56 protein-coding genes and 2 tRNA genes (2 of these 58 running past the window's edge) are annotated in these 57,671 nt (G+C 55.0%); 35 read left to right on the plus strand and 23 right to left on the minus strand.

The features are described from left to right. The 3 genes from K5L82_RS09090 to K5L82_RS09100 form a co-directional block, all read right to left on the minus strand. Positions 1-1,791: the 5' portion of an acetyl-CoA hydrolase/transferase C-terminal domain-containing protein gene (locus K5L82_RS09090; RefSeq protein WP_223133886.1), read on the minus strand. Its footprint begins 420 nt before the window's first position; the window shows 1,791 of its 2,211 coding nt (coding positions 1-1,791); it begins with the start codon at positions 1,789-1,791; the stop codon falls past the left edge of the window. A 152-nt stretch (positions 1,792-1,943) separates the two neighbouring features. After that, positions 1,944-2,297, minus strand: a complete 354-nt coding sequence (locus K5L82_RS09095) for a hypothetical protein (protein WP_133006293.1) — start codon at positions 2,295-2,297, stop codon at positions 1,944-1,946. A gap of 234 nt (positions 2,298-2,531) precedes the next feature. Continuing rightward, positions 2,532-3,569: an NADP(H)-dependent aldo-keto reductase gene (locus K5L82_RS09100; RefSeq protein ID WP_133006294.1), complete on the minus strand. Its 1,038-nt coding sequence runs from the start codon at positions 3,567-3,569 to the stop codon at positions 2,532-2,534. 128 nt (positions 3,570-3,697) lie between these two features. Between K5L82_RS09100 and K5L82_RS09105 the strand changes: the two genes are divergently transcribed. Both K5L82_RS09105 and K5L82_RS09110 read left to right on the plus strand, forming a co-directional pair. After that, the gene (locus K5L82_RS09105) at positions 3,698-4,918 is read left to right on the plus strand and encodes a glycosyltransferase family 4 protein (protein WP_228258963.1); all 1,221 of its coding nucleotides are present in this window, start codon (positions 3,698-3,700) and stop codon (positions 4,916-4,918) included. Continuing rightward, on the plus strand, positions 4,884-5,441 hold the full coding sequence (locus K5L82_RS09110) for a phosphatase PAP2 family protein (RefSeq protein WP_223133887.1): 558 nt from the start codon (positions 4,884-4,886) through the stop codon (positions 5,439-5,441). The genes K5L82_RS09105 and K5L82_RS09110 overlap by 35 nt, the downstream gene beginning before the upstream one ends. On the opposite strand, the gene dinB is transcribed toward K5L82_RS09110, so the two are convergent. Continuing rightward, complete coding sequence (gene dinB / locus K5L82_RS09115) at positions 5,442-6,506, minus strand: DNA polymerase IV (RefSeq protein ID WP_133006297.1); 1,065 nt, start codon at positions 6,504-6,506, stop codon at positions 5,442-5,444. It lies immediately after the preceding gene. Positions 6,507-6,619: 113 nt separating this feature from the next. On the opposite strand from dinB, the gene K5L82_RS09120 reads away from it, so the two are divergent. The 5 genes from K5L82_RS09120 (at position 6,620) to minE (ending at position 9,174) form a co-directional block, all read left to right on the plus strand. After that, the gene (locus K5L82_RS09120; RefSeq protein WP_223133888.1) at positions 6,620-6,898 is read left to right on the plus strand and encodes a DUF1244 domain-containing protein; all 279 of its coding nucleotides are present in this window, start codon (positions 6,620-6,622) and stop codon (positions 6,896-6,898) included. Continuing rightward, the gene (locus K5L82_RS09125; RefSeq protein WP_133006299.1) at positions 6,898-7,260 is read left to right on the plus strand and encodes a HopJ type III effector protein; all 363 of its coding nucleotides are present in this window, start codon (positions 6,898-6,900) and stop codon (positions 7,258-7,260) included. Before K5L82_RS09120 ends, K5L82_RS09125 begins: the two co-directional genes overlap by 1 nt. Positions 7,261-7,282: 22 nt before the next feature. Beyond that, entirely contained in the window at positions 7,283-8,041 is a 759-nt protein-coding gene (gene minC / locus K5L82_RS09130; protein WP_133006300.1) for a septum site-determining protein MinC, read from the plus strand. A 62-nt stretch (positions 8,042-8,103) separates the two neighbouring features. Beyond that, a complete protein-coding gene (minD, locus tag K5L82_RS09135) occupies positions 8,104-8,916 on the plus strand; it encodes a septum site-determining protein MinD (RefSeq protein WP_133006301.1) in 813 nt (270 codons plus the stop codon). 3 nt (positions 8,917-8,919) lie between these two features. Further along, on the plus strand, positions 8,920-9,174 hold the full coding sequence (gene minE, locus K5L82_RS09140) for a cell division topological specificity factor MinE (protein ID WP_133006302.1): 255 nt from the start codon (positions 8,920-8,922) through the stop codon (positions 9,172-9,174). A 14-nt stretch (positions 9,175-9,188) separates the two neighbouring features. Here the strand turns inward: minE and K5L82_RS09145 are convergent, their stop codons facing one another. After that, entirely contained in the window at positions 9,189-10,196 is a 1,008-nt protein-coding gene (locus tag K5L82_RS09145) for a DUF2804 domain-containing protein (protein ID WP_223133889.1), read from the minus strand. Positions 10,197-10,333: 137 nt separating this feature from the next. Between K5L82_RS09145 and K5L82_RS09150 the strand changes: the two genes are divergently transcribed. From K5L82_RS09150 to K5L82_RS09160, 3 genes are all read left to right on the plus strand, one after another. Continuing rightward, on the plus strand, positions 10,334-11,059 hold the full coding sequence (locus tag K5L82_RS09150) for an START domain-containing protein (protein WP_223133890.1): 726 nt from the start codon (positions 10,334-10,336) through the stop codon (positions 11,057-11,059). 84 nt (positions 11,060-11,143) lie between these two features. Further along, positions 11,144-11,635, plus strand: coding sequence for an HPP family protein (locus K5L82_RS09155; RefSeq protein WP_133006305.1), 492 nt, complete (start codon positions 11,144-11,146; stop codon positions 11,633-11,635). A 21-nt stretch (positions 11,636-11,656) separates the two neighbouring features. Beyond that, entirely contained in the window at positions 11,657-13,042 is a 1,386-nt protein-coding gene (locus tag K5L82_RS09160; RefSeq protein WP_410505853.1) for a PhoH family protein, read from the plus strand. Between the two features lie 3 nt (positions 13,043-13,045). Here K5L82_RS09160 and K5L82_RS09165 read toward each other — a convergent pair whose 3' ends face one another. Beyond that, positions 13,046-14,053: an AraC family transcriptional regulator gene (locus tag K5L82_RS09165; RefSeq protein WP_262492556.1), complete on the minus strand. Its 1,008-nt coding sequence runs from the start codon at positions 14,051-14,053 to the stop codon at positions 13,046-13,048. A 90-nt stretch (positions 14,054-14,143) separates the two neighbouring features. Here K5L82_RS09165 and K5L82_RS09170 point away from each other — a divergent pair, with 90 nt between their 5' ends. Together K5L82_RS09170 and K5L82_RS09175 are read left to right on the plus strand one after the other, a co-directional pair. Beyond that, positions 14,144-15,757: an FAD-dependent oxidoreductase gene (locus tag K5L82_RS09170; protein WP_223133891.1), complete on the plus strand. Its 1,614-nt coding sequence runs from the start codon at positions 14,144-14,146 to the stop codon at positions 15,755-15,757. A gap of 48 nt (positions 15,758-15,805) precedes the next feature. Continuing rightward, positions 15,806-17,464 carry an acetolactate synthase large subunit gene (locus tag K5L82_RS09175; protein WP_223133892.1) on the plus strand — a complete coding sequence of 553 codons (1,659 nt, stop codon included), beginning with the start codon at positions 15,806-15,808 and terminating at the stop codon, positions 17,462-17,464. Between the two features lie 46 nt (positions 17,465-17,510). Here K5L82_RS09175 and K5L82_RS09180 read toward each other — a convergent pair whose 3' ends face one another. The 4 genes from K5L82_RS09180 to K5L82_RS09195 all read right to left on the minus strand — a co-directional run bounded on the left by K5L82_RS09180 (position 17,511) and on the right by K5L82_RS09195 (position 24,025). Beyond that, entirely contained in the window at positions 17,511-18,863 is a 1,353-nt protein-coding gene (locus tag K5L82_RS09180; RefSeq protein WP_133006309.1) for a sigma-54-dependent transcriptional regulator, read from the minus strand. Then, positions 18,860-20,674, minus strand: coding sequence for an ATP-binding protein (locus K5L82_RS09185; protein WP_133007608.1), 1,815 nt, complete (start codon positions 20,672-20,674; stop codon positions 18,860-18,862). Before K5L82_RS09185 ends, K5L82_RS09180 begins: the two co-directional genes overlap by 4 nt. Positions 20,675-20,768: 94 nt before the next feature. After that, complete coding sequence (locus K5L82_RS09190) at positions 20,769-22,964, minus strand: TRAP transporter permease (protein ID WP_133006310.1); 2,196 nt, start codon at positions 22,962-22,964, stop codon at positions 20,769-20,771. An 83-nt stretch (positions 22,965-23,047) separates the two neighbouring features. After that, complete coding sequence (locus K5L82_RS09195; RefSeq protein ID WP_133006311.1) at positions 23,048-24,025, minus strand: TAXI family TRAP transporter solute-binding subunit; 978 nt, start codon at positions 24,023-24,025, stop codon at positions 23,048-23,050. 416 nt (positions 24,026-24,441) lie between these two features. Here K5L82_RS09195 and betI point away from each other — a divergent pair, with 416 nt between their 5' ends. From betI to choV, 6 genes are all read left to right on the plus strand, one after another. Beyond that, entirely contained in the window at positions 24,442-25,038 is a 597-nt protein-coding gene (betI, locus tag K5L82_RS09200; protein WP_223133893.1) for a transcriptional regulator BetI, read from the plus strand. Next, complete coding sequence (gene betB, locus K5L82_RS09205) at positions 25,038-26,501, plus strand: betaine-aldehyde dehydrogenase (RefSeq protein WP_223133894.1); 1,464 nt, start codon at positions 25,038-25,040, stop codon at positions 26,499-26,501. The genes betI and betB overlap by 1 nt, the downstream gene beginning before the upstream one ends. A gap of 63 nt (positions 26,502-26,564) precedes the next feature. After that, positions 26,565-28,232, plus strand: coding sequence for a choline dehydrogenase (gene betA / locus K5L82_RS09210; protein WP_316933382.1), 1,668 nt, complete (start codon positions 26,565-26,567; stop codon positions 28,230-28,232). Between the two features lie 34 nt (positions 28,233-28,266). Beyond that, positions 28,267-29,199: a choline ABC transporter substrate-binding protein gene (locus K5L82_RS09215; RefSeq protein ID WP_223133896.1), complete on the plus strand. Its 933-nt coding sequence runs from the start codon at positions 28,267-28,269 to the stop codon at positions 29,197-29,199. Positions 29,200-29,337: 138 nt separating this feature from the next. Next, entirely contained in the window at positions 29,338-30,186 is an 849-nt protein-coding gene (choW, locus tag K5L82_RS09220) for a choline ABC transporter permease subunit (RefSeq protein ID WP_223133897.1), read from the plus strand. Further along, on the plus strand, positions 30,183-31,361 hold the full coding sequence (gene choV / locus K5L82_RS09225) for a choline ABC transporter ATP-binding protein (protein WP_133006317.1): 1,179 nt from the start codon (positions 30,183-30,185) through the stop codon (positions 31,359-31,361). The genes choW and choV overlap by 4 nt, the downstream gene beginning before the upstream one ends. Positions 31,362-31,432: 71 nt before the next feature. Here choV and K5L82_RS09230 read toward each other — a convergent pair whose 3' ends face one another. From K5L82_RS09230 to K5L82_RS09255, 6 genes are read right to left on the minus strand one after another with little or no spacing between them, the layout of a single operon-like run. Next, the gene (locus tag K5L82_RS09230) at positions 31,433-31,858 is read right to left on the minus strand and encodes a secondary thiamine-phosphate synthase enzyme YjbQ (protein ID WP_223133898.1); all 426 of its coding nucleotides are present in this window, start codon (positions 31,856-31,858) and stop codon (positions 31,433-31,435) included. A 14-nt stretch (positions 31,859-31,872) separates the two neighbouring features. After that, positions 31,873-32,940: a succinylglutamate desuccinylase/aspartoacylase family protein gene (locus K5L82_RS09235; protein ID WP_133006319.1), complete on the minus strand. Its 1,068-nt coding sequence runs from the start codon at positions 32,938-32,940 to the stop codon at positions 31,873-31,875. A gap of 6 nt (positions 32,941-32,946) precedes the next feature. Next, positions 32,947-33,852: a 30S ribosomal protein S6--L-glutamate ligase gene (gene rimK, locus K5L82_RS09240; protein ID WP_133006320.1), complete on the minus strand. Its 906-nt coding sequence runs from the start codon at positions 33,850-33,852 to the stop codon at positions 32,947-32,949. Positions 33,853-33,854: 2 nt separating this feature from the next. Beyond that, on the minus strand, positions 33,855-34,346 hold the full coding sequence (locus tag K5L82_RS09245; protein WP_133006321.1) for an ATP-dependent zinc protease: 492 nt from the start codon (positions 34,344-34,346) through the stop codon (positions 33,855-33,857). Next, a complete protein-coding gene (locus K5L82_RS09250; RefSeq protein WP_228258964.1) occupies positions 34,327-35,214 on the minus strand; it encodes a mechanosensitive ion channel family protein in 888 nt (295 codons plus the stop codon). The genes K5L82_RS09245 and K5L82_RS09250 overlap by 20 nt, the downstream gene beginning before the upstream one ends. 21 nt (positions 35,215-35,235) lie before the next feature. Continuing rightward, a complete protein-coding gene (locus K5L82_RS09255; RefSeq protein WP_223133899.1) occupies positions 35,236-36,048 on the minus strand; it encodes a hypothetical protein in 813 nt (270 codons plus the stop codon). A 137-nt stretch (positions 36,049-36,185) separates the two neighbouring features. On the opposite strand from K5L82_RS09255, the gene phrB reads away from it, so the two are divergent. Beyond that, positions 36,186-37,577 (plus strand): deoxyribodipyrimidine photo-lyase, encoded by a 1,392-nt coding sequence (phrB, locus tag K5L82_RS09260; RefSeq protein ID WP_223133900.1) that lies wholly within the window; start codon positions 36,186-36,188, stop codon positions 37,575-37,577. A 134-nt stretch (positions 37,578-37,711) separates the two neighbouring features. Here the strand turns inward: phrB and K5L82_RS09265 are convergent, their stop codons facing one another. From K5L82_RS09265 to hemA, 4 genes are read right to left on the minus strand one after another with little or no spacing between them, the layout of a single operon-like run. Continuing rightward, positions 37,712-38,458 (minus strand): HesA/MoeB/ThiF family protein, encoded by a 747-nt coding sequence (locus tag K5L82_RS09265; protein WP_223133901.1) that lies wholly within the window; start codon positions 38,456-38,458, stop codon positions 37,712-37,714. Between the two features lie 14 nt (positions 38,459-38,472). Continuing rightward, positions 38,473-39,309 carry a peptide chain release factor N(5)-glutamine methyltransferase gene (prmC, locus tag K5L82_RS09270; protein ID WP_262492557.1) on the minus strand — a complete coding sequence of 279 codons (837 nt, stop codon included), beginning with the start codon at positions 39,307-39,309 and terminating at the stop codon, positions 38,473-38,475. Between the two features lie 4 nt (positions 39,310-39,313). Further along, complete coding sequence (gene prfA / locus K5L82_RS09275) at positions 39,314-40,402, minus strand: peptide chain release factor 1 (protein ID WP_133006326.1); 1,089 nt, start codon at positions 40,400-40,402, stop codon at positions 39,314-39,316. After that, a complete protein-coding gene (gene hemA, locus K5L82_RS09280) occupies positions 40,399-41,688 on the minus strand; it encodes a glutamyl-tRNA reductase (RefSeq protein WP_223133903.1) in 1,290 nt (429 codons plus the stop codon). The genes prfA and hemA overlap by 4 nt, the downstream gene beginning before the upstream one ends. A gap of 232 nt (positions 41,689-41,920) precedes the next feature. Between hemA and K5L82_RS09285 the strand changes: the two genes are divergently transcribed. The 13 genes from K5L82_RS09285 to lipA all read left to right on the plus strand — a co-directional run bounded on the left by K5L82_RS09285 (position 41,921) and on the right by lipA (position 53,453). After that, complete coding sequence (locus tag K5L82_RS09285) at positions 41,921-43,669, plus strand: tetratricopeptide repeat protein (protein WP_223133904.1); 1,749 nt, start codon at positions 41,921-41,923, stop codon at positions 43,667-43,669. Beyond that, positions 43,666-44,292: a lipoprotein insertase outer membrane protein LolB gene (lolB, locus tag K5L82_RS09290; protein ID WP_223133905.1), complete on the plus strand. Its 627-nt coding sequence runs from the start codon at positions 43,666-43,668 to the stop codon at positions 44,290-44,292. The genes K5L82_RS09285 and lolB overlap by 4 nt, the downstream gene beginning before the upstream one ends. 4 nt (positions 44,293-44,296) lie before the next feature. Further along, on the plus strand, positions 44,297-45,160 hold the full coding sequence (gene ispE, locus K5L82_RS09295; protein WP_223133906.1) for a 4-(cytidine 5'-diphospho)-2-C-methyl-D-erythritol kinase: 864 nt from the start codon (positions 44,297-44,299) through the stop codon (positions 45,158-45,160). A 19-nt stretch (positions 45,161-45,179) separates the two neighbouring features. Next, a tRNA-Gln gene (locus K5L82_RS09300) sits at positions 45,180-45,254 on the plus strand. A 52-nt stretch (positions 45,255-45,306) separates the two neighbouring features. After that, complete coding sequence (locus K5L82_RS09305; RefSeq protein ID WP_133006331.1) at positions 45,307-46,257, plus strand: ribose-phosphate diphosphokinase; 951 nt, start codon at positions 45,307-45,309, stop codon at positions 46,255-46,257. Positions 46,258-46,446: 189 nt separating this feature from the next. Then, complete coding sequence (locus K5L82_RS09310) at positions 46,447-47,082, plus strand: 50S ribosomal protein L25/general stress protein Ctc (protein WP_133006332.1); 636 nt, start codon at positions 46,447-46,449, stop codon at positions 47,080-47,082. Positions 47,083-47,103: 21 nt separating this feature from the next. Then, positions 47,104-47,694, plus strand: a complete 591-nt coding sequence (gene pth / locus K5L82_RS09315; RefSeq protein WP_133006333.1) for an aminoacyl-tRNA hydrolase — start codon at positions 47,104-47,106, stop codon at positions 47,692-47,694. Between the two features lie 82 nt (positions 47,695-47,776). After that, the gene (ychF, locus tag K5L82_RS09320) at positions 47,777-48,868 is read left to right on the plus strand and encodes a redox-regulated ATPase YchF (RefSeq protein ID WP_223133907.1); all 1,092 of its coding nucleotides are present in this window, start codon (positions 47,777-47,779) and stop codon (positions 48,866-48,868) included. 92 nt (positions 48,869-48,960) lie between these two features. Continuing rightward, positions 48,961-49,037: transfer RNA gene (locus tag K5L82_RS09325), tRNA-Met, on the plus strand. A gap of 109 nt (positions 49,038-49,146) precedes the next feature. Further along, on the plus strand, positions 49,147-49,581 hold the full coding sequence (locus K5L82_RS09330) for a PACE efflux transporter (protein WP_133006335.1): 435 nt from the start codon (positions 49,147-49,149) through the stop codon (positions 49,579-49,581). Between the two features lie 94 nt (positions 49,582-49,675). Next, positions 49,676-50,887, plus strand: coding sequence for a serine hydrolase domain-containing protein (locus K5L82_RS09335; protein WP_223133908.1), 1,212 nt, complete (start codon positions 49,676-49,678; stop codon positions 50,885-50,887). 111 nt (positions 50,888-50,998) lie between these two features. Then, complete coding sequence (locus K5L82_RS09340) at positions 50,999-52,276, plus strand: O-acetylhomoserine aminocarboxypropyltransferase/cysteine synthase family protein (protein ID WP_223133909.1); 1,278 nt, start codon at positions 50,999-51,001, stop codon at positions 52,274-52,276. Between the two features lie 130 nt (positions 52,277-52,406). Beyond that, complete coding sequence (gene lipA, locus K5L82_RS09345; RefSeq protein ID WP_133006338.1) at positions 52,407-53,453, plus strand: lipoyl synthase; 1,047 nt, start codon at positions 52,407-52,409, stop codon at positions 53,451-53,453. 81 nt (positions 53,454-53,534) lie between these two features. Here the strand turns inward: lipA and K5L82_RS09350 are convergent, their stop codons facing one another. Continuing rightward, positions 53,535-53,960 (minus strand): Spy/CpxP family protein refolding chaperone, encoded by a 426-nt coding sequence (locus tag K5L82_RS09350; RefSeq protein ID WP_133006339.1) that lies wholly within the window; start codon positions 53,958-53,960, stop codon positions 53,535-53,537. A 231-nt stretch (positions 53,961-54,191) separates the two neighbouring features. On the opposite strand from K5L82_RS09350, the gene ylqF reads away from it, so the two are divergent. Both ylqF and fnr read left to right on the plus strand, forming a co-directional pair. Further along, entirely contained in the window at positions 54,192-55,121 is a 930-nt protein-coding gene (gene ylqF / locus K5L82_RS09355; RefSeq protein ID WP_223133910.1) for a ribosome biogenesis GTPase YlqF, read from the plus strand. Positions 55,122-55,260: 139 nt separating this feature from the next. After that, a complete protein-coding gene (gene fnr, locus K5L82_RS09360; protein ID WP_133006341.1) occupies positions 55,261-56,022 on the plus strand; it encodes a fumarate/nitrate reduction transcriptional regulator Fnr in 762 nt (253 codons plus the stop codon). 11 nt (positions 56,023-56,033) lie between these two features. Here the strand turns inward: fnr and K5L82_RS09365 are convergent, their stop codons facing one another. Next, a complete protein-coding gene (locus K5L82_RS09365; RefSeq protein WP_223133911.1) occupies positions 56,034-56,906 on the minus strand; it encodes an SDR family oxidoreductase in 873 nt (290 codons plus the stop codon). A gap of 191 nt (positions 56,907-57,097) precedes the next feature. Here K5L82_RS09365 and K5L82_RS09370 point away from each other — a divergent pair, with 191 nt between their 5' ends. Next, the gene (locus K5L82_RS09370) at positions 57,098-57,454 is read left to right on the plus strand and encodes a hypothetical protein (protein WP_133006343.1); all 357 of its coding nucleotides are present in this window, start codon (positions 57,098-57,100) and stop codon (positions 57,452-57,454) included. 29 nt (positions 57,455-57,483) lie between these two features. Here K5L82_RS09370 and alr read toward each other — a convergent pair whose 3' ends face one another. Further along, positions 57,484-57,671, minus strand: the 3' portion of a protein-coding gene (alr, locus tag K5L82_RS09375) for an alanine racemase (protein WP_223133912.1). 886 nt of this gene lie beyond the right edge of the window; 188 of the gene's 1,074 nt are visible here — the last part of the coding sequence; its start codon lies beyond the right edge, outside the window — the gene reads right to left on this strand; its stop codon occupies positions 57,484-57,486.

Genomic DNA, 57,671 nt, shown 5'->3' on the forward strand with positions numbered 1-57,671 from the left:
ATCCGCGATGCGGATCAAACTCAGGAACACGTCCTCATCCGATCTCCCACGAAGATCGGCTATGCCGTATTCGGTGATCACGATATCCCGGAGGTGCCGTGGGATGGTGCAATGCGGGTAGTTGAAGACAATATTGGAGACCGCCTCACCTCTCGAGCTCCGTGACGCCCGAAGTGCAATAATCGATCTGGCGCCGGGCAAGTCATGAGCCATGGCAACAAAATTGTACTGACCACCAACACCACTAACGACCCGGCCATCCGCCAACCCATCGGATACCGCCGCACCATTCAAGGTATACATCATCGTGGTATTGATAAACCGGCCGTGTACCCGCTGTGCCGCTTTCTTTTTCTGATCACCATAGCGGTGATCGTATAAGTGGTTAATGAAATTCACACTGGTCATGCAAATTTTTTCACGCTGCTCGTCCGGCAAGTTTCTGAGTTCTTGATAAAACTTTTCCGGCCCCACGAAAAAGCCACCGTGCATCACTACGCCACCCGTGAGTTTCTCTCCTAACCCCATGGCCTGCAATCGATCTCGGGTTTCCGGATCATCCAAGTCGGCAGCAACCGATGTGTCGTTATCCAACCGTAACCGCCCCCCCTTGAGCTCAACCGAGCTCTTCACAATGCCATGATCACTCAACCACTGCAGATCCCGGTTTCGTAAGGGCGAGTCAATCAGGCCTTCGGCTCGCAGCACATCCAGCATTTCCAGGGTGGGCTTCTCTGAAATTTTGGCTTCGTTAATCAGGCATTGAAGACCTTCGTGCTCAAACACTTCGCGCTTGAGGATGCCCTCTTGTAGCAGGTACAAAAACCCATCCACCATCATTTCACTGCAACCGTACAAGCCCGCTTTAAAAGGCCCGTTGCCGCCATAGTCACGAACAACCGGGAATCGTTCGGCCACACGAGCATGCCGATAGACAGACTTCCAAGCATCATTGTGTTTGTGACGAGCGATGGCACTGTGGACCAGAGCCACACCCAACGAACCGATGCCCACTTGCAGTGTGCCGCCATCCTTAAGCAGGCAGCTGGCGTAAAAACCTATCATGTGATCAGCGGGACTAACCGCCATCTGCGGAGCAGAAAACAGAGGGTAATCCGTTTCGGCGGCCGAAAGGATGACATCGAACTGATTGTCCTCAACCATTGAGTCGCGACCAAACCAGGGCAACTGCGGGTTTTGCTCCGCCACCATGGCGACCGGCACACCCTCAGCCTCGCGCTGACGTAACAAAGGTAAAATATCGAGGGAGAGATCTGGATTACAGCTGAAGCTCATTTTGCCGGGCTGTCCATGAGGCTTTCCCGGTGCCATCAATTGCCCAACCACATTGACACCCTGAGCCATCAGGTCCCGAACCGCATGGGTATAGTTAGTGCAGATATAGTTACGCTGCTGGCTGGAATTCTTCAGGTAGCTGCCCGCCTTAAAAAAGAATTCGGACACTTTTACGTTATCGGGAAGCTGGTTATTTACCACATCCCGGGCATAGACAAGCTCCGGAACCGAACCATAGAGGCGCTGGGTAAACGGCTCCAAAAATCGCCGCTCCAGCGATGAGTTGCCTTTAGGGGCCAGCAACGAGAGGGCCGTTACAATGTGCAAACGGATCTCAGGGTCTTCTTTCGCCCGCTCGTAAAGGGCATTGGCAAAACGTATCGGCTTGCCCAACCCCAGCGGCAAGCCCAGAGTGATATCCTTTCCAACCCGCGCTATTACTTGATCAACGCAGGCCTCTGCATCGCTTAAGTAGACTGTATTCTGCCCTGTCATCGTAACCCTCATCATTCCGGAATGAGCCGTGACTATGATAATCACACGGTAGCATGCACCTGACAATGAGGTAGATCACGAGTCGTGGCAAGATAAGCGCATCAAGGTTTTCGAAAGGCGGGTTTAGATTGGCGGTAAGGCGGGGTGGTGTGTCAGAACATCCAACGCAAGTTAAGGCATGCCCCTTCATTCAGAAAAGCGATGCCGTGATCCGGTCGGGCCGGGTCCGAGGCATAGGTTTTGCGGGAGGTTTGGTCACGGTTAAAGCTCCAGCTCAACAATCTTGAGCCAATCGCGGCCAACGCATCGTCATGATCGTCCTGCTCATCACCGGACATCCACTCCTGAAGCTCATAAATGTCTTCCACAGACATGGATTCTTCCCGTTCCGCCAGCATACGATCAAAGAGCAGTGGCTCAGACCGGGGCGGCTCTGCGGCTTCAGCGCGCGCCACGAAGGCTGCGCAATTCAAAGCCAGCAGTACAAGGAAGATGCGGATGATCATGAGAAATAGCGTGCCTCAAACTTCAAAATACGTGCAATTGTCTATGCACTAAAGTCTAACTATTCTACTGGATAATAGTGTGAAATTGCACACAAATGCACCAACACTTAGCCCCGAATTGGTCATTTTTTGTCAACAAATGGACGGTTTTTTTTGCGGTTTGTAACTCCCCGGCTTCTCATAAACCGAAGCCGGGCAGCCAAATAGCCTTAACCAACTGACGTTATTGTTTTTTTAAGGACAAGGATAAGTAAATTCGCTATGTATCTCTTCAATTGCGGAGATAATGTCGGCACTCAGGTTGATTTCGACCGACCCGATATTTTCTTTCAATTGCTCCATTGTCGTCGCGCCGATGATATTACTGGTAACAAAATCACGGCTGTTCACCCAGGCCAACGCCAATTGTGCTGGAGTCAGGCCGTGCTGCTGCGCCAATTCTGCATACGCGCGGGTCGCATCGGTCGCGTGCTCGCCGGTATACCGGGAAAAACGGTCATACAGGGTTAACCGCGCCTTTTCCGGCCACTTGCCGCCGAGATATTTCCCAGTAAGCATGCCAAATGCCAGAGGTGAATACGCCAACAGCCCTGTGGCTTCCCGATGCGCAAATTCGGCAAGCCCCGCTTCGAACGACCGGTTCAACAAGCTGTATGGATTCTGGATCGATACCGCACGCGGCCAATCGTTCTCGCGAGCGTAACGCAGGTACTCCATCACGCCCCATGGCGTCTCATTCGACAGCCCCACATGGCGCACCTTGCCCTCTTGCACCAACTCATTTAGCGCCCCTAGCGTTTCTTCGATGGGTGTCATCGCTTCATTCGGATCGTGCTGGTACCCGAGTTTGCCAAAAAAGTTGGCGTTACGGTCAGGCCAGTGCACCTGGTACAAGTCGATGTAATCGGTCTGCAACCTTTGCAGGCTACCTTCACAGGCCTCGCGGATTTGCGCTCGGGTCATTCGTGGACCACCGCGCATATAACCAAGACTGGGGCCAGGGCCGACCACCTTGGAGGCGATCACCAAATCATCACGACGCCCTCTTCGGGCAAGCCAATTCCCCAAATACTGTTCGGTCAGACCTTGCGTGTCGGCCTTCGGAGGCACCGGATACATTTCAGCCGTATCGATAAAGTTAATGCCGGCGTCTACCGCATATTCCAACTGTTCAAATGCTTCCTGCTCCGTGTTCTGCTCGCCCCACGTCATGGTGCCCAGGCAAATCAGACTGACATCAATATCAGTATTCCCAAGTTTTCGCATTCGCATAAAAGGCTCCTTAGCGGCTTTCAAAAAAGGGTGAAACAAGCGTAAAAGGAATGTCACGAGGTTGTCGCAGAGTTGTCATGGCCTGCTTGCATAGTGAACACATGATAAACACTCTTGCGGGATGCACCGTGACTGACATCAAGCGACCAGACCGGCACAGGCGACACATTACCATTGTTTCCGAAACCTTTCCGCCGGAAATAAACGGCGTGGCCAACACGCTTCGCTACCTTTGTCAGGGGCTGATGAGCCGTGGGCACCACGTCACTGTAATTCGTCCACGACAATCCCGAGAGTCACTAAAACCTGCCCCTAACAACCACAGCCCGCTGTTTGAACACGAACTGGTGGTGTGCGGTCTGCCGATCCCAAACTACACCGAATTTCGGTTCGGCATCACTCGCCCCAAGACGCTAGTAACTCTGTGGCAAAACCATCGCCCCAGCTGCGTCTATATTGCCACTCAAGGTCCCCTTGGTTTGGCCGCAGTCGGGGCGGCGAAACAGCTCGATATCCCGGTGCTCTCCGGCTTCCACACCAACTTTCACAGCTACTCCCGCTATTATCGGCTAGGTGCGTTCGAACGCTTGTTGAGCGCCTACGGCCGATGGTTTCACAACCGAACCCAACGAACCCTCGCTCCCACCCGCAGAACCATAGCGACAGCTCAAGGTATGGGAATAGGCAATACCGCGCTGTGGAGCCGAGGGGTTGATTGCGAGCGTTTCTCACCCAAAAAACGCAGTAATTCCTTGCGACAGCAATGGGGCCTGCAAGAAAACGATCGTGCGGTCTTATATGTCGGCCGGCTGGCTCCGGAAAAGAACCTTTCTTTGGCGGTGGTTTGTTTTGAGCGAATCCGAAAGCTGTACCCCACGGCCCGGTTCATTCTGGTCGGCGATGGCCCAATGAAAGCTCATCTGGAGAAACGGCATCCGGAGTTCATCTTTTGCGGTATGCAAAAAGGGGATGATCTGGCTGAACACTACGCCTCTGGTGATCTGTTCCTGTTTCCGAGCAAAACCGACACGTTCGGCAACGTTGTGCTGGAGGCAATGGCCAGCGGCCTGGGCGTTATCGCGTTTAACGACGCAGCCGCATCCGAGCATATTCGCCACAACGAAAACGGTATGAAAGCCCCGTTGCACAACGACGACAACTTTGTCCAGCACGCCCTGAAGCTGGCCGATCAACCCTCTCTACTCCGGAGAGTCCGCAGCAAAGCTCGTCTCGATGCGCTCGATCTCAGCTGGAACCAGCAAATAGATGTATTCGAACGCTTGGCGTTTAACTCTTACATACAGGTCTCAAGCCATGCCGACAACAAGCAAAGCTTCCCAGTTCTTTGAGCGAGCGGACCAACTCGAGTTCGCTCTGTGCCAATCAATCAATCGCGCCATACGATTCCGGCCCATCAAAAGCTATTTCCGCCTGGCGAGCTGGTTGGGTGACGGCTGGTTTTGGTACGCGCTGATCCTTGCGATCCCCCTTATCGCACCCTCTCAAGGCCAACACATGGCCCTGCTAATGGCTCTGACAGGCTTGACCTGTACCCTGACCTACAAAGCACTGAAGCATCGGCTGATCCGGGAGCGGCCGTTCATTTCGTTTCCGGCCATTAACTGTGCCATGCCACCTCTGGATCGTTACAGCTTTCCTTCCGGGCACACCATGCACGCAGCCTGCTTTCAGGCCATGCTGTTTACCCTAGTGCCGGCAGTCGCATGGGCGGTACTGCCATTCACGCTATCGGTTGCCGCATCCCGGGTGGTTCTGGGCCTGCACTACCCCAGCGACGTTGCCGCGGGCGCATTCATTGGAGGGCTGATGGGCTGGACCTCGGTGCAGCTGTTCGCAGAACTAACCGTTTGATCAATCGAACAATCTCAACTGAGTCACCGGCGCCTCATCATTACGGAAACGAACGCCTACGCCCATCAAGCGGACCGGGCGATCTTCGCGGGTAACCAGCTCATCTAATAGCGGCTGGTAATCGGTCGCTTCGGGTTCGGAAATCTGTTCTCTCACGCGCTCCAGCGTGTGGGTAGAGAAATCGCTGTAACGAATTTTGACGAACAATTTATGAATGGGTTTGTCGCGGCTCTTGCGAGCAAGGCGCAGATTCAAATCTGCCACCAGTGACGGCATCACCGATTCACACGCCGCTTTGCCGGCAAGATCCTGAGAAAATGTACGCTCCACACTGACCGACTTGGCTACCCGGGACACCACCACTGGCCGGTCATCCCGACCATTAGCCATTTCAAACAAGCGATACCCTTGCTTGCCGAACTTGTCGATAAGCACTTCAACGCCCAGTGCTTGCATATCACCACACGTAGCGACCCCCAGAGTATGTAGCTTGCCGGCAGTGACCTGTCCTACGCCAGACAGCTTTTCGACGGCCAGCGCCTGCACGAAGTCTTTTACTTCATCCGGCGTAATCACGAACAACCCATCGGGCTTGTGCCAATCACTGGCAATTTTGGCAAGAAATTTATTCGGGGCCACGCCTGCGGAAATGGTGATGCCCGTCTCACGTTGCACACGCTCACGCAGGTGCCTGGCCATCAGCGTGGCACTGCCTTTGTGGTCAGTAATTTCAGACACATCCAGAAAGGCTTCATCCAACGACAGGGGCTCCACCAGATCGGTCATGTCCCGCAATATACCCATCACCTGCTGGGACACCGCTCGATACTTACTCATATTCGTCGGCACCGTCACCAGGCCCGGGCACAAACGCCGAGCCTCACTGCCGGGCATGGCCGAACGCACACCAAAAGCCCGCGCTTTATAATTACAGGTGGTCACCACGCCACGACCGCCATCACCACCAACCGCCAGCGGAACATCCCTCAGGGTCGGGTCGTCCCGCATCTCAACCGCTGCGTAAAAGCAATCGCAATCTACGTGGATGATCTTGCGCTGGGGCATAGTCCGTGGCTCAGGTTAACAATCTGTACGTTTATACAGCCTTGTATCTTACGGTAACATGCCGAGAATGTCAGGAACCCTAAACTCACTCCGGCAACCTATTGCGAGGCATCATGAGCAACCCTATTCCCGAGTCCGAGCGCACTGAAATCGAAGCCGCCGCTTTCAGAAGGCTGGTTGAGCACCTTCGTCAAAACACCGACGTTCAGAACATTGATCTGATGAACCTGGCCGGCTTCTGCCGCAATTGCCTGTCGAAATGGTATCGGGCCGAAGCCCAGGAGCGTGGCTTCGAGCTATCCGACCCAGCAGCCCGTGAGGAAATCTACGGCATGCCTTACGAGCAGTGGAAAGAAAAATATCAGACCGGCCCCAAGCAGGATCACAAATAATGAACATCACCGAAGCCGTCCGCATTCATCTGGCATCGCTCCAGGGTGGCCACGCCGATTTCGACGACACCCTCGCTCTGATCGACCAGCACTTCGAGTTTCAACCCAGCGGTTTTGATAACGGCCCGCTCCGCAACGAAGCGGGCGAGAATAGCGGTTCTTGCCGGGTGTTCGCTCTTGGCCAGTACTGCAATCTGAACGAGAACGACACGCTCGCCCTGTTCGCGCAGCATTACCAACAGGTTCTGGGCGACCCGACAGGCTCCAGTCATGGTAATATCCGGCAATTCATCAGCACCGGATGGTCCGGCATTCGTTTTGACAGCCAACCACTGCGGGCCAGAGCCGAATCCACCCAGTAACCCATCAGGGAAACGAGTCTTCATGAGCGATACTGCTAACCCCGAAGTAAAACAGAGCTTCCAACTTAAAAGCGCGAATATTTCGTTAACCGCGCTGGAGCTTTATTACTTCGATGAACATGAATTCGAAGCAAACCTGCGGGACAAAATCAGCCAAGCCCCCGGTTTTTTCAAAGACATCCCTCTGGTGATCAGTCTCGAAAAATACGAAGGCCTGGACAGCGAGATCGACTTCTTCAAGATCATCGGTACCTGTCGCCGTCATAACATTCAGGTTATCGGTGTTCGGGCGGCCAACGAGAATCAACGTCGACTTGCCAAGGGTGCTTCTCTGGCGTTGATGCCTGGCGGTTCGGTTCGTGAAAGAGCAACAACTCCAGAGCCCGTCGCTGAAACCGCTGAACCGGTCCCTGAAACCCCGGCAGCAACGCTCTCACCGGAGCCGGCAATCGCTAAAATTGTCACCCAAACCGTGCGGTCCGGGCAGCAAATAAACGCACCCGAAGGCGACTTGATCATACTCGCTCCGGTCCAAGCCGGTGCCGAAGTCCTGGCGGCAGGCAATATCCACGTTTACGGCGCGCTGCGTGGCCGAGCCCTTGCGGGCATTCACGGTGCGGAGTCTGCACGAATATTTTGCCAGTCTTTAGAAGCAGAGCTTGTGTCTGTTGCCGGACACTATAAAATTCCGGAAGATCTTCAAAATAATGGCTGGAAAAGCGCTGTGCAGATCCAGCTCAAGGATGACGTGCTGGTGGTATCGCCACTGGAGAAAGGCTAGTAGTGCAATAACAAACAGACGTTGAAGACATGACGAATCCACCGCGAAACAGGAATTGAATCTTGGCTAGAATCATTGTCGTTACCTCAGGAAAAGGCGGCGTTGGCAAAACCACCACCAGCGCTTCAATCAGCACCGGGCTTGCCAAACGGGGCTTCAAAACAGTTGTGATCGACTTCGACGTAGGTCTGCGTAACCTAGACCTGATCATGAACTGCGAACGCCGGGTGGTGTACGATTTTGTCAACGTTATTCAGGGCGAAGCCACACTGAATCAGGCCCTGATCAAAGACAAGCGGGTCGAGACGCTGTTCATTCTTCCGGCCTCACAAACCCGCGAAAAAGAAGCTCTGACAAAAGAAGGCGTTGAAAAAGTTATCAACGAACTTTCTGAAACCTTCGATTACATCATTTGCGACTCCCCGGCGGGTATCGAGCACGGCGCACTGATGGCGCTTTATTACGCCGATGAAGCCATTGTGGTCACTAATCCGGAGGTTTCCTCCGTTCGCGACTCCGACAGAATCCTCGGCATTATGCAGAGCAAGTCCCGCCGCGCCGAGATGGGTCAAGACCCTCTCAAAGAACACCTGCTGCTGACTCGTTACAACCCCGGCCGTGTAGAGCGCGGCGAAATGCTGTCCGTAGAAGACGTCGAAGAAATTCTGGCTATCCCCCTGCTTGGGGTTATCCCGGAAAGCCAGATTGTCTTGAACGCCTCTAACCAAGGCCTTCCCGTTATTCTTGAAGAAGAAAGCGACGCCGGACAAGCCTATGACGATGCCGTAGCGCGACTTCTGGGCGAGGAGCGTGAACACCGCTTCATGACCGCACAGAAGAAAGGTTTCTTCTCACGGATGTTCAAGGGGGGCTAAGGGATGAGTTTCCTGGATTATTTCAGAAACAGTAAAAGTAAAAACTCGGCCAACGTTGCCAAAGAGCGGTTGCAAATCATCGTAGCGCACGAACGCGGCCAAAGGGGGCAGCCAGATTACCTCCCCCAGATGCAGCAAGAACTGCTTGCAGTCATACGTAAATACGTGCAAATCAGTGATGACATGGTGCAGGTCGAAGTTGACCGCAACGACAGCTGTTCAGTCCTGGAGCTGAACGTTACCCTGCCGGAGCAATAACACCTGCGCCCGCCTTACCAGCGGGCGAAGTGGTCCTCCATCAATCCCCGTAGTCCCGCTACGGGGATTGTTTTGCCCGACGCATCTTCCACCGTACCCTCAAAGGTTCCGACAAACTGGCGAAAGTTGGACGCCAGAATCCCCGCATTCAACTTCTCTTTGCGCACACCCGAGGGGACAAACGACAGCTCGACTTTTCCGTCCTCGGTCGTCACACGCCACTTGGTGTCCTGCTGATACCGGCTGAACTCGAACCGGGCTGCTCCCAGCGCAAAACGCTGGCCATCCAACCAGAGCGCGTTTTCCGTCATACCCGTTTCGTTAACACCCGCCGCCAAATTCAGACCCACAGCCACGCCTTCTTCAGTCTGACCCGCCAGGCAAGCCCAATTCCACGCGGTTTCCCGGCGCATGAAACCACAACTCCAGTCGATCGAACCCCGGCTTTGCTGATCCGTTCGCCAAATCTGTTGCCCCCAGCGCACTTCGCCTTCTACCGGCAAGCCGGCAGACTTACGGGTGAACACCCAACCCGTGTACCCCGCAGGACACACTAACCGATGAGGATCCTTGTCACCGGTCAGCTCCAAATCAACTTCAATGTTACCCGGCGCGCTCACCCGCACATTCCGGCCACCGGCTGAAGGTTTGATGGACAGTGACACATCCCCCTTTCTGAAGCACGCCTCGCCGCGCTCCGGATAGGGTTCAATCGCGGTGTTGCGGGCCAAGGGCTGGAGGAACGATTGTTCGAACATCTGTCCCGATTCAAAATCGAACAGATAGAAAAAGCCGGATCCGACCAGCTTCAAATCGACAATGGCCATTCCAAATACCCAACCCGGCGACATCGCGCTGACAAACTGAAACTGGTTAAAGCGCCACTGCCGGGCTAACCGTGTGCGCGGTTTGTCCATCACCGTGCGCAAGTCGTAGTCCATGTAGTTAATGATATCCACAGGCTCGGACAGCAGCCCCGGGGCAATTCGCCCTTTCGGGTCGATCAGTTTTTTCTGGGTCATAGTTTCCGTCAAATCAGGCCAATTCGAGGTTGGGTGGTGTCAGGAGGCTACCTGGTTCACAAACTCCCATGACGGCCATAAACGGCTGAGGGCAGCGTGGTAGACTTTTCCTAACCATTAACCGCAAAGTGTAGCTTATGACCAACACCCATGTCCGTGGCATTATGGGCATCCTCTTCGGCTTCGCCACCCTATTACTAACCATTCCCGCATTTGCCGACAACTACCCGGCTTTGCCAGCAGAAGACTCGGAACACTGGGTACTGCAAAAGCACGAAGAGAACATTCGCATCTACACCATGGATCAACCCGGTTCAGGCTTTCGGGCGTTCAAAGCCGTTGCCGATCTCAACGTGCCTATAAACAACCTGATGGCGGTCATGATCAATCCCGAATCCTGCAAAGAATGGGTACACAACTGCACCGAGTCTTTCGCGTTTGGCAATGGCGACTTCCACAACCGCTACGCCTACTCGGTCAACGATATGCCTTGGCCCGTTTCCGACCGGGATTATGTGTTGCGTATTCGCACCCGGGGCAACGCCGACACAAGCGAAATCATAATGGACCTGAACGCCACGCCGGGCATGCGAGCGGAAACAAATAGCCGTGTTCGTGTTGACGTTTCCAACACGCTTTATCGGTTCACCCCCTTCGAACAAGGCACACACATGGTATGGGTACAGCACACCGAGCCTAACGGTGCCCTACCCGAATGGCTGGTCAACCAACTGGTGATTGATATTCCCCTGAAGTCTTTGAAAGCCTTGGAAGCCGTAGCCCGTGAAGAAAAATATCAGAATTATCGAATTCAATGGGCAGCCGACGACAACATCGAGGCCGTGGTTCCTCACACCCCCTAAGCGCTTGATCAAACGGGGGTGACGACAGTCCAAGGAAAGGCTAAGCTGCATTTGAACCACTGCGATTGGAAGAGCGATTATCTGATGCCTATTCTCGCCCACGAGATCATGACCCCCACCGTCAAAGCGGTCCCTCAAAACTGGACGATGGATCGCTTGGCCCGGTTTCTTACCGACAACGAAATCACCGGCAGCCCTGTCACCGACGACAACGGCGAAATCATTGGAATTGCCACCCTCAAAGACATCACCGAGTTTCGATGGAACGCGTCTCGCTCGAACGACCAGCCCAAGCTGACCGAAGAGGAACAAGACGAAGCGCGGCGCCTGCGTATGGTAATTTTCGAGGAAATGGGCAAAGTGCCGGTAGAAGTCAGAGACATCATGACGCCCCTGGTATTCGCGGTCGATGAAAACACCCCCGTTCGTGATATTGCCAACACAATGATGGGCGAACATCTGCACCGCATTTTTGTCACCCGGAATTCAAAAATCACTGGCATCATTACCACTTACGATATGCTCAAATTAATTTCAGACAAAGAACTGTCCCAGCGCTGCGCCGAGTGCAACTGACACAACAGAGGTAACGCATCTATGCCAAGAGCACCGCAAGCTCGAAAAAAAATGTACGTCCTCGATACCAACGTTCTTATTCACGACCCCAATGCCCTCCTAAACTTCGAAGAACACGCTGTCATCATCCCGATGACCGTCCTTGAGGAACTCGACAGTCTGAAATCTGGCAAGCAATCGGTTGCGGCTGACTGTCGTCAGGCGATTCGTAACATCGACAAACTGCTCGGTGACGCCAACCCGAAAGACATCGAGAAAGGGGTGCCCATCCTGAGGGGCAAAAAAGCCGACCCACTGGGCACGCTCGCCATCATCATGAGCACCGAACGCAACGGCAACCATTCACTGCCCGAGCACCTGAACGATAACAAAATCATCAACACCCTTGCGGCTCTGCAAGAACGGCACACGTCTCACGACATCATTCTGGTCAGTAAAGACATCAACATGCGCTTGAAGGCGCGGGGCTTTGGCGTTGAGGCTCAGGACTACCACAACGACCAGTTGTTGGACGACATTGATCTGCTTCCAAAAGGCTACAAAGAGTTCTCCAACTCCTTCTGGGACAACATCGCCAAGGTAGAAACCGTTCAGCGCGCCGGCGTGACCGAGCACCTGCTCAAGCGCGAAGGCGAGCTGGCCAAACTCAACATCAACGAGTTCGTTATTGATGAGCGAGGATTTATCGGCCAGGTAGTCGACGTTTCCGAAGACCAGTTGGTGATCAAAGACCTGCTTCACGACGATTTGATGAATGAAGAAGTCTGGGGCCTGACCCCACGGGACATCTATCAGGCGATGGCGCTGAATCTGTTACTGGATCCAGACATCCATCTGGTCAACCTGACTGGCTCTGCCGGTTCAGGCAAAACCATTCTGGCACTGGCCGCCTGTATCGAGATGACCGTTGCCAGCAAGCTCTACAAACGCATTATAGCCACCCGCTCCACCCAAGGGCTGGATGAGGACATCGGGTTCTTGCCCGGTACCGAAGCAGAGAAAATGGAACCCTGGCTGGGCGCCATTGTCGATAACCTGGAGGCGTTGCACGAAGACGACGAAAACATGTCCGCCAGCGTAGACTACATCCTCAGCAAGGTACCCCTGCACTTCAAATCCATGAACTATATCCGGGGCCGCAGTTTTCAGCACAGCCTGATTATTATTGATGAGTCCCAGAACCTGACTCCACATCAGATCAAGACCATCATTACCCGAGCAGGTAATGGATCCAAAGTAATCTGCCTCGGTAATCTGGCACAGATAGACACACCTTACCTCAGCCCCCTGAGTTCCGGCCTGACCTACATGACTGAACGCTTCAAGGGCTTCCGCCATGGCGGTCACATCCACCTGCAAGGTGTTCCCCGCTCGGTACTGGCCGAGTTTGCTGAAGCCAATCTGTAGGCATCAGCACTCCCTCTGCTTGCGCCAGCGAGCAGGGGGCATCCCGGTCCAGCGATGGAACGCACGATAAAAGGTACTGGCTTCTGCAAATCCAAGCGACAAGGCGATCTCTGACAAAGGCAAAGCAGATTCCCGTACCGCCGCCAGCGCAAGCTTCCGGCGCACCTCATCCACCAGACTGTTATACGTGCAACCCTGCGCTTCCAGCCGACGAGCCAGCGTGCGCTCGCTGAGCCCCAACATCCTGGCCGCTTCTGCTCGTCGCGGAAGGGTTGGCCCCACCCGAGCCATCAGCCATTGCCGCAGATCTTCCGTAGACACAGCCCCCGTTTCCAGTGCCGCCAGCCGGCCAGCACTGTACTTTTCATGAACCTGCGCAAGAGCCGGATCCGCCTGAGGCAAGGGCTCATCCAGCACCTCATTGCTCACCAGCAAACCACTGAACGCCTGTTCAAACTCCACCGGGCAACCAAACACATCCCGGTAACCAGCCTCGGGCCCCAGCCTTGCCTGGCTGAACTGCACCCGCAGGGGTCTTACCGATGAACCCGCAATCCAGTCGCTCAGACTCATCACTGCCGACAGCACCGCTTCAATCTGATGAGGGCTGAATGCCAGGCGCCCCTGCCGCGGGTGGTAGACAATCCAGGTGCCACGGCTGCCCGGCAACATCTGGAAGCGACCTCCATCCGAAATCAACCTCTGAAACTTTTGCACTAGGGCGATGGCTTCTCGAAGAGTGGCCGCACTCTGCATGGCAAAACTGACCGCATCAATACTGGCCGGCCGGACACCGGCGCCAACTTTCAGACCAAAACCCGAATCTTGCGTGCACTGTTCGGCGGCATGCCAAAGGCGGGTAATGAAGTCGATGGGCCATCGCTCCCGCGATAACACCCCTGCTGGCAGCCCGGCCGCTTCCAGCAACAGATTCTCGGCAATGCCCAAACGCCCGGCTGCATCAATTACCGTATTGACCCAGCCCATGGATACGGTGGCTTCTAAAGTCAATCATTATGGCCTCTAAAGTCAATTCAGAACCGATCATAGCGTTATATGGTCTGTAACAACAAAACCAAAAACACAATCCGGAAACGCACCATGGCAAATCCTGTTAGCTCAGACATCCTGATTGCCGGTGGCGGACTGGCGGGCATTGTCACCGCCCTGGAAGCCCTTCGGGCCGGAAAGTCCGTAACCCTTGTTGACCGTGACAGCCCCAAACGCTTGGGAGGCCTGGCACTGTGGGCTTTTGGCGGCATGATGCTGGTCGACACCCCACTGCAACGACGCATGAAAATCTCTGATTCGCCGGAACTCGCTCTGCAGGACTGGGTGCGCTTTGGCGAACTGGACGCCAACGATGAATGGCCCGTGCAGTGGGCCCGCTATTACGTTGAACATTCCCGCACCGAAGTGTACGACTGGCTGTTAAGGGAAGGGCTGAAATTCATGCCGGCGGTAAACTGGGTAGAACGTGGCCGCCTGGCAGATGGCAATACAGTGCCCCGCTATCACATTGTATGGGGCACCTCCCGGGAATTGACCCTACGGATGATTGAGGCCATGCATCAGGCCAACACAGACGGCCGACTGACACTGCTACACCAGCACCGGATTACCGGGCTGGATCACAAAGGCGGCAAAGTATCGGGTGCCGTGGCCATCAACGAACTGACCGGAGAAGAGATTCGTTTCTCTGCAACATCCGTAGTTCTGGCGATGGGTGGCATCAATGGTAGCCATAAAGAATGCCGGGCTAACTGGCCTTCAGACCGCCCGCAACCGGCAACGATGCTGAATGGTGCACACCCGTTTGCGGACGGTAAACTGCACCACTGGGCAGAGGACAATCTCGGGGCAAACATCACACACGCAGGCGAAATGTGGAATTATGCAGCGGGCTTTCCCCACCCATATCCACACTTTGAAGGCCACGGGCTTTCTACCATCCCCTGCAAATCTGCCCTATGGCTCAACCACCGCGGCGAACGCATTGGCCCAGAACCTCTGGTCACCGGCTTCGACACCCATTGGCTGTGCCAGCAAGTCGCGGCCCAGGAAAAACCCTGGACCTGGCACCTGCTGAACCGACGGATCGCACTGAAAGAATTTGCCATCTCCGGTGCTGAGCATAACGCTCGTATCCGGGACAAACAGTTCCCGCTTTTCCTGAAAGAACTGCTGCTCGGCAATAAGCCACTGGTGACGCAGATGGAACACGAAAGTCCGCACTTTTTGGTAGCCGATACCCTTGAAGAACTGGCCGACAAAATGAACAGACTGACCTGCTCGGTGGACATCAGCACCGCCACGCTCAAAGCCACTGCCGACGCGTTCGACGCCAATTTTCACAAGGGCAACCAGCTCAACAACGACCCGCAAATCCGGTTGATCCAGCACGCTCGGCAATGGGGGCCAGACCGGCTTCGCACCTGCAAACCCGCCCCCTTGCAGAAACCCGGCGCAGGACCGTTTATCGCCATCCACATGCAGCTGACCACCCGAAAAAGTCTCGGCGGACTGCGCACCGATCTCCAAAGCCGTGTTCTGGATGGCGATGACCAGCCGATTCCCGGCCTTTATTGCGTGGGGGAAGCCGCGGGGTTTGGCGGCGGCGGGGCCAATGGCAAACGATCACTGGAAGGAACCTTTTTGCCAGGCTGCATCATGACAGCCCGGGCTGCGGCCCGCTCGATCCTGGCCGAAGGTTGACTTAACTCTTTAGTAAAACCAATAAGAATACTGATCAGGAGAAGATCCATGCCTAACGGCGCTCAGGCTTTGATGAAAACACTGGTAGATGCCGGAATTGAGGTTTGCTTCAGCAACCCGGGCACCAGCGAAATGCATTTTGTCGCCGCTCTGGATAATGAGCCGAAAATGCGCGCAGTCTTGGCGTTGTTCGAAGGTGTCGCCACCGGAGCCGCCGATGGCTACGCCCGGATGGCTGACAAACCGGCCGCCACCCTGCTGCACCTTGGATGTGGTCTAGGCAACGGTTTGGCAAACCTGCACAACGCCCGCAAAGGTAAGGTGCCGATTGTGAACATTGTGGGTGACCACGCCACTTACCACGTTAAATACGACGCCCAGTTGCAGTCAGACATCGAAACCGTCGCCCGCAACGTGTCCCCCGGTTTCGTGCGCACCTCCCAAACCACCGAACAGCTGTGCCAAGACGCTGCCGAAGCCGTTGCCGCTGCCAAAGGCCTCCCGGGCCAGGTTGCCACCCTAATTCTACCTGCGGATGTTTCCTGGGGCGAAGGCGGCGTACCTTGTGCCCCCTTGCCGGAGCCTGAACTGTTTGGCGCTGACGACGCCACGGTGCAAACGGTTGTCGAATCAATCCGCAGCGGGAAAAAAACGGCCCTTCTACTCGGTGGCCGTGCCCTCCGGGAGCCCAGCCTGATGGCCGCAGCCCGCATTGCCGCTCACAACGGTGTAAAATTGTTCGCGGAAACCTTCCCGACCCGTATTGAACGGGGCGTAGGTCTGCCGCCCGTTGAACGGATCGCCTATTTGGCAGAATTAGCCACGCTGCAATTATCCGAATACGACAACCTTATTCTGGTAGATGCCAAGCCGCCAGTGTCGTTCTTCGCCTACCCAGGCAAAGCCAGTGATCTGGTACCGGAGCACTGCGCTTTGCATACCCTATCCACGCCCGAGCAGGATGCGCTTACCAGCCTGACCAACTTGGCAAATTCTCTGGGCGCAGCAGCCGCCGAACCAGAACGGCAGCAACCAGCTCGACCGTCACGCCCGCGTGGAAAACTGACCGCCGAGAAAGTCTGCAAGGCACTGGGCCACATGATGCCGGAAAACAGCATCATCGTGGATGAAGCCATAACCTCTGGCTTGATGCTGAATGCCATGACCGCAGGCGCTCCCCGGCACGACATCATCACTCTCACCGGTGGTGCCATTGGCCAGGGCTTGCCCAGCGCCACCGGTGCTGCCATCGCCTGCCCGGACCGTCCGGTGTTCGCTCTGATCGGTGATGGTACTGCCATGTACACCATTCAAGCCTTGTGGACCATGGCGCGCGAGCAGCTCAACGTGACCTCGATTATCTTCAATAACGCCTCGTATTCGATTCTGAACGTCGAGTTAGAGCGGGTTGGTGCCGAAGAGGCAGGCGAAAAGGCCAAGTCTCAGTTGGACATCAGTGGCCCCGTCACCCATTTTGCCCAGCTGGCCCAAAGCATGGGAGTGCACGGCATTCGGGTACACACCACCGAAGAGTTGTTAAAAGCCATGGAGTACGCTCAGAACAACCCCGGCCCGCACCTGATCGAAGCGATCGTGCCGGAGTCTCTGAATGGCGTGAAACGGAAGGTTTTACCGTGGCTGTTGCGCACGCTGCCGAGCTTGCCACGGCCAGTGACCAAGGCGCTCAAGAAGAAAATTGCGCCTTAAACAGTCTCCGTGACGGGATCAGTGCGGGTTACGCTCCCGCACTGACTCAATCTTTGAATTCAGCCTTATCCAGACCGTGTTTTTTCATCTTGTCGTACAGCGTTTTTCGGGCAATGCCGAGCGTCACCATAGTGTCTTTAATACTGCCCTGACATACATTGAGCGCACTCACGATAGCCGCCCGCTCAAACCCGTCCATCATTTCGGACAGCGTTTGCCTACCCGCTAAATGTCGGGTATCTGCACTGTCACTATCCTCTAACGCAGCAGGCCCCAACAGCACGTAACGCTCCGCCAGATTTCGAAGCTCCCGAACGTTGCCGGGCCAAGAGTGTTGCATTAATCGCGCAGCCTGGCGCGCGTCCAACGGCACACTCTCGCGGTCGTAACGGGCGGCAGCAATCAATGCGAAGTGATGAAACAATGTGGGAATGTCGTCTTTCCGCTCCCGCAGCGGCGGAATATCCACTTTCACTACGTTCAAGCGGTAATACAGGTCTGGCCGAAACTCGCCGTCATCACACAGCTTTTTCAGGTCAGCTTTAGTGGCCGCGATGATCCGAACATCCACATCCAGCACCTGATTACTTCCCAGACGCTCCACCTTCTGTTCTTCCAGCACGCGCAGCAGTTTGACTTGTAGCGGCATGGGCATGCTTTCCACTTCATCCAAAAACAAGGTGCCCTGGTGCGCGTATTCCACTTTACCGATACGACGCTTATCCGCTCCGGTAAAGGCTCCAACTTCGTGCCCGAACAGCTCACTCTCGATCAGGTTTTCCGGCACCGCACCGCAGTTGATCGCAACGAAGTTGTGTGCGCTACGCGGGCTACTCTCATGAATGTAACGGGCCAACGCATCCTTACCGGAGCCTGTCTCGCCGTGCAGCAAAATATTTGCCGAGATATCAAGAACCGGCTCCACCGTAGCCATCACCCGCTGCATGGTGGGGGAATCCCCCAATATTCTAGGCCCCGGCTTAGCCAGTTGTCGCAGTTGCGCTTTCAGCCGGCGGTTCTCCAGCGCCAGATTCCGTTTCTCCAGCGCGTGTTTCAGAAGCTCGATCAGCTCCTCGTGATCAAACGGCTTCTCGATGAAATCATAGGCCCCCTGCTGCATGGCCGACACCGCGGTGCTGATATCGCCCTGCCCGGTCAGCAGAATCACCGGAATGTCTTCATCGATGGTGCGCACGGCCTGCAGCAATTCCAAACCGTTCATGCCGGGCATGTTGTAGTCACTCAGCACAATGCCTTCGTATTCCGGCCCCACACTTTTGAGCGCCGACTCTCCATCGGAAAAACAGGCTACCGACATGTCTTCCAGCGCCAGCGTCTGCTCCATCACCATCCGAATATCGGGATCATCATCCACAAAGATCACTACCGGTGCAGTCATTCTTCTGCCCTACGCTGTTTCAGTTTCAGAACAAACTCGGCACCCGGGCCATCCATCCGGTTCTGGCCCGACAAACTGCCGCCGAGAGACTCTACAATTTGCTTCGAAATCGATAACCCCAAACCCAACCCCTGCTTCACCGATCGGGTTGTGAAGAACGGCTCGAATACTTGCTCCGTGTTCCGAGGCAAACCGTGACCGTTATCGCGCACCACGCAGCGCCAATAGTCACCCTCTGCAAGTATTTCCACCTGAATTTCCGGCTCTGTCCGTCCTTCCACGGCCTGAACGGCGTTGGCCATCAGATTCACCATCACCTGCTCAACCCGAATCAAGTCGCCGTGGCACACTGTGGGTGCATCCGGGCGAAGCCAGCGAATATTAATGCCGTCACTGCTGCTCTGCGCCGTTATGATCTTCAATGCCGCATCGACCGGTAACCGCAGGTCCACCAACGAGGGCGGCCCCTCGGATTTGCGCGCAAACACTTTAAACTGGCGAATCAGCTCCGCCATTTTGTCGCACAAGGTCACGATTTCCTGCAGGTTGGCATCGACCATGTCCCCTGCGCCGCGCTCCAGGAACTTTCGACTGTTACGGGCATAGGCCTGAATCGCCGTTAACGGCTGATTGATCTCATGGTTCAAGCCCGCTGACATTTGCCCAAGCACTGCAAGCTTGGCGGCCTGAATCAGTTCTTGCTGGGTTTCACGCAGCTCCGTTTGGGCGCTTTCCCGCTCCTGGATTTCCGCCAGCAATTGATCATTCGAGCGTTTTAGATCCACGGTGCGCTGGGCAACCCTGCGCTCCAGTTGCTCGCCCCGGGCCGCCAGTTCCCGCTCGCGTCTTTGCCGTTCGCGCAAGTACAGCCAAGTCAGGAAACCAGCAAGAAAGATCGCGGTACCACCCACCAGAAAGCCAATCCGATTCCAAAATACCGAGCGCGTGTCTGCGATGACCACCAGCCGCCAATCCAACCGCGGTAACCCGGCATTCAACGCCAGATAGCTTTGCTCCGAGTTGCTGTCTTTTATTCGCATTCGGGCTGCCTGCTCCGACAACACCCACGGACCATCCTGCAAACGAAAATCAACCGGTGTCAGGTCACGCTGGGGATAGCGCTGACGAATTTTGGAATTTCCGGCGGCATCGCCTGTTGGTGAAAAATCCCGGTACAGCCATTTTCGATTACTGGCCAGAAAGCTGATGCCGTCGCCATCCAACACCACCATTTCTGCTTGCCGTTGAATATCCGGGCGCTGCCAGTGGGATTCCAGCTCATGCACCAACACTTTGACGGCAACCACGCCCAGCACCTCACCCCGCGCCCCCCGGACCGGGTGGGAAAAGTATAGGCCGCGCTCAAGCGACATGGTTCCCAAAGCAAAATACACCACCGATCCGCCAGTATTCAGCGCATCGTAAAAGTATGGCCGGTATGAATAATTGCTCCCCACAAAGCTGTCGGGCTGGCCAAAGTTGTTCGCGGCAATCGCGAGACCGGTCAAATCCATCAGGTAGATGTCTGAGCCGCCCACGATTGTGGCCATGCGCTGCATTTGCTCATTGGCTTTGAGCAAGGTGATAGGGTCATCAGGGCGCTTGAGGGCTTCTGCCAATAAAGGATGTTCCGCGATCAACTCGGGAACGGGGATATAACGATTCAGTTCGTTGGCAACCAACTGCCGGTAACGGAAGGCTTCCTGAACACTGTCGCTCTCAAGCTGACGGTATCCAAACCAACCGCCGAGCACCCAAGAGGCCAACAAGGTGGCACTCAGAACGACAACAACACTGATCCGATAAAGCATGGGGGCGGGTTCCGGAAAAGCCTCTAGACTAACGTCCGGAACCCGGCAGGACAACCGGCTGCCATGCCTGTTGCCCTGCTTTGCCTTAATCACGTCAGGCCGTGGCCAGTCCTGGCGTACGCTTACGCTGAATCAGGAAGGCAATAACTGCCAGCCCAATACCCGCCAAATCGGTCCACATACCGCCTTCGATGGTCAGCAAAGCGGCCGCAACCAACAGCAAGCGCACCAAAACCGGGGCCGCGGATTTAGCGAACCAGCCCAGCACACCGGCAGACAACAAGTACACACCGAAGATGGCGGTAATCAGTGCCCGGGCAATCTCTACCCACTCAGCTTCCATCAACAGCGCACCGTTGTAGAAGAACATGAAAGGCACGATGAACGCCGCGATACCGATACGGAAAGACGCCACCGAGGTCGACATGGCATTGGCACCGGAAATACCCGCAGCCGCGTAGGACGCCAACGCAACCGGCGGTGTAATGGCAGATACCACGGCAAAGTAGAACACGAAGAAGTGTGCCGTCAGCGGCTCAATACCCAGCTGCACCAAGCCCGGAGCCACCACAGAGGCTGCTACCGCATAAGCCGCTGTGGTTGGCATGCCCATACCCAGCAAAATGGAGATGAACATCGCAAACACCAGCGCCAGCAGATTGCTGTGAGCTGCCACATCCAGCAACAACACCGAGAAGCGCGCACCCACACCGGTCAGTGAGATAACACCCACAATAATACCGGCGGCCGCACACACCACGATGATCTGGATAGACATGTAAGCCGCGATTTCAAAGGCCCGCAAAATCGACCGGATACCCATTTTATTGGGCGAAATCCAACTCACAACCGCGGCCGAAACCGTCGCCAAGGTACCGGCACGAATCACCGAATAGCCCTGAAACAACGCGACAATCAAGATAATGATGGGTGCGAACAAATACACCTGACGCGCCAGAACCTTCAGGTTCGGTAGCTCATCGCTGCGCATACCGCGCATGCCCAGCTTCTTGGCTTCAAAATCGACCATGAAGAACACAGACGCGAAATACAGAATCGCTGGAATAATCGCTGCAATGGCAATGTCGGTATAAGGAATACCGGTAATTTCCGCCATGATAAAGGCGCCAGCACCCATAATCGGCGGCATGATCTGCCCACCGGTAGACGCAGCCGCTTCAACCGCACCCGCAGATTCTTTGCTGTAACCCACACGCTTCATCAACGGAATGGTCAGCGAACCGGTTGATACAACGTTACCGGCACTGGTGCCGTTGATCATACCCATCAGACCAGAGGCAAAAATTGCCACCTTAGCAGGACCACCACGGGAACGGCCCGCAGCTGCAAACGCAAAATTCACAAAGTAGTCACCCACTTTAGAAGCCTGCAGGAACGCAGCAAAAATGATGAACAGAATAATGTAGGTGGAAGACACCGCGGTGGTCGGCCCCAAGATGCCCGCGTCGGTGTACACCTGGCTAAAGAAACGCTGAACCGACAATCCCGGATAGCCCAGAAATCCCGGCAGATAAGGACCTACAAACACGTAAGCAAGAAACACCAGCCCGATCACTACCAGAGCCATGCCCGCTACTCGGCGAGTCAACTCCATGATCAAGGCAGTACCCGCGACGGCCGCGAAAGAAATGCCCACTGGCGCGAATGCCGTGCCCGTGGTCATGCGCATAGAGGTGTTAAACACCACCAGCAAATAGGCGGCAACCGTAATCGAGCACACCACCAACACCAGATCCGGCACACTGAAACGAGCGCGATCACGCTGGTGAAACCAGCTCATCACAGTACCGATGCCCGTGGCTGCCAACAAAGGCCAACCAAAGTGCCAGGTTTCCAGTTCAGCGGGCACCCGAAACGCGCCAGCCTTCAACTGCAAATCAAAAGAATAGGTTTGGTACAACGCGTAAAAGGCTGGAATCAAAGCAACCGCGCTGATCCACGATGTCCACCTATGCCGAGCAGCGCCTTCTTCGGAGGAAACAAAGCGAGCACCCGCAAACAAGATAAAACCCAACACCAGAGCGCCGGCGACGTGCACAATCCGGAACGACCAGGTTTCCATGGGCGCTACGTTCAACGTGTACAAATGGAACACGGAATAAGCAACGGCCAGCATGATCACGAACTTTAACAGCAGCCCGGTAAACATGCGGCGGTTAGCCTCTACAGGCTCTTCGTCAACATCGTGCGCGAGTAGGTGATCTTCGTTAATCGTCAGGTTTTCAGCCAACGGCTTCTCGCCATCAGCGGGAAAATGTTCTTTGGTCATGATTGGTCCTGCCTATAAGAAGGCGTCTTTTCAGAAACAACCAAGCCCCGGAGGCGATAACACGCCCCGGGGCTCAAGCCAGATTACTTGATCGCGTCGGCTTCGATGGTGTAACCGTTTTCGTTAAACCAACGGGCAGCACCCGGGTGCCATGGCAGCACCGTGTTTTTACTGTAGTTTTCTGGAACAGAGAAACGTGCTGCCTTGTGGATAGACACCATCTTCTCGTTGTTTTCCATGGTCAGCTTGGTGATTTCATACACAAAGCTTTCCGGCATGTCGCAGTTCACCATGGCGAAGTTCCACATAGACACTACGCGGGAAGGCTCGTCCAGAGACTGGTATGTGCTGGCTGGAATCACAAACTCTGAAACCGGGAACTGATCAACGATCTTCTTGGCTTCTTCGTCGTTCATACCAATGATGTTTACATCGGTCTGAACTTCCAGCTGGCTAACCGCAGGGATCGGAATGCCTGCGGCAAACGCAACCACATCAATCAGGCCGTCCTGCAACTGGCCACCCAAATCCGACCAGCTACCGTTACGGCGCTTAAAGTTAACCCCCAGGGCCTCCATCATGCGCGGGAAGTAAGTGTCAGACGTGGAGCCGGCCGGGCCGAAACCGATGGTCGCACCGTCAGGAATGTCAGAAATGGATTCGATACCGGTGCTGCTCAGCGCCGTGATAGAGAACGGTGTCTCGTACATCGGGAACATGGCGCAAACATTGTCCATCTTCATGCCCGGTGCCAGAGGGCTTTCGCCGTCGCGGGATTCACGAGCCGGGCCCATGGTAGTCAAGCCGAATTTCAGGTCACCGGTATGGACCAGCGCCATGTTTTGCACGGGGCCACCTGTGATCTCAGCACCACCAGACACACCCAGGTTTTCCGCAACAAAATTTGCCCACCCAGAACCGTAGGCAAAGTAGGTGCCGCCTTGGCTTGCAGTGCCGACAGTGAAACTGTCCGGCCAGCCGGCACGGTCTTGGGCAACAGCCGGTGTTGCAGCGAATACAGATGAGGCGAACGCTGCCGCCACGATGGTCTGAAGATTCATAAAAAAGCTCCCGATGCGTTTTGTTAGTTCGGTGCAGACGAGGCCGACGTCGACCTCCTGAAACAAGTATCAGCAAACCTCGGACCACAAAACAAAAACCAATAAAAAACAACGCTCTAAAAACCACAACTGAAAACAAAACGCCGAAAATGGGTAGAAACCCACACACCCTCACAGACATTTGGGTCGAAACCCACCAACAGCACGGTTATCGCCGCCTTCGACCACATTCATTCGCCTTCTAAACAATTAAAAGCCTTAAAAACCACCTTGCAGGCCACAGATAGCCCCAAACATGACTAAAACCGTATTGCTTGGACGATTTGATATTTAGTCTTCAAACCATTACGCTTACCAAAATTGAACACCCATTCAATAAATTGAACACCCATTCAGTAAGAGCGGAGCCGGGCCTCATGGCAAGAATCGGAGTAGAAACAATTCGGCGTCAGCAACTGATTGATGCAACCCTTCAGGTGATTGAAGAGCATGGGTTTCAGGGCGCAACGGTCGGGAAAATCGCCGCGATTGCAGACTTATCGGTGGGCATTGTTAGCCATTATTTCGGCGGCAAGCAGGGGTTGCTCGAAGCCACAATGAGGCGTTTGCTGTCTTCACTGCAAAAAGACGTGTCGAAACTGATGGCGGACCGGCCCAACACACCCCGAGAGCGGCTGATGGCCATTGTCGATGCCAACTTCTCAGGCGTCCAAACCCACGCCCAGTCGTCGAAGACCTGGCTGGCGTTCTGGACCCAAGCCATGCACAGCCCGGACCTCATGCGCTTGCAGCGCGTGAACGAACGCCGCCTGCTCTCCAACCTAATGTTCTATTTACGCCAGCTGATGCCAGAGCCGCAAGTGCGCAGCACCGCTCAGACCATCGCGGCCTTAATTGACGGCTTCTGGCTTCGAGCGGCCATGAGTGAAGGCCGTATTGAACCCTCACAAGCCGTCACCCTGTGCAAAACCTATATAGACCAAGCCATTCAAGTAAATAACGGAGCTTCCTGATGACGCTGCCCATTTATCAATCGTTTATTAACGGCCACCCCATGGCCAACCAAAGCGGTGAGCGGTTTGATGTCGTGAACCCGGCCACAGGCAAAGTGATCTATCAGGTTGAGCAAGCCGACGAGTCGGTCATGAAGGCCGCCGTTGAAAGCGCCCGAAAGGGCTTTAAGGCCTGGTCGGCGATGAGTGGTTTGGAGCGAGGCCGCATTTTGAACCGGGCCGCCAGCATTCTGCGCGAACGCAACGACGCGCTTGCGATGATAGAAGTGCTGGATACCGGAAAACCCTGGCAGGAAGCCAGCGTTGTTGACGTGGTTACGGGCGCCGATTCAGTAGAGTACTTCGCCGGGCAGGCTTGCAGCATTACCGGCGAAAGTCAGCACTTGGGGGCAGATTTCTTCTACACCCGCCGCGAACCACTGGGCATCTGTGCGGGCATCGGTGCATGGAACTATCCACTGCAGATCGCCTGCTGGAAATCCGCACCGGCGCTGGCCTGCGGCAACAGCATGATTTTCAAGCCGTCAGAAGAAACCCCGCTGGGCGCGATCAAGTTGGCCGAGATCTACATCGAAGCCGGCGTACCGGCTGGCGTGTTTAACGTGATTCAAGGCGACTACCGAGTCGGCCAAATGCTGACAACCGAGCCCGCCATCGCCAAAGTTTCTTTCACCGGTGAAGCGAAAACGGGACGCACCGTGATGGCCGACTCTGCGTCATCATTGAAGTCCGTGACTATGGAACTGGGCGGCAAATCACCGTTGGTCGTGTTTGAAGATACCGACCTCGAACAAGCTGTGTCTGCCGCCATGCTGGGCAACTTCTACACGCAAGGCGAGGTCTGCACCAACGGCACTCGCGTCTTTGTTCAACGTGCAATCTACGACGCCTTTATCGACCAACTGGTGAGACGAACCGAGAACAACATCATCACTGGTGACCCCGAACACCCCGACACCAACTTCGGCTCTCTGATTAGCGCCAAGCATCGCGACTTGGTGATGAAGTACATCGATAGCGCGAAAGCTGAAGGTGCGCGCTTACTAACCGGCGGTAAAACTCTTCAGCCGGCTGGCTTTGAAGGTGGCTATTTTGTCGCGCCCACAATATTCGCCGATTGCACCGATGACATGACCATTGTGCGGGAAGAAATCTTCGGACCGGTCATGTCGATCTTGCCATTTGATACCGAAGAGGAAGTGATCAAGCGCGCCAACGACACCGAGTATGGTCTGGCCGCGGCGGTATTCACCACCGACACCACCCGTGCTCACCGCGTGATTCATCAGCTGGAAGCCGGCATTTGCTGGATCAACAGCTTTGGCGCCTCCCCTGCCGAAATGCCCGTGGGCGGCTACAAACTCTCTGGGCTGGGCCGCGAGAATGGCCGCGAAACCCTCGCACACTACACCCAGACCAAGTCGGTATACGTCGGCATGACCCCGCTTGAGGCTCCGTTCTGACACCGCCATTCCCACGAATATCGCTGCGGGCTGCTTGCCCGCATCCGTATGAAGGAGACAGCTTTGCAGTTTGATAACGAATTTGACTATGTGGTTGTTGGTACCGGCTCTGCCGGCTGTGTACTTGCGAACCGGTTGAGCGAAAGCGGCGATGAACAGGTACTGGTACTGGAAGCCGGGCGTCGTGACGACACCTGGAAAATCCACATGCCTGCGGCACTGATGTACAACCTCATGGACGACAAGTACAACTGGTACTACCACACCGAGCCACAAGAGCACCTCAACAACCGCAAACTGTACTGGCCTCGCGGAAAGGTCTGGGGCGGCGGTTCCACTCTGAACGCCATGGTATATATCCGCGGCCACGCGTACGACTACGACCGCTGGCACGACGAAGGTGCCAAAGGCTGGCGCTACCAGGATGTATTGCCTTATTTCCGCAAAGCCGAGAGCCGGGAAAAAGGTGCCGACGATTACCGCGGCGACAACGGCCCGCTAAACGTTCATACCGGCGACGAGCACAACCCGCTGTTCGGCGCATTCCTGGAAGCCACCAAACAGGCCGGCTACCCCTACACGGAAGACATGAACGGCTTCCAGCAAGAAGGCTTTGGCGAAATGGACATGACCATCCGCAAAGGCAAACGTTGGAGCGCCGCTCAGGCTTACTTACGGCCGGCACTCAACCGCCCGAACCTAACCACTGAAACAGGAGCCATGACCACGCGCATTCTGTTTGAAGGCGAAAAGGCCGTGGGCGTTGAGTACGTACAAAATGGCAAAATCATTCGCGTAGCCGCCCGAAAAGAAGTCATTGTCAGCGGCGGCGCTATCAACTCGCCACAACTGTTGATGCTCTCGGGCATCGGTGCAGCCGATGAATTGCAAGAGCACAACATTCCTGTTGTGGCCGACCGCCCGGGCGTCGGTAAAAACCTACAGGACCATTTGGAAATCTACGTCCAGCATAAGTCGATCCAGCCGGTTACTCTGTACAAGTACACCACCCAGCCCGGCAAAACCCTCGCGGGCATGAAATGGTTCCTGAACCACGATTGGGGTGCCTGCAGAACGGCGCACCTGGAAGCCGGTGGATTCATTCGTTCCGAAGCGGGGGTACAGCACCCAGACATTCAGTACCACTTCTTGCCGTCGCAGGTGATTGACCACGGCCGAAAAGATGCTGAATGCCACGGTTATCAAGCCCACGTTGGCCCTATGCGCCCAACCAGCCGCGGTTTTCTGAAGTTGAAATCCGCCAACCCGACGGATCACCCGATGATCGATCCGAAACTACTCAGCACCGAACGAGACCGTTGGGAAATGCGGCAAAGCATCAAACTGACCCGGGAAATATTCGCCCAGGCAGGTTTCGATCCATTCCGGGGCGAAGAACTCCGTCCAGGAGCCCGCGCCACCACGGACGAAGACATCGATGCCTTTGTCCGGGAATACGCAGACAGCGCTTACCACCCATCGTGCACCTGCAAAATGGGTGCAGCTGACGACCCTATGGCGGTTGTTGACGAAGAAGCCCGGGTGTACGGCGTGAGCAACCTACGCGTGGTAGATGCCTCCATCATGCCGAGTGTGGTTAGCGGTAATCTGAACGCACCCACCATCATGCTGGCCGAGAAATGCGCCGATCACATCCTCGGTCGCGAACTGCTACCACCCTCGTCAGCCCCCGTGTGGGAGCACCCTGACTGGAAAAACGCACAACGATAACGACGTGACAAAAAGCCAAGAAAGGAGAACGACCATGAAAAAGATTATGTTGGCCTGTGCTGGCCTCGCAATGAGCGGAACTGCTGCGGCAGCCCCGACCGCCGAATGCAAAGCCGTTCGTTTCGCCGACGTCGGCTGGACAGACATTACCGCCACCACGGCACTCGCTTCCGAAGTACTAAAAGGTATGGGCTACGAGCCGAGCGCCAAAGTTCTGTCTGTACCCGTCACCTACCGCTCTCTTAAAAACAAAGACATCGACGTATTCCTGGGTAATTGGATGCCAACGATGGAAGGCGATGTGCGCCCATATCTGGAAAGCGGCGACGTTGAAAACGTTATCACCAACCTGGAAGGTGCGAAATACACCTTGGCCGTCCCTCAGTTTGTGTACGACGCAGGCGTAACAAGCTTTGCGGATATCGCCAAGCACGCTGACGAGTTCAACGAACGCATCTACGGCATTGAACCCGGCAACGACGGCAATCGACTAATTCAGGAAATGGTAGATCAGGACGCCTTCGGTCTGGGCGACTTCCGCGTAGTTGAATCCAGCGAAGCCGGCATGTTGTCGCAAGTCAGCCGCTCAGTTCGCCGCAATCAGTGGGTGGTCTTTCTTGCGTGGGAGCCGCACCCGATGAACGCTAACCACGATCTGGCGTATCTGGACGGCGGTGACGACTTCTTTGGGCCAAACTACGGTGGCGCGACGGTTCGTACCAACGTTCGTGAAAACTATCTGAATGAATGCCCGAACGTAGGCACCCTGCTGACCAACCTGAAGTTTTCCTTGACCATGGAAAACGAAGTGATGGGCGCCATCCTGAACGACGGCGAAGACCCGCGTGATGCCGCCAACGCCTGGCTGTCCAACAACCCGGACGTGCTGACTAGCTGGCTTGACGGCGTCACCACTCTGAACGGCGAAGACGCGCTGCCTGCGGTGAAAGCTTACCTAAAGCAGTAAAGCCCGGTGTGTTGACCCCACAACACCGCAGCTTTCACAACCACGCCCCGGGCTGATGGCCCGGGGCGCTTGATCTGAATTACCGACACCACTCATTTCCCGTGCCGGCTCTGCCCGCACCTAAAAAGACAGAAAACCATGAACTGGATAACTGAGCATCAACTGCCTTTCGGCGACTTCATGGAAGACGTTGTTGATTTTCTAGTCATCAATTTCAGCGGCTTTTTCGACGCTGTATCCGAAGGCTTACAAAGCATGATTCATGGGCTGACCGACGCCCTTCTATGGATACCGCCTGCTGCCCTTGTATTGCTGTTAACCGTGGCGGCCCACCTCCGTCATCGCCGCTGGGGGCTCACACTATTTACCGCCGCCAGCTTCTTGCTGATCTGGAACATTGGCTATTGGGAAGACACCATGGCCACCTTGTCATTGGTGCTCTACGCCACGCTGCTGTGCATAGTCATCGGCATCCCTCTGGGCATTTATGCCGCCCACAGCCAATGGCTCTACAAATTCCTACAGCCAATGCTGGACCTTATGCAAACCATTCCGCCGTTTGTCTACCTGATCCCTACACTAACGCTGTTTGGTCTGGGCGTGGTACCCGGCGTCATTTCCACCGTCATTTTTGCCATTGCCGCACCAGTGCGATTGACCTACCTCGGCATTTCCCAGGTTCCAACCGAACTAGTTGAAGCCGGTAAGGCCTTCGGCTGCACCAACCGGGAACTGCTGTTCAAGGTCGAACTTCCCGCCGCCATGAGTTCCATCGGTGCCGGTGTGACCCAGTGCATCATGCTGTCGCTGTCTATGGTCGTGATCGCTGCACTGGTTGGGGCCGATGGCCTGGGCGTTCCGGTTGTCCGCGCGCTGAATACCGTCGATATCGGCAAAGGTTTCGAAGCCGGACTGGCCATTGTACTGCTGGCTATCTGGATGGACCGTTTCTTCCGCCAACGTAATGCTGGGGAGCCTTCACAATGATCGAATTTGAAAACGTCAATGTCGTCTTCGGCAAACAGCCTCAACAAGCATTGCCGCTGATTGATCAAGGCCTCGATCGTGCGGAAATCCGCGACAAGACGGGCTTGGTGGTGGGCGTTCAGAACGCCAACCTTAGCGTCAAAAAAGGCGAAATTTGCGTACTGATGGGGCTTTCCGGCTCCGGAAAATCCAGTCTGCTACGCTGCGTTAACGGCTTGAACGACGTCACCAGCGGCGCTATTCGCATCCAACACGACGGTGAGATGGTGGACTTCACCCAAGCCAGCGAAAAAGTACAGCGCGATATCCGTACCCGGCGCATCTCCATGGTATTCCAGAGCTTTGCTCTGATGCCTTGGCTGACCGTTGAAGACAACGTGGCCTTCGGCTTGGAACTTCAAGGCATGAGCAAAAACAAACGCCGGAAAAAAGTCGCACGCCAATTGGATTTGGTTGGCCTATCGGCCTGGGCCAAGTGCCGCCCGGACGAGCTTTCCGGTGGCATGCGCCAGCGTGTCGGGCTTGCCCGGGCATTGGCCACCGAATCCGAAATCCTGCTGATGGACGAGCCCTTCTCCGCACTCGATCCGCTGATCCGCCACCAGCTGCAAGATGAGTTGCTGAGTTTGCAGGACGAACTACAGAAAACCATCGTGTTCGTGAGCCACGATTTGGACGAAGCCCTCAAGCTGGGCTCCCATATCGCGATCATGAAAGATGGCCAGATCGTTCAACACGGCAAGCCCGAATCGATCGTGCTGCACCCTGAAAACGATTACGTCAAAAGCTTCGTAGCCAGCACCAACCCACTCAACGTTCTGGCGGCTCGTTCGCTGGCCCTGCCGATTGACGAGATTCAGGAAGATGCTCAAGGCAATCGTTGCCTGAACAAGCGCTACGACATATGGCTGCACACGCCCGAATCAGCGGAAAAAGCGGTTGTTACCAGCAATGGCCAAACCTTTCAGACCCAACCCTGGCAAGAAGGACAAGCCATCGATAGCTTAGCCAAGCAGCCGACACGCATCGCCCCAAACACACCACTGCGAGATGCCGTCGAAATTCGCTACTTCACCGGCCACAGTCTGTTGGTTGAAGAAGGCGGACAAATCACCGGCGCCATCGGCGACCGTGAGCTTTACCACGCCATGCTTGGGAAGCATCTGGACGACTAATCGTTAGCCTACCTGCGCTTGGCCCGGAACTTTACCGGTGCCAAGCGCCCTGACTTCCACTTATCTTTAAGTCACCAACGACCCTGCAACGTCGCCACAATGTTTCTTCCACCCGCATGATTCCGGTGTTCGCACAGATAAATACCCTGCCAAATGCCCAGCGCCAACTGGCCGTGAGTGATGGGAATCGTCAGTGAGGGCCCGATGATCACGTTCTTGATGTGGGAGGTGGTGTCATCCGGGCCTTCGAGCGTGTGTTCATAGTAAGACGCATTTTCCGGCACCATCACATTGAAGTGTCGCTCCAGATCGCCGCGAACATCCGGGTCCGCATTTTCATTGATCGCCAAGGACGCCGAGGTGTGCTGAATAAAAAGATTCAACAAGCCGACTTCGCAGTTGGTCAGCTCCGGCGCCCGCGCGAGGATGTCGTCGGTAACCAGATTGAAGCCCCTTGGGTACGACGGCAACTCAATGATGTTCTGATGCCAGATCATAGTCTCTCCACAGTTTATTTCTGCAGGTCATCCCAAGGGTGAACCGGAACAGCTGCGTCTTCGGGCACCTCGCTTTCGTATGAGCTTCGGAAGTAATCCATGGCTTTTTCCGCCTCACCCAGCTCATCAAAACGGGCGATGTGATAAATCGCCTCACCTTCATTCACCAGCGGCAAGTTGTTCACACAGATCACAATGCCCGAGCACGGCGATGCAATCGCGACTTCCGCTTCACCGAACGGGTCAGCAACCATCGCCAACTTTTGTCCTTTACGCACTCGTTGCCCCAAACGAGCGACTGGACGCATGATGCCGTCGATGTCGGCTCTCACCCACTGCGAGTTTGCCGCGGTTTCCGATCGTTTCTTCGGTGCCTTGGGACCTTTCTTGGCCGGCACCATTTCCAGTTCCCGCATCACTCGGATAATGCCTTTCACACCGCTGGCAATCACCACATCATCAAAACGCAGGGCTTCACCACCTTCGAAGGTAATGACAGGTATGTCGAGGGAATCTGCGTAGGCACGGAGGCTGCCGTCCCGCAGCCCAGCATTAATAATGATGGGTGCACCAAAAGCTTCGGCCATGCGGGTCGTTTCCGGATTTTTCAGTTCCGCCCGGATCTGCGGCAGGTTGAAACGGTGTACGGCGCCTGTGTGCAAATCGATGATGTGGGTCACCTTCTCCATGATCAGGGTGCGCAACAAATAGGCTATGCGACCACCTAACGAGCCGGATTCTGAGCCGGGGAAACACCGGTTCAGATCACGGCGGTCGGGTAGGTAACGGGTGCGCTGAACAAAACCGAATATGTTCACTATGGGCACCGCCACCAGGGTGCCGCGAAGGTGACGCAGCGCCGAGTTTTTCATCACCCGGCGAATGATCTCGACACCGTTGATTTCATCACCATGAATAGCGCCACACACCATCAATACTGGCCCATCACGGCGGCCATGCACCACTTCCACAGGAATATGCAGCGGCGTGTGGGTGTACAACTTGGCCACCTGTACGTTCACGGTTTCGCGAGTGCCGGCCTTCACCTGCACTCCAGCAATTTCAAACGGTGCTCTTGCCATGAACGATCAGCCTCTGCCCTTGGTTTTTGTTTTCCAAGGCTTATAGTTTTTCTCAGTCCAATTAATGATCATACCCGCAACGTTTTTACCGGTGGCATTTTCAATGCCTTCCAGTCCCGGCGAGGAATTCACCTCCATCACCAGCGGACCACGGCTAGAGCGCAGCAAATCGACACCCGCCACATTCAGACCCATCGCTTTTGCCGCGGTAACGGCTGTGCGCCGCTCTTCCGGGGTAATGCGCACCAACGAGGCAGTACCACCACGGTGTAGGTTTGAACGGAACTCGCCCTCGGCACCTTGGCGTTTCATGGCCGCAATCACTTTGTCGCCAATCACGAAACAGCGGATATCGGCACCACCGGCCTCCTTGATGAATTCCTGCACCAGAATGTCAGCCTTCAGCCCCATAAAAGCTTCTATCACGCTTTCGGCCGCTTTTCGGGTTTCCGCCAGCACCACACCGATACCTTGAGTACCTTGCAGCAACTTGATCACCACCGGCGCGCCCCCCACCATTTTCAGCAGTTCCGGCACGTTATCTGGCTTATTGGCGAAGCCGGTCACCGGCATGCCCACGCCTTTGCGGGCCAGTAACTGCAACGAGCGCAGCTTATCCCGTGAACGTGTAATCGCTACGGACTCGTTCACCGGAAATACGCCCATCATTTCGAACTGCCGCAGTACAGCGGTGCCGTAGAAGGTAACCGAGGCACCGATCCGCGGAATCACCACGTCGAAGTCTTCCAACACTTCCTCGTGATAATGGATCCTGGGGTCTGCAGACGTGATGTTCATAGAGCAATGTAAGCAATCAATCACCTTCACTTCGTGGCCGCGATTGATGCCTTCTTCCATCAAACGCCGGGTCGAATACAGGTGACGATTGCGCGACATAATCGCAATTTTCATGATCAGGTCCTTGGTGCCGGTTCGCCGGCAAGATAAGAGGATTCAGGGTACACAACAGCGCGGCCCGACAAGGCGGTGCGCCCTAGCAACATCCGAAATCGCATAGAATCCCGGTTGGTCAGTGTCATTTCAATCGGCCAGCTTTCTCCCCCCACAGTGACCATGGTCTCGACCACCAGCCGTAGCTCCTTGTGACCGCCGGAATCGGTCACCGTGCGTTCATCCAGCACTTTCGCATCGCACTCGACGACTTCCTTCATTTCATTTTGAACAGGGTGAACCCAAAACTTTACCCGGCGCTCTCCGTTCTCAGTATAGGGCTCTGTCCGAAACGTATGCAGGCAGGAGGTACGCGCGCCCGTATCGACCTTGGCTTTCATCCGGTCAATACCAAGTTCCGGTAACCCTACCCATTCGCGCCAACCCAGCCCGACTCTGTTTTCAACGATGGCTGGTGGCGTAGTTGTTGTTACTTCAGTCGTGCTTATCGACATCCGGGACACCCTTATTTTTATGTTGCTCCGGTGCCAACAGCTGCACCCGGAATGGCTCTGAATGACTACCGGCATAGATGCTGGTATGAGGGAACGGTATCTCGATGCCGTGGCTATCGAGCATTTTCTTCACAGCAATCATCATACTGCTTCGACCTTCAAGGAAACGATCTTTGGGCACCCAAAGCGAAAACTGTAAATCCACGGACGATGCACCAAAACCGGTGACCTGCACGAAGGCTTTGGGTTCTTCCAAACAGGCGGCATTCTCCTCCGCCAGCTCCAGCAGCAGTTCGCTAACGCGCTCAACATCTTCGGCGTAGGCTATCCCCAGCGTCAGGTCGATGCGCCGGATCGGGAAGCGCGACCGATTCACCACCCGTGTTTTAATCAGGGTTTCATTGGGGATGCGCACATACAGGTTGTCGGGAGTACGTAGCTTCACGCTCAGCAAATCGATTGCCACCACCTCACCTATGGTGGCATCTACATCGATAACATCACCAATCTCAAAGGGTTTTTCCATAACCAAGAACAAACCGCTGATAATATTCGAGGCTGACGTTTGAGAAGCAAAGCCAATGGCCACAGTCAGGATACCGGCAGCTCCAAGCACCACTTCCAATGAAAAACCCGCTTCACGCAGCGCCGCTACCGCAAACAGCACGAACACCAGATAGAAGCACAAACGGCGGATCATCACCTGATGATGGCGGGAAACCCGGTCACCCACCAAGCGGCCTAAACTCCGAGCGAGCAATGTGCCGAGCACCGCACCCAACAACATCAAAAATGCCGCGGAAAACCACTGCCCCCAAGCTATGCCGTTGGCTATTTCAGCGATTGTTTGCTGTATCGAATCAAACAAAGCACTACTCCTGTTAGGCTATCAACCAAAGATGTTGTCCACGGCACGTACTAATCTGCGCCCCCGGGCCAACTTTTCCCGGGCCGGGGCAATGGCTTCGCACTTGCCCGCTTCAGCGACTACCGCATGGTCGATGTGCAAACTGGCCGAACTCATATCGGTTTCACACTTCACCGTAACACCCGATGTCCAGAGTTGCCCCCGCTCGTTCCGATAAATCGCCAGCAGAGGTGTAGGCAAACTGAATCGCTCCAGCAGTAAGGGTTTTTCCCGCTCATTGATAATCGTCACGGGCGTCACTGCACGCCAAGGGCGTTTAGGCACAGCCTCCAGCGCCAGACGGCCATAGGTTGACGAGGCATAGCACAACTCACCTTCGCAGGTGTTTCGGCCGAGCCAGGTCATCGATGGCGGTGCCAGCGGAAACTCGGCCAGTTCGGTACGCGCTTCACCAACGCAGACTTTCATCCAAAGTGTCGTACCCACGTACAGCACACAGCGGGCACCGGCGGGGATGGTCAGGGGCTGAAATGGCCGAATAACCGTCGGCAAGTTGGCCATGGCCGGCACAAAGCAAAGCACCCCGTCATCGTTAGTGCGCACGAAGCGCTGAACCTTCACGTCGGCCGATGGCAGAGTATGGCCGGTCGATTCGTACCAGTTTTCAGGGTCTGTGCCTTGCTTTGAGGACTGTTCCCGGATCTGCCACTCCAAATCCAACAGCGTGATCCACAAACGGGTATGACCGAGCTGGTGCTGCTGCGTCTGGCCGGAAACCAGTTGATAGGGATGCGCCCAGACACCATCGCGCGGGCTTTCGAATTTCTCAGTCATACCGTGGAAAAAACTCCTTTTTCCTGGCAGGGATTATTGTTTAACTATAATCCAATCAGGCAAGGTCAGCGAATATATAAGTTAATGATTTTTCGCCTGTAATTACCCCTACTTCACAGCACGAGGTAAACCTGCTCATGGCTGAACTGGTCTGGCTTCGAAACGACCTCCGCACCGCAGACAACGCGGCTCTGACCGCCGCCTGCAAAAGCGGTCGCCCCGTACGGGCGTGCTTTATCGTCACACCTGAACAATGGCAGGAGCACGACTGGTCAGCCGCGCGAGTTCAGTTTGTGCTGGAACACGCCAATGCGCTGTCAAAGCAACTGGCCAAGCTTGGCATTACGCTCAACTTCCTCCATACCGCAACCTTTGATTCCAGCGTTGACGTACTGGAACAACACTGCCGCCAGCACGGCATTAGCCAACTTCATTTCAACGAGGAATATGGGGCCAACGAGCGAAAACGCGATAAGCAGGTCCGGGACAGGCTATCTTCGCTGGGTGTAGCAGTGAAAAAATACCGAGATCAAACCGTGGCGCCGGTCGGGAAAATTCTCACTCAGAAAGACGAGCCTTATTCCGTTTTCACCCCGTTTTCACGCCGATGGCGGGTATGGGTAGAAGAAACACACCCAACGCTGTATCCATCTCCCTCTGCCAAGGGGGCGGAAGTCACGCCGGAACAAACCGACACCCTCCCTGCCCCGTTCGAGAACGCTCCGGAGCCTTTGGTGGAAACCGGCGAAAACGCCGCCCACGATGCACTGGACGAATTTCTCACAGAGCGCGCCGCCAGCTACAACGATACCCGGGACTTTCCCGCGCTGGACGGCACCAGCCTGCTGTCGCCCTACCTGGCGAACGGTGTTTTGTCAGGCCGCCAGTGCTTGATCGCCGCCCAACAAACCGGCAGCTCCGGCGAGGGCATTGAAACCTGGATCAACGAAATTGCCTGGCGCGATTTCTACATCAATATTCTTTACCACTACCCAAGGCTCAGCATGCACCGAGCCTTCAAGCCGGAAACAGAGGCGCTGAAGTGGAATGAGCCGGGTGAGCATTTCGAAGCCTGGAAAGAAGGCATAACCGGTATTCCGATTGTGGATGCCGCCATGCGTCAGCTAAAAACCACCGGCTGGATGCACAATCGCCTGCGGATGATCACCGCGATGTTCCTTTCCAAAAACCTGTTTATTGATTGGCGGCTGGGCGAAGCCTGGTTTATGCAAAACCTGGTGGACGGGTTTCTGGCCTCTAACAACGGAGGCTGGCAGTGGAGTGCGTCTACAGGCACAGATTCAGCGCCCTATTTTCGGGTATTTAACCCGGTCACCCAGAGCGAACGTTTTGATCCGAAAGGCGAGTTTATCCGGAACTGGGTACCAGAGTTGGCGAAGCTGGATAACAAACGGATTCATGATCCGTCGAAAGGTGGAGTGATTCCCAAAGGGTATCCTCGGCCCATCGTGGATTTGAAGGAAAGCCGGAAAGAAGCGATTGCCCGATTTCAGGCTTTGAAGGACTGAGTAAGGGGACCAGGCAGGGCTGGGGCGGCTCTCCAAAAACCACTCCTTCGGCACGTCCATGTGACGCTTCTGCTCCGCCATCCATGGCTACGCACATTTTTGGAGAGCCGCCCCAACCCTGCCCTACCTTTGAGTTAGACCGAACACACCGGGCAGTCTGGATCTTTTAGGAGCTTCATTTCTCGCCATTGCATCTGCCAGGCATCCAGGATGAGCAAACGACCAACCAAAGACTGGCCTACGCCACTGATGACTTTAATGGCCTCCATCGCCTGAGCCGAACCAATCATGCCCACCAAAGGAGCAATCACACCGGCTTCCGAGCAGGTCAGGTCTTCATTGCCTTGCTCTTCGTACAAACAGTGGTAGCACGGGCTCTCAGGGTTTCGGGGATCATAAACGGATAACTGCCCTTCACCCCGAATGGCCGCTCCTGAAACCAATGGAACGCCAGTAGCAACAGACGCACGGTTGAGGGCGAAGCGGGTGTTGAAGTTATCGGTGCAGTCCAGCACCAAAGTTGCATCAGCCACCAACTGCGCAAGGTCCTCACCATCCACGCGGCGATTGACGGCATTTACCGTAATTTCGGGGTTAATAGCGCGAACACGTTCAGCTAGACGCTCGGCTTTGGAGTCGCCGAGCCAGCTTTGCTGAAAGCCGATCTGGCGCTGCAGGTTGGCCAGTTCGATCTGGTCGTCATCCACCAGAGTTAACTGCCCGACTCCGGCCGCCCCCAGATACAACGCAACCGGACAGCCCAAGCCACCGGAGCCCAATATAATGACCCGAGCTTCTTTCAGCCTTTGCTGGCCAGCTATATCGAATTGGGGAATCAGGATTTGGCGGCTGTAGCGGAGCAGTTCGTCATCGCTGAGCATAGAGAGTCTCGCAGTTAATCGCTGGCTGGCTTTCGGGCCAGGGTCATGCGGTCGTTTCCGCCGTAATCCTTGCGGGTTTCTATGTTGCGCCATCCGGCTTGGGTAAACAAATCCCGAACCGCATCGCCCTGGTCGTAGCCGTGTTCCAACATCATCCAACCACCAGCATTTAACCAACCCAAGCCTTGGGTGACCAACAACCGAATGTCATCTAAACCGTCGTTGCCGGCCACCAAGGCCGATGCTGGCTCAAAGCGCACATCGCCCTCGCTGAGGTGGCGATCACTGGCCGGAATATAAGGCGGGTTGGAAATGAGCAAGTCAAAAGCGCCTGCTGGGAGCTCTTCAAACCAATGGCTTTGGATTACCGAAACCGGGAGATTCAGGTTCTGGCTGTTCTCACGGGCCAATTCCACCGCTTCGGCAATGCGATCGGTAGCGGTTATCTGCCACTCGGGCTTTTCGCTGGCGAGAGCCAAGGCAATGGCGCCCGTGCCGGAGCCCAAATCCAGAACCTTCGCCGACTCGGGCAATTCAAGCGACAAGGCGGCTTCTACCAGACATTCGGTATCGGGGCGAGGTATCAGAGTGGACGTGGATACCCTCAAAGGCAACGACCAAAACTCTTGTTGGCCGAGAAGGTAAGCAATGGGCTTGCCCTCAACCCGTTCGGCGACAAGCACGAAGAACTGTTCCGCCTGCTCCGCCGTAATTTCACGCTCAGGCCAGGCCCGAAAACTAGTGCGGCTCAGACCGCTGACGTGGCTCAGCAGCAATTCAGCATCCAGTTTGGGTGAATCGCCACCGATTCTGGCCTCGGCATCTTGTATTAGAGCTTCACAAGTCAACAAGGGATTACTGATCCTGTGACAGCTCGGCCAGCAACTCGGCCTGATGTTCCTGTTGCAGCGGCACCACCACCGCATCCAAGTCGCCACCAACCACTTCGTCCAGCTTATACAGGGTGAGGTTGATTCTATGATCCGTCACCCGGCCTTGCGGGAAGTTGTAGGTGCGGATGCGCTCTGAGCGGTCACCGCTACCCACCAGACTTTTCCGGGTTTCGGCCATACTTTGCTGCTGCTTTTCGAGCTCGGCATTCTGCAGGCGAGAGGCCAGCAGGCTCATGGCTTTGGCGCGGTTCTTGTGCTGCGACCGCTCTTCCTGACATTCAACTACGAGCCCTGTTGGCAGGTGAGTAATGCGGATCGCAGAGTCGGTTTTGTTTACGTGCTGCCCACCGGCACCGGAGGCCCGGAAGGTGTCTACGCGTAAGTCACCTTTGTTGATATCGATGGTTTCGGCTTCGCCGGCTTCCGGAATAACAGCCACCGTGCAAGCAGAGGTATGAATGCGCCCCTGGGATTCGGTTTCCGGTACCCGTTGAACTCGGTGTGCTCCGGATTCAAATTTCAGTGTTCCGTAAACGCCATCGCCAGACAAACGGGCGATCACCTCTTTATAACCGCCGTGCTCACCTTCGTTCTCATTCAGTATCTCGACTTGCCAGCGGCGCTTTTCCGCGTAACGGGAATACATGCGAAACAGGTCACCGGCAAAAATAGCGGCTTCATCACCACCGGTGCCGGCACGAACTTCCAGAAACACGTTTTTGGTGTCGTTAGGATCTTTCGGCAACATCAATCGTTGCAGCTCGGCATCCAGCTCTTCACTTCGGGCCTGAGCATCAGACAGCTCTTCTTCGGCCATGGCACGCATATCCGCATCGCCATCTTTCGCCAACTCTTTCGCTTCGGCGATATCATCCAGAGACTGCTGCCATGCCTGGAAGCATCTCACCACAGGTTCAATCTCTGCATACTCTTTAGAAAGATCACGAAATTTGTTCTGGTCGGCAATAACTGAGGCATCGCTTAACAGCGCACTCACCTCCTCGAACCGCTCTACTAACTGTTCAAGGCGGGATTTAATCGATGGCTTCATAGTTTTTCCGTGGTGGTGGGCTCGTCAGCATCCAACATTTCAAGCTGGTAAAGCTCTCGCAGTAAGTCCGCAACTTCGGTACGCCCTTCAGCCATGGCTTTACGAACTTGAGTAGATGGTTGGTGCAGAAGTTTATTCGTCAGACCCCGCGCCAAACTGCGAAGTGCGGTTTCCGGGTCGGTACCGTTACGCAGCGCTCTCAGCGCTTTCTCGGTTTCCGCGTCGCGGAGCGATTCCGCTCGTGAACGGAATACCTTTAGGGTAGAAACAGCGTCGAGCGCGCGCAGCTGATCAAGAAAATCCTGAACACCACTGGCAATCAGGTTCTCAGCCTCACGGGCGGCACCCTCCCGAGAGCGGACGTTTTCTTCAATCACCTGGCGCAAATCGTCAACGGTGTATAGGTACACATCCGCTAAGCCGCCCACTTCCGGTTCTATATCACGAGGAACCGCAATATCCACCATAAAATAGGGGCGGTGTTTACGTTTTTTCAAAGCGCGTTCTACTGCGCCTTTACCAAGAATCGGCAGCGGACTGGCCGTTGATGAGATTACGATATCGACATCGGCCAAGTAATCCGGAATTTCGGAAAGGACAATACCTTTACCGCCGTGGATCTCGGCCAACGCTTGGGCACGTTCCAGCGTTCGGTTGGCGACCAGAAAATCACGCACACCGGCATCGGCTAAATGGCGAGAAACCAGCTCGATGGTTTTTCCGGCACCAATCAGCAGCGCCTTGTTTCGGGACATGTCCGCGAAAATCTGATGCGCCATGCTGACTGACGCGTAAGCAACCGAGACTGGGTTTTCGCCGATCGCCGTTTCTGTCCGGACTCGCTTTGCAACAGAAAAGGTGTGTTCAAACAGGCGAGACAAGAAGGCACCCGTGGCGTTGTGTTCCCGCGCCAGGGCGTATGCATCCTTCAGCTGGCCAAGAATCTGGGGCTCACCCAACACCATAGAGTCAAGGCCTGCGGCTACACGCATCATGTGCCGCACGGCGTCGGAATCGCGGTGCACGTATATCACGTTTTCAAGATCAGCCGCGTCCAACTCATGGAACCCGGCCAACCAACGCAATAACGCTGGCGCGCAATCGTCGTCGCCCGCCAAATAGAGTTCCGTGCGGTTACAGGTAGATAAGATGCCGGCTTCACTGGCACCCGTCGCCGCACGCAGTTCGGAGAAGGCCTCAGCCATCCGTTCAGGCGTAAACGCTACCCGCTCGCGGATTTCCACGGGCGCAGTGCGGTGATTTATTCCCAGTGTCAGCAATGCCATTGTGAGCTTAAAACACCTCAGTCCAATGAAAGGTAAGCAGCCTCATTCTACCGGCGCCCGCTCGCGCCTGCCACCTGAAAACACCCGGGCTTCGGCAACTGCGGACATGTTGGGCAACTTCAAGCGCTTATGCCATTATAGGCGCTCGGCCTTGACCACGATCCGATCTGCCTCAATTTTCAGGCAATGAACGGTCATTCTGAAACACAGCCTCGAGCTCACAGGACGCTGCATGCAAAGAAACGCACCACACCTGGCCACCTGCCTGCTGGGAATCACCTTCGCCACTTTATCCGGCTGTTCCAGTTTTTCAGGGCCATCAACTCAACCGGCCCCGGAACCCATTGCCACTCCAGCGCCTGAGCAAACCGATATAGAGTACGCCGACTTCGAGCCCGAAGTACTTTATCAACTCTTATCGGCAGAGGTCGCGGCACAACGAGGTCGCTACGACGTTACTCTAGTCAATTATATTCAGGCCGCGAAAACCTCCAAAGACGATGGCGTGATCGAACGGGCCATGCGCATTGCCCAAACCCTGAATGCCGACAACGCCCAACAGCAACTGGCTGATTTGTGGCTCGAAAAATCGCCGGAAAACGTCCAAGCCCACCGTGTAGCAGCCATTCAGGCGGTCAAACGGCAAAACCTGGAAACGGCGCTGGTTCACATGGAAAAGATCATGGATCAGGGCGAAGACGCTGATTTCGACAGCCTCGCCGCCATGGCCACTCAACTTCCTCCCGCGCAGCAACAAGAACTACTGACACTGTATCTGCGCTTAGCCGAACGCCATCCAAACACGCCGGATTTGGAATACGGTATCGCTTTGTTGATGAAAGTCTCCGGCGACTCCCAATCTGGTCTGGACCGCCTGGAGCCCTTAATCAGTGCGCACCCGAACTTTCAACCGGCGATCACACTCAAAGGCGACTTGCTTTACCAAACCGGCCAAACTAAGGCGGCGCTGAACCACCTCACCACCAATACCCGCCGATTTCCTGACAACCGTCAGATGGGCACACTTTACGGCCGCATTCTCATTAACGAGAAAAAGCTGCAAGCCGCTCAAGACGAATTTCAGCGACTGGTAAAACGCCATCCTGAAACACCGGGACTGAAACTCTCCCACGCTCTAGTGGCATTGGAAAACCAGCAACCTGACATTGCCCGCGAAAATCTGCAAGCGTTAGTCAACCAGGGCCACCACACCGACGAAGCCAAGTTCTACCTTGGCCGCATTGAAGAAAAAGCCGGAAACATAGAACTGGCCATCAATCACTACCAAAGCGTGAAATCCGGCAACTACTACTTCCCCGCCCTGTCACGCGCCAGTGAGCTGCAAGCTCAGGCAGGCGAACTGAATGAAGCGCTCAGCCATATACAATCGCTAAGAGCCAACAACCCTCAACAAGCCGAAAAGTTTTGGCTGCTCGAAATCAATCTGCTGATTGACCAAGACATGAAAGCAAAGGCATTAGCCGCCACCAAGACGGCACTCGAAGAACACCCAAAAAGCGTTGAAGCTCGCTATGCGCGCGCCATGCTGCTGGACGCTGACGGTAAACACGAGCAGGCAGAGCAAAACCTGACAGCGATCCTCGACATAGAACCAACCAGCTCCATCACCCTCAACGCTCTCGGCTATATATTGATAGAGCGAACCGATCGTCTGCAGGAAGCGCAAGGCTACATCGAACGCGCCCTTGCTCTCGACCCGGACAACCCTGCCATTCTCGACAGCCTGGGGTGGGTCTTGTTCAAGCAAGGCCGCACGATGGAAGCGCTAGAATACCTGTCGGAAGCTTGGGGCGCCTATCCCGACCCTGAAGTCTCAGCCCATTACGGCGAAGCGCTTTGGAGCATCGGTGAGGAAGAACAAGCTCGCATTGTCTGGGAAGAAGGCCTGGATGAAGACCCCGATCACGAGATTCTTCTCAAAACCATCGAGCGTCTGACCAGCGAAGGGGACGAAGAATGATTCGCAGAACGCTCACTCTGTTAGCCTTGCTAGTCTCAATAACTGGCTGTACCACCATACAACTAGAACCGTTGCCCGAAGGCATGACTGAACAGCCACCCGCTGAGTGGGCTGCTCGTTCGGACGAATTAACCCGATTCAATCACTGGCTGCTGTCGGGCAAATTGGCCGTCAAACAACCCTCCGACAGCGGGACTGCGGTGATCAACCGCTGGCAACAGCGCAACGAAAGCTACGACCTGGCACTGTCTTCATCGTTTCTGGGGATGGGCGGCACCCAATTAAAAGGGGTGCCTGGATACATTCAGCTGACGTTGCCGAATGGAGACCGTTACCAGTCTTCAGAACCTGAAAAACTGATCCAGGCAGCCACGGGCTGGCAACTCCCCATCGACAATTTAACCTGGTGGATCAGAGGATTGCCCGCTCCGGACGGTGATTTTCGCCTGCTGTTTGATGAACAAAATAAGCTGGCCATTCTCGAACAAGATGGCTGGGAGATACGGTACGATCGCTGGCAGCCGTTCATAGAAGCCCTACCCGAACTGCCCGCACGAATCACCGCCCTGAAGGGCGACAAACGAGTCCGTGTTGTGATCAGTCGCTGGCAGCGAGAGGATTAATTCCGTGTCGACCTGCATCACCCTGCCTTCGCCAGCAAAACTAAACCTGTTTTTGCACATCACCGGCAAGCGCCCGGACGGCTACCATGAGCTTCAAACCCTGTTCCAGTTTCTGGACTATGGCGACGAGCTGACGTTCACTCTTACCCCGGACCAGGCCGGGGTGCGCCTGGAAAATTCCATCGAAAGCGTCCCCGATGACCAAAATCTCATCATCCGTGCCGCCCAGTCACTGGCTTTACACAGCGCGAAACCGTTACCCGGCGTTAGCATTCGTTTAAAAAAACGCCTGCCCATGGGCGGCGGATTGGGTGGCGGCAGTTCCAATGCCGCCACCACGCTTCTCGGCTTGAACTATCTTTGGGACTTGAACCTTAGTGAAGAAAAGCTGGCCGACATCGGCCTGGCCTTGGGTGCAGACGTGCCGGTTTTTGTTCGCGGCAAAGCAGCCATTGGAGAAGGTGTGGGTGAAGTACTGACTCCCGCAAACCCGCCCCAGGACTGGTTCCTGGTGCTAAAACCAAACTGCGAAGTCAACACTGGAAAGATTTTTTCAGAAAAAGGGTTGACAAGAGACACCCCAAAATTGAAAATACGCCCCGCTTTTGAGGGAGACGCCTCGAGGTACCGAAATGACTGCGAGGATGTAGTTCGTGAACTGTATCCTGAGGTCGACCAAAGCCTGGAATGGCTTGCACAATTCGGACCTGCAAGATTAACCGGAACCGGGGCTTGCATTTTTGGACGTTTCCCTACAGAATCCGCAGCGCGGATCATCTGGGAAAGCAAACCCTCCGGCATCAAAGGGTTCGTAGCTAAAGGGGTGAACATTTCACCACTTCACACAAAGCTAACAGAGCTAAGATGATGCCAGAAAAGCACGATACTGGGGTGTCGCCAAGTGGTAAGGCAACGGGTTTTGATCCCGTCATGCGCAGGTTCGAATCCTGCCACCCCAGCCACCTTTCTCCCGCTTCTTCTGAATCAAACGCCGATACCGAGAAGGATGCCGTCGTGTCAAAACTGATGATCTTCGCTGGCAACGCCAATCCCGAGCTTGCCAAAGCAATCGCACAAAAACTTCACATTCCCATGGGCGAAGCCACTGTTGGCCGCTTCAGCGATGGTGAAACCACCGTTGAGATCAATGAGAATGTACGTGGCCATGATGTTTTCATCATTCAGCCCACCTGCTACCCCACTAACGACAACCTGATGGAATTGATCGTGATGGCTGACGCCCTGCGTCGTGCCTCCGCATCACGAATCACCGCAGTTGTTCCTTATTATGGGTATGCACGTCAAGATCGCCGCGTTCGCTCAACACGAGTCGCCATCAGCGCTAAGGTCGTAGCTGATATGATCTCCAGCATCGGCGTGGATCGTGTACTGACGCTTGACCTGCACGCAGACCAGATTCAAGGCTTCTTCGATATTCCGGTAGACAACATCTACGCCACACCCGTGATGCTGGAAGACATTGAAAAGCAGCGTTTCGAAAACTTTGTCGTTGTATCCCCTGACGTAGGTGGTGTTGTTCGCGCCCGCGCCGTTGCCAAGCGCATGGACGACGCCGACCTAGCCATCATCGACAAACGTCGCCCGAAAGCCAATGTATCTCAGGTTATGCACATCATCGGTGATGTTGCCGACAAAACCTGTATCTTGGTGGATGACATCGTGGATACCGCCGGCACCCTGTGCAAAGCCGCTGAAGCCCTGAAAAATCGCGGCGCTTCGCGCGTTGTTGCCTACATTACCCACCCGGTACTGTCTGGCCCGGCAATCGAGAATATTAACGGATCTGAGCTCGACGAACTGATCGTCTGCGACACGATTCCGCTGAGTGACAAAGCGAAGAATTGTGATAAAATCCGCGTCCTCAGTATGGCTGGCCTGCTTGCGGAATCTATCCGCCGCGTCAGCAACGAAGAATCAATCAGCGCCCTGTTTGAGAACGTGTAATTCGGAAACCCCGAATAGAAGCGCAAATTCAGATTGGTAAAACACGCTGAAACCGTATCCGAGTCGGGAGCCTAACAAGGCTCCCGACTCTTTTAGTCAGTCTGAGAAATAATTCTCGGGCTATTCAAAAACATCATCTGTCCAAAAGCCTGGTCGCGGGCGGTTCAGATGACGATTGAGGTACATATCATGTCCCAGGAATTTGTTATTGAAGCATTTCCTCGTGACGATCAGGGGAGAGGTGCGAGCCGCCGCCTGCGTCGTGAGGAAAAGAAAATCCCAGCAATCATCTATGGCGAAGGCAAAGATGCCGTTTCCATTTCCATCTGGGAAAACGAGCTGAAAAAAGCTCTGGAAAACGAATCTTTCTTCTCACAGATCCTGACCATCGATCTGGACGGTAAGAAAGAAAGCGTTATCCTGAAAGACCTGCAGCGTCACGCGTACAAACTGCGCCTGATCCACGCTGACTTCCTGCGTGTAGACAAAGATCACGAGCTCGTTGTTCATGTTCCGGTTCACCTTGTGAACGAAGACACCGCTCCTGCGATCAAGACATTCGGTGGCGTAGCCTTCCGTCTGCTGACCGAAGTTGAAGTAGCGTGTCTGCCCAAGGATCTGCCTGAGTTCATCGAGATCGATCTGACCGACGTTGAGCTGGATCAAGTTGTTCACCTGAGCGACCTGAAACTGCCAGAAGGCGTTCGCATCCCTGCTCTGGATGCTGAGCACGACCAGGCTGTTGTATCTATCAACAAGCCGAAAGGCGCTAAGGCTGATAACGCCGAAGACGCTGAAGAAGCTGAGGAAGGCGGCGAGGAGTAATTACTCCGGAGGGACTGGCATATGGCACAGGATATTGTCATGGTTGTTGGCTTGGGTAACCCCGGCGCCGACTACGAGAATACCCGCCACAATGCCGGCGCCCTGTTCGTCGAAGCTCTGGCCCGCGATGCGGGTCAGACGCTCCGCCCCGAAAAGAAGTACCACGGGCTTTACGCTCGCATTCATTGGCAGGGCCTTGACCTGCATCTGCTCAACCCCAGCACGTTCATGAACCGCAGCGGCCTGGCCATCAAGGCACTCGCGGATTTCTTCAAGATCGCGCCTGAAAACATCCTGATCGCCCACGACGAACTCGATATCGCCCCCGGCACAGCCAAACTAAAAAAAGGCGGTGGTCACGGCGGCCATAACGGGTTGCGCGACGCTATCGCACATCTGGGCACCAAAGATTTCCAACGTCTTCGAATCGGCATCGGCCACCCCGGCGACAGCCGCAAGGTGACGGGTTACGTTCTTGGCCGCCTCGGGAAAAAAGAAACCGAGGAACTGAACGCAGTCACCGACGAAATCATGCGCGTACTTCCGGATGCAGCCAGCGGCAAACTGGCAGCGGCCATGAATCGCCTGCACAGCTTCAAACCGACAGCCTGATCACGTCACAACCCCTTACTCGCACCTATACCGATACACCGGTATAATCCGCGCAAATTATCAGTTCCAGCAGAGGCATTCCATGGGATTTAACTGCGGCATTGTCGGCCTACCAAACGTCGGCAAATCAACCTTGTTCAACGCTCTCACCAAAGCCGGCATCGGCGCCGAGAACTTCCCGTTCTGCACCATCGAGCCGAACGCTGGCGTAGTCGCTATGCCCGACCCGCGCTTGACGAAACTGGCTGAGATCGTCAAACCCGAGCGCGTGGTACCCACCACCATGGAGTTCGTGGACATCGCCGGTCTGGTTGCTGGTGCGTCCAAAGGCGAAGGCCTTGGCAACCAATTCTTGGCGAACATCCGCCAGACCGACGCCATTGCACACGTTGTTCGCTGCTTTGAAGACAGCAACGTCATCCACGTTGCCAACAAAGTTGACCCGGCTTCCGACATCGAGATCATCAACACCGAACTCGCCCTTGCCGACCTCGACACTGTTGAGAAGGCGATCAAACGCGTACAGCGTGTTGCCAAGAGCGGCGACAAAGACGCCAAAGCCCAGCTCGAGATGTTTGAGCAGCTGCTGCCCGTCCTGAACGAAGGCAAACCCGTGCGCAGCATGGATCTCGACGCAGATCAGCTGGCACTGATTCGTGAGCTGTGCCTGCTCACCATCAAGCCAACCATGTACATCGCCAACGTCAGCGAAGACGGCTTCGAGAACAACCCTCACCTCGATGTCGTTCGCGAAATTGCCGCGTCTGAAAATGCAGCCGTCGTCCCCATCTGCAATAAGATCGAGGCCGAAATCTCTGAACTGGAAGACGATGAAAAAGCCATGTTCCTGGACGAAATGGGCATGGAAGAGCCGGGACTGGACCGCGTTATCCGCGCCGGCTACGCACTGCTAGACTTGCAAACCTACTTCACCGCAGGCGTGAAAGAAGTCCGCGCATGGACGGTTCGCGTTGGTGCCACTGCCCCCCAAGGCGCAGCGGTTATTCACACCGATTTCGAACGCGGCTTCATTCGAGCCGAAGTCATCGGCTATGACGATTACATTCAGTTCAACGGTGAAGCCGGAGCAAAAGACGCCGGTAAATGGCGCTTGGAAGGCAAGGAATACATCGTTCAGGACGGCGATGTTATCCACTTCCGCTTCAACGTGTAATTTTTCGGGAATTTTTGGCCAAGAAGCCTTGACAGCTTGAGGCCAAATGCCGAAAATACGCGCCTCGTTTCGGGTGATCCCCAAAACGATTTGGCAAGGTAGCTCAGTTGGTTAGAGCACAGCACTCATAATGCTGGGGTCGGCGGTTCGACTCCGCCCCTTGCTACCAGTATTCGAAGGGCCACCGTTCACGCGGTGGCCCTTTTCTGTTTTGAGGACGACCTCACCCATTCCGGGAGATTCGTGCGGGACGACCCGCTTTGCATGGCAGCCTTGCTATGAGAACTACCAAAGACAGAATTCGCCAAGCCCTTTCCTTTGAAGTTATTGGCCTACTGATATCTACACCTCTCGCCGCTTTCGTTTTTGACTTCGACCTCGGCCAAACCAGCGTGCTCGCCGCGATTGGAGCGACCATCGCCACGGTATGGAACTACCTCTACAACCTAATGTTTGACCACAGCCTCAAGCGCATCACAGGCACCACCCGAAAAACTCTGAAGGTACGCGTCATACACGCAATCGGTTTTGAATTCGGTTTGATGCTGGTGTTTCTGCCCATCATTGCCTGGTGGATGGAAATCGGGCTATTAGAAGCCTTGATCGTTGATATCGCGTTTGTCGTGTTCTATCTCATCTACGCCTTCGTATTCACCTGGTGTTATGACACCGTTTTCCCGGATAACGAACAACCGGCGGGCCTCACCGAATAGCGGATCGACTCCGCTCGCCGGCCGCAGTATTCTGTATAGCCCGACCATCTTGGATCGGGCTTTTTTGTTTTTATACCTTCTGGAATCTGCTGCCATGCCTGAAAACATCGCGTCCGGCTTATCCATCAACGCTCTCGAGCGACTCACACGCCATTTCGATGAACGCTACATCCAACCCGGCAAGCTACCCGGCGCGGTATGCTTGGTGGCCCGTCACGGCAAAGTGGTCTGGTCTCAAGCCCAAGGCTTCATGGATGTAGAGCGAAACCGGCCGATGCAGAGGGACACCCTATTCCGCATCTATTCCATGACCAAACCGGTTACATCGATTGCCATGATGCAGCTCTATGAACAAGGCAAATTCCTGCTAAACGACCCGGTGCACAAGTACATCCCTTCATGGCGGAATCTGCGAGTTTATAAAAGCGGCAGTTACCCAGACTTTGAAACTGAACCGGCCACCAAAGCGATGACCATTCGGGATTTGATGACCCACACTTCGGGCCTCACCTACGGCTTTACCGAGCGCACCGAAGTAGATGCTGCGTACCGCCAGCTGAAGCTGGACGGGAGCCCGATTCTCACGCTGGAAAAATTGGTAGAAAGACTGGCCGAGCTACCTCTGGAATTCTCGCCCGGGACGGCCTGGAATTACTCAGCATCAACCGATGTTCTTGGATACTTGGTCGAAGTACTTTCCGGCAAACGGTTGAACGAATATTTTGATGATCACATTTTCCAGCCACTGGGGATGACCGACACCGGCTTTTACGTGCGCCCTGAACAACAGCACCGATTTGCGGCCTGCTATCTGTATCAGCCCGGCGATACCATGAAACTACAGGACGACCCGGAACGCTCAAAATTTTTGAAGCCACCGCGTTTCCTATCTGGCGGCGGCGGACTGGTCTCCACCATCGACGACTATCACAAGTTCGCTCAGGCGCTGTGTCAGGGCGGCGAGTATCAGGGACAGAGAATTATCGGGCGCAAAACACTGGAGTTCATGCGCCGAAACCATCTGCCCGAGAATCAGGATCTCCCTGCGCTGTCTGTCGGCGGGTTCAGCGAAACACCCTACCAAGGCAGCGGCTTCGGGCTGGGCTTCTCGGTAAAAACGGATGTCGCGGCTTCTCATACCGTCGGATCTGAGGGTGAATTTGGCTGGGGCGGATTAGCCAGCACCAGTTTTTTCGTAGACCCCGAGGAAGATTTGGTGGTCATCTTCATGACACAACTGATGCCATCGTCGTCTTATCCTATACGTCAGGAGTTACGGGCTTTGGTATACGGCGCCATGACCTGAAACACACCCACAAAACACCTTAAGTACAACCACCTATTCGATGATCACGGCCTGTGGCATACTCGGCCTCCTTAGCCAATAACCAACAACTCATCAGCAAGGAATGTTGTCATGAAACCAGCAACTCTCGCCCTGCACGCCGGCTTTAAAAGCGACCCGACAACCAGGGCTGCAACCACGCCGATTTACCAGACCACGTCATACACCTTTGACGATACCCAACACGGCGCTGACCTGTTTGATCTGAAAGTTCAAGGCAACATCTATACTCGCATCATGAACCCCACCAACGCGGTTCTGGAAGAACGCATGGCCGCCCTGGAAGGCGGCATTGGCGCGCTGGCCGTTGCTTCCGGCATGGCAGCTATCACCTACGCACTGCAAACCATTTGCCGCGTTGGCAATAACATCGTTAGTACGGGTCAGCTGTACGGCGGCACCTACAACCTGTTTGCACATTCGCTGCCTAACCAAGGCATCAACTGCAAGATGGTCGCCCACGACGATTACGAAGGTCTGGAAAACGCCATTGATGACCAGACTCGCGCCCTGTTCTGCGAATCCATTGGTAACCCTGCAGGCAACGTTGTAGACATCCAGAAGTGGGCCGAAATTGCCCACAAGCACGGCATTCCGCTGATCGTGGATAACACCGTCGCTACGCCAGTTCTGTGCCGCCCGTTCGAACACGGTGCCGACATCGTGATTCACTCACTGACTAAGTACATTGGTGGTCACGGTACAACGGTCGCGGGCATTGTAGTGGATTCCGGCAAGTTTGACTGGAAAGGCAACGCCGACAAGTTCCCGATGATGAACCAGCCCGATCCGTCCTACCACGGCGTGGTCTACACCGAAGCGTTGGGCGAAGCCGCTTTTATCGGCCGCTGCCGTGTCGTGCCGCTACGTAACACCGGAGCCGCTCTGTCGCCGTTTAACTCTTTCCTGATCATGCAGGGCATGGAAACGCTGGCACTGCGCATGGAACGCCACTGCTCGAACGCTGAGAAAGTCGCCCAGTTCCTGCAAGACCACCCCTCGGTCGAGTGGGTAAACTACGCCGGTCTGGCAAACAGCCCCTACAAGGCAACCTGCGAGAAGATTTGCGATGGCAAAGCCTCTGGCATTCTGAGCTTCGGAATCAAAGGGGGCCGCGACTCCGGAGCCAAGTTCATCGATGCATTGGATCTGATCCTGCGTTTGGTCAACATCGGTGACGCCAAGTCGCTCGCTTGCCACCCAGCCACGACCACCCACCGTCAGCTTGACGCAGACGAACTCAAGAACGCGGGTGTGAGCGAAGATCTGGTGCGCTTGTCCATCGGCATCGAAGATGTTGAAGACATCATTGCCGACGTTGCGCAGGCTCTGGAAAAGTCCCAAGCCTGATTTGCATCAACCGGGTACGACCAAAGTCGTGCCCGGTACCCTCGTGATTGCCCGTATCCACCTTGTAACTGTACGCCCTGCCCTTTAACCTTTAGAGCTCACCTTTTCTAATTCGAGAGCTCCCGACGCCATGAGCGACAGCGCAAAACCCCGCATTTCCAGTGGTTCTAAATTCCGCAACGAACACGGTTTCGCCGCCATCAAAGACGGCGTAAAGCGAACAGTCTCAAATGCGGAAGACAAACCTCTGGAGCGCAAGCCAAAATGGCTAAGAGCGCGCATGCCCGGGGGGGAACGCTTCGAAGCGGTACGTCGCAACGTGTCAGAGCATCGTTTAAGCACGGTTTGCCAAGAATCCCACTGCCCGAACATCGGCGAATGCTGGACCAACGGTACCGCCACCATCATGGTGATGGGCTCTGTTTGCACCCGTGCCTGTAAATTCTGCGCCGTCGACACCGGCAACCCGAAAGGCTGGCTGGATGCGGAAGAACCGGAGAATACCGCCAAGTCCGTTGAGCTCATGGGCCTGCGCTACATCGTGCTCACCTCTGTAGACCGGGACGACTTGGAAGATGGCGGTGCAGCTCACTACGCGGCCTGCGTGTCGTCTATCAAACAGCGCACACCGGAAGTTGCCGTGGAAGCCCTGACACCGGATTTCGATGCGGTGATGAGTGATGTTGAAAAGGTGGTGGATTCCGGTCTGGACGTATTCGCCCAGAACGTCGAAACCGTAAAGCGCCTGACCAGCCGTGTCCGTGACCCACGCGCCGGTTATGAAAAAACTCTGAGCGTTCTGGCCCACGCCAAGAAGCATCGGCCCGACGTGCTCACCAAGACCAGCCTGATGCTGGGCCTCGGTGAAACCGAGGAAGAAGTCCTTGAGACGATGGATGACCTGCGCGCTATTGGCGTGGATATCCTGACCCTCGGCCAATACCTTCGTCCTACCCCGAATCATTTGCCTGTAGAGCGCTACGTGACGCCGGATGAGTTCAACCGGTTCCGAGAGATCGGTTTAGAGAAAGGCTTCATGGAAGTACCGTCAGGGCCGATGGTGCGCTCCAGCTACCGGGCCGACCGGGTGTTCGATAAGAACAATCTGGGGCTGACGGTACCGGAAGTTCCAGAACCTCCCCAAGCTATGCAGATTCCTGTCAAACACGTGGAATAAGACTCACCATTAAATAAGCCGCCGGAGCGTTACTCGGGCGGCTTATTTGATTCTATTTGGACTAGCGTCAGTAACTGACTATTACTGAGACTGTTGCATTTGCTGCTGCATCTGTTGCTGCATTTCCTGCATCTTGCGCTCAAGCTCGTCACGCTGCTCTTCAGTGAAAACCGCATCGACCTTGGCTTGCATCAGAGCGGAAAGTGCCGCGATTTCACCGGTCACATCACCCAACTTTTCAGCCTGCGAACGAATGTTGTCTTCGTCATAATCAGCCTTAATTTCACCTTGAAGCTCACGCTGTAGGCCTTGGGCATCCTGACGCAGTTCACCCAGCTCGCCTTCCATCTCGCTGATGATGCCGCGAATTTCGGCCTGCTGGTCATCCGACAAACCCACCATCTGCGCCAATTGGGCAACTTGGTCCGTTTGTCCCTGCTGGGCAATTGCCGGCATAGACAAGCTAAGGGCTACCAATGCCGAACCAATAATCTTTTTCAGTTTCATACTACACTCCAAATTTGAGTGGTGGATGCACCACAATACGGTCAATTTACGTTTCAGTGCCTGTTACCCTAAATCATTCATGCAAACGATTTCACCCCGATACCCCTGCTTTTTGTACAGTTTTTTGTGCCGTCCGCCCGTACCCCGCACCACGCCGGCATCTCCGAAATGTGAAAATTTAGTCATTCCACTGCATAATGACGACTTTCCACACCATACGGAGCAGACATCATGGCCATTAACTGGTTTCCAGGGCATATGCACAAGGCCCGAAAGGAGATCAAAAAAGTCATGCCCCAGATGGATCTCATCATCGAGGTTGTTGACGCCCGACTCCCCTTCAGCAGCGAAAACCCGCTGGTGCCATCGCTACGTGGCGACACGCCTCTAATCAAAGTGCTGAACAAACGGGACCTGGCTGACCCGGAAATTACGGAACAATGGCTGGAATGGCTGGAACAGGAACGGGGAGTGCGTGCCATCACCCTCACCCACAATCAGCGCCAGGAAGCTTTGAACATTCTCAAACTCGCCGAGGAAATGACACCTGACCACGACCGGCAGAAAAGCGCTTTGCGGGTGATGATTCTGGGTATCCCAAACGTTGGCAAGTCCACCTTAATTAATACTCTAGCGGGCCGACCTGCGGCGAAAACCGGTAACGAACCTGCGGTGACGCGTGCTCAACAAGCCATCAAACTCCCGGACAATGTTCTGCTGTACGACACGCCCGGTTTCCTCTGGCCAAAATTATCACCCGAGCAGTGTGGCTACCGTCTTGCGGTTAGCGGTGCAATTCGTAGCGCCGTACTGGATTTTGAAGACGTTGCCATGTTCGAGGCGGATTATCTGGTAGATGCCTACCCGGAATTAGCCATGTCCCGTTACGGCCTCAACGAATCCCCACGAGACGGGCTGGCGTTGATGGACGCTATTGCCGCAAAGCGTCGTTTTTTGGGCCGAGGGGGTGTACCCGACCTGCACAAGGTTTCCGAAGTGCTCATCAATGAGTTCAGGGCTGGCACCATTGGCCGGATTTCACTGGAAACACCGGCGGTGGTCGAAAAAGAACTGGCAGAGGCCCGAGCTTTAGCAGAAGCCGAAGCGGCACAAAAAGAAGCCCAAGAGCAGGAACGCAAACAGAAAGACCGCAAACGCTAGATCCTAGGAATTAAGCACAAATACCGGTAGCTCGTACATTCATTTTAGAGCTATCTTATTTTGGTATACTTGCTGAACGCTTAACAAGTCGTCGTCTTCGGAGCGCTTGTTTACACAATTTCATTCAGGTTTTTTGGTTATGGTTAAGGCAATTCCGCTTCGCTCTGTTTCTCCGCTCAAAGCCTCTTGCAATCAGTGTAGCCTGAGCAATCTTTGCCTGCCTCTTGCGGTCGAGGAAAACGATCTGGACAGCCTGGAGAACATTGTTCAGCAAGGGAAGATTTACAATCGCGGCGAACACATTTTTGACCAAAGCGCACCGATCAAATCCTGTTTCGCTGTAAAGAGCGGCTCGATCAAAACGTCCATCATTACGGAAAGTGGCGAAGAGCAAGTGACAGGCTTTTTTATGCCGGGCGAGCTTGTCGGCCTGGATAGTTTGGGCGGCGACCAATACGCCTGCACAGCAAAAGCTCTGGAGCGCACTAACCTGTGTGAGTTCCCTATGGATAAGCTTGAAGAGCTCACCATCAAGTTGCCTGAACTTCAGCACCATATGTATCAGCTGATGAGCAAGGAAATCCAAAGCAGTCACCAGCTGGCTATGCTGCTCAGCAAAAACACTGCGGAAGAACGTATCGCAGCGTTACTTCTTTCACTTTCCAGTCGCTTCCGCCGCCGCCGGATGTCAGGCACGACCTTTACTCTGCCCATGCCAAGAAACGACATTGCCAATTTCCTGGGGCTTGCGGTTGAAACCGTCAGTCGAGTGTTTACACGTTTTCAAAGCCAAGGCATCTTACGGGCGAAAGGGCGAGAGGTTGAACTTCTCGATGTCGAAGCCTTGCAGACTGTGACGCACGAAGTGAGCAAGCAAGCCTGCCGGTCATCGCAATCCTAAACGAGCCCAGCTTATTGAGCTGGCTCGTTTTCGGCCTTTGCCGCGGCTGTCGCTGTCAAAAACTCTTCTTCCAACCAACGCCGCCAAGGCAACTGCTTTATGCCAAAGGTATTGCGGATTTTAGTGCACACCATGGTTGTATTCACGGGCTCTAGACAACCCCAGCCCGGCATTTCATCCACTACCCGAATGCCTTCCGGTATACCCGGCATATCGGCGATAGCTAACCCTAATTCGTAAAGGGATATCTCTTCCGCCCCCGCATATTGGTAGGTCCCCCAGACTTCTGCGCCACAATCCAGCTGCATAATGATAGCGGCCATGACACGCGCCAGATCCTTCACGGCCACGGGTTGGCCGTGACAACGGCCTGGTAGGGGTAGCGACTCCGCATTAGCGCTGTTTTCGTAAACTTTTTTGGCAATTCGGGCCAGGCTCCACCCGGTCCGTAAAATAATATGCCGTGGCAACTGACTGCGTAATGCTTGCTCGCACTCCCATTGCCAGCGTCCCAATTCATTAATTGGCTGGCCGGGATTGGAGGCAATATAAGCATCTTGTTTGCGGCCATCAAACACATAACACGACGACAACTGAAGCATGGCCATACCGCGCTCCAGTGCGTGGCCGGCAAGAGCCAACGGCAGTGAGAATGCGGCTTCATGAGCGGCTTCACGGTCAGCTTCAGCCAGTTCAGGATCGCCTAACCACAGTGCGTTAACGATCAAGTCCGTGTCATTCGGAATCCAGCTTGCCAACGCATGCAAATCCACCTTCGCAGGATCGCTTATCAGCAGAGGACTAACCCGCAGGTGTGAAGCCCGCAAGCGGTCAAGAAGCACCCGGCCTAACAGACCGTAATCGTGAACAACTAATACATGCACGGGAATTCACTACCTCCGAATTTCGCTGATATGACAGGGGCTAATCCACTTTAAGGCCAATGGCCTTAACGAAGGTTTTGCTGCACCATTCATCGCATTGTATAACCGCTGACCTACTGTCAGTACGAACCACGCTCCTCGCAGCAGACCCCTTGCGCTGCCACCACGAGCATACAACACCAGGACTGATCATGCTGAAACAACAAAGCCATATTGTTGCTCCCATCCCTGACGAACTTCGCACCCGAGCTCTGTACACGGTGAGCGAGCTGAAAGCGCGCGGCAAAGCCGACAAGGAAGCCATCGAAAAGCTGTACAACCTGATTGTAGACCTGACCGAGAACGGCCTTGATTTCTTCTTTCTGGAACCGTTACGGCGCCTGAATGCCGGCAATATGACCATGAGCATGGCCAAAGTCGGCATTAGCAGCATGCTCAAAGGCAGCAAAATGGTGGTTCACAAAGTACTGAAAAAACTGAACGACCAAAGCCTGACCTCTATCCTGGAATTCATCGAAGAAATCATTCACGAACCTGAGGCACAGTAGGCTCGGTTATCGCCTCTCGGGACTGGCAATCAGGAGCAGTCCCGGGGCACCCTAGCCGTTACTCCTGTTAGTAGCTCGTAACCAATGGTACCAGCACAGGCAGCCACTTCGTCTACACTGACCGTCTTACCCCACAGCTCGACCATGTCGCCTTCCTGAGCCTCGGGTACACCCGTCAGGTCAACCGCCAGCATATCCATCGATACCCGGCCAAGAA

It is taken from the genome of Marinobacter sp. AL4B, from assembly GCF_019916045.1.
Taxonomy (GTDB): Bacteria; Pseudomonadota; Gammaproteobacteria; order Pseudomonadales; family Oleiphilaceae; genus Marinobacter.

Coding starts and splice junctions, on each gene's coding strand:
- K5L82_RS09370 (WP_133006343.1), top strand. CDS start 57,098: ATGCTGAAACAACAAAGCCATATTGTTGCTCCCATCCCTGACGAACTT.
- choV (WP_133006317.1), top strand. CDS start 30,183: ATGATCGAATTTGAAAACGTCAATGTCGTCTTCGGCAAACAGCCTCAA.
- betI (WP_223133893.1), top strand. CDS start 24,442: ATGGCAAGAATCGGAGTAGAAACAATTCGGCGTCAGCAACTGATTGAT.
- hemA (WP_223133903.1), bottom strand. CDS start 41,688: ATGGCATTGCTGACACTGGGAATAAATCACCGCACTGCGCCCGTGGAA.
- minE (WP_133006302.1), top strand. CDS start 8,920: ATGAGTTTCCTGGATTATTTCAGAAACAGTAAAAGTAAAAACTCGGCC.
- phrB (WP_223133900.1), top strand. CDS start 36,186: ATGGCTGAACTGGTCTGGCTTCGAAACGACCTCCGCACCGCAGACAAC.
- K5L82_RS09230 (WP_223133898.1), bottom strand. CDS start 31,858: ATGATCTGGCATCAGAACATCATTGAGTTGCCGTCGTACCCAAGGGGC.
- choW (WP_223133897.1), top strand. CDS start 29,338: ATGAACTGGATAACTGAGCATCAACTGCCTTTCGGCGACTTCATGGAA.
- K5L82_RS09150 (WP_223133890.1), top strand. CDS start 10,334: ATGACCAACACCCATGTCCGTGGCATTATGGGCATCCTCTTCGGCTTC.
- K5L82_RS09155 (WP_133006305.1), top strand. CDS start 11,144: ATGCCTATTCTCGCCCACGAGATCATGACCCCCACCGTCAAAGCGGTC.
- K5L82_RS09215 (WP_223133896.1), top strand. CDS start 28,267: ATGAAAAAGATTATGTTGGCCTGTGCTGGCCTCGCAATGAGCGGAACT.
- K5L82_RS09160 (WP_410505853.1), top strand. CDS start 11,657: ATGCCAAGAGCACCGCAAGCTCGAAAAAAAATGTACGTCCTCGATACC.
- ychF (WP_223133907.1), top strand. CDS start 47,777: ATGGGATTTAACTGCGGCATTGTCGGCCTACCAAACGTCGGCAAATCA.
- K5L82_RS09340 (WP_223133909.1), top strand. CDS start 50,999: ATGAAACCAGCAACTCTCGCCCTGCACGCCGGCTTTAAAAGCGACCCG.
- K5L82_RS09170 (WP_223133891.1), top strand. CDS start 14,144: ATGGCAAATCCTGTTAGCTCAGACATCCTGATTGCCGGTGGCGGACTG.
- K5L82_RS09100 (WP_133006294.1), bottom strand. CDS start 3,569: ATGCGAATGCGAAAACTTGGGAATACTGATATTGATGTCAGTCTGATT.
- K5L82_RS09350 (WP_133006339.1), bottom strand. CDS start 53,960: ATGAAACTGAAAAAGATTATTGGTTCGGCATTGGTAGCCCTTAGCTTG.
- rimK (WP_133006320.1), bottom strand. CDS start 33,852: ATGAAAATTGCGATTATGTCGCGCAATCGTCACCTGTATTCGACCCGG.
- pth (WP_133006333.1), top strand. CDS start 47,104: ATGGCACAGGATATTGTCATGGTTGTTGGCTTGGGTAACCCCGGCGCC.
- K5L82_RS09110 (WP_223133887.1), top strand. CDS start 4,884: ATGCCGACAACAAGCAAAGCTTCCCAGTTCTTTGAGCGAGCGGACCAA.
- betB (WP_223133894.1), top strand. CDS start 25,038: ATGACGCTGCCCATTTATCAATCGTTTATTAACGGCCACCCCATGGCC.
- K5L82_RS09310 (WP_133006332.1), top strand. CDS start 46,447: ATGTCCCAGGAATTTGTTATTGAAGCATTTCCTCGTGACGATCAGGGG.
- K5L82_RS09235 (WP_133006319.1), bottom strand. CDS start 32,940: ATGGCAAGAGCACCGTTTGAAATTGCTGGAGTGCAGGTGAAGGCCGGC.
- prfA (WP_133006326.1), bottom strand. CDS start 40,402: ATGAAGCCATCGATTAAATCCCGCCTTGAACAGTTAGTAGAGCGGTTC.
- K5L82_RS09120 (WP_223133888.1), top strand. CDS start 6,620: ATGAGCAACCCTATTCCCGAGTCCGAGCGCACTGAAATCGAAGCCGCC.
- K5L82_RS09335 (WP_223133908.1), top strand. CDS start 49,676: ATGCCTGAAAACATCGCGTCCGGCTTATCCATCAACGCTCTCGAGCGA.
- K5L82_RS09125 (WP_133006299.1), top strand. CDS start 6,898: ATGAACATCACCGAAGCCGTCCGCATTCATCTGGCATCGCTCCAGGGT.
- K5L82_RS09330 (WP_133006335.1), top strand. CDS start 49,147: ATGAGAACTACCAAAGACAGAATTCGCCAAGCCCTTTCCTTTGAAGTT.
- K5L82_RS09145 (WP_223133889.1), bottom strand. CDS start 10,196: ATGACCCAGAAAAAACTGATCGACCCGAAAGGGCGAATTGCCCCGGGG.
- K5L82_RS09175 (WP_223133892.1), top strand. CDS start 15,806: ATGCCTAACGGCGCTCAGGCTTTGATGAAAACACTGGTAGATGCCGGA.
- lipA (WP_133006338.1), top strand. CDS start 52,407: ATGAGCGACAGCGCAAAACCCCGCATTTCCAGTGGTTCTAAATTCCGC.
- K5L82_RS09265 (WP_223133901.1), bottom strand. CDS start 38,458: ATGCTCAGCGATGACGAACTGCTCCGCTACAGCCGCCAAATCCTGATT.
- K5L82_RS09245 (WP_133006321.1), bottom strand. CDS start 34,346: ATGTCGATAAGCACGACTGAAGTAACAACAACTACGCCACCAGCCATC.
- K5L82_RS09185 (WP_133007608.1), bottom strand. CDS start 20,674: ATGCTTTATCGGATCAGTGTTGTTGTCGTTCTGAGTGCCACCTTGTTG.
- K5L82_RS09190 (WP_133006310.1), bottom strand. CDS start 22,964: ATGACCAAAGAACATTTTCCCGCTGATGGCGAGAAGCCGTTGGCTGAA.
- K5L82_RS09255 (WP_223133899.1), bottom strand. CDS start 36,048: ATGACTGAGAAATTCGAAAGCCCGCGCGATGGTGTCTGGGCGCATCCC.
- K5L82_RS09195 (WP_133006311.1), bottom strand. CDS start 24,025: ATGAATCTTCAGACCATCGTGGCGGCAGCGTTCGCCTCATCTGTATTC.
- K5L82_RS09180 (WP_133006309.1), bottom strand. CDS start 18,863: ATGACTGCACCGGTAGTGATCTTTGTGGATGATGATCCCGATATTCGG.
- fnr (WP_133006341.1), top strand. CDS start 55,261: ATGGTTAAGGCAATTCCGCTTCGCTCTGTTTCTCCGCTCAAAGCCTCT.
- dinB (WP_133006297.1), bottom strand. CDS start 6,506: ATGCCCCAGCGCAAGATCATCCACGTAGATTGCGATTGCTTTTACGCA.
- ylqF (WP_223133910.1), top strand. CDS start 54,192: ATGGCCATTAACTGGTTTCCAGGGCATATGCACAAGGCCCGAAAGGAG.
- lolB (WP_223133905.1), top strand. CDS start 43,666: ATGATTCGCAGAACGCTCACTCTGTTAGCCTTGCTAGTCTCAATAACT.
- K5L82_RS09095 (WP_133006293.1), bottom strand. CDS start 2,297: ATGATCATCCGCATCTTCCTTGTACTGCTGGCTTTGAATTGCGCAGCC.
- minC (WP_133006300.1), top strand. CDS start 7,283: ATGAGCGATACTGCTAACCCCGAAGTAAAACAGAGCTTCCAACTTAAA.
- K5L82_RS09285 (WP_223133904.1), top strand. CDS start 41,921: ATGCAAAGAAACGCACCACACCTGGCCACCTGCCTGCTGGGAATCACC.